At 65.2% G+C, this 40759-nt stretch carries 40 protein-coding genes, 1 tRNA gene, 2 pseudogenes and 1 riboswitch; of the genes and pseudogenes, 20 read left to right on the top strand and 23 right to left on the bottom strand.

The window, feature by feature from the left end; all coding sequences use genetic code 11:
* Positions 1-226: 226 nt before the first annotated feature.
* From AC1DXI_RS18635 to AC1DXI_RS18655, 5 genes are all read right to left on the bottom strand, one after another.
* Positions 227-778 carry a hypothetical protein gene (locus tag AC1DXI_RS18635; RefSeq protein WP_476939850.1) on the bottom strand — a complete coding sequence of 184 codons (552 nt, stop codon included), beginning with the start codon at positions 776-778 and terminating at the stop codon, positions 227-229.
* 137 nt (positions 779-915) lie between these two features.
* A complete protein-coding gene (locus tag AC1DXI_RS18640) occupies positions 916-1443 on the bottom strand; it encodes a SixA phosphatase family protein (protein WP_018774262.1) in 528 nt (175 codons plus the stop codon).
* Between the two features lie 55 nt (positions 1444-1498).
* Positions 1499-1702, bottom strand: a complete 204-nt coding sequence (locus AC1DXI_RS18645) for a dodecin family protein (protein WP_090582524.1) — start codon at positions 1700-1702, stop codon at positions 1499-1501.
* Between the two features lie 448 nt (positions 1703-2150).
* Positions 2151-3014 (bottom strand): winged helix-turn-helix domain-containing protein, encoded by an 864-nt coding sequence (locus tag AC1DXI_RS18650; protein WP_018774264.1) that lies wholly within the window; start codon positions 3012-3014, stop codon positions 2151-2153.
* Positions 3015-3561: 547 nt separating this feature from the next.
* The gene (locus tag AC1DXI_RS18655) at positions 3562-4533 is read right to left on the bottom strand and encodes a hypothetical protein (protein WP_476939851.1); all 972 of its coding nucleotides are present in this window, start codon (positions 4531-4533) and stop codon (positions 3562-3564) included.
* A gap of 240 nt (positions 4534-4773) precedes the next feature.
* On the opposite strand from AC1DXI_RS18655, the gene AC1DXI_RS18660 reads away from it, so the two are divergent.
* From AC1DXI_RS18660 to AC1DXI_RS18685, 6 genes are all read left to right on the top strand, one after another.
* The gene (locus tag AC1DXI_RS18660; protein WP_026539210.1) at positions 4774-5514 is read left to right on the top strand and encodes a response regulator transcription factor; all 741 of its coding nucleotides are present in this window, start codon (positions 4774-4776) and stop codon (positions 5512-5514) included.
* Positions 5515-5535: 21 nt separating this feature from the next.
* Positions 5536-7122 carry a sensor histidine kinase gene (locus tag AC1DXI_RS18665; RefSeq protein WP_476939852.1) on the top strand — a complete coding sequence of 529 codons (1587 nt, stop codon included), beginning with the start codon at positions 5536-5538 and terminating at the stop codon, positions 7120-7122.
* Positions 7123-7303: 181 nt separating this feature from the next.
* A riboswitch (cyclic di-AMP (ydaO/yuaA leader) is annotated at positions 7304-7463 on the top strand.
* On the top strand, positions 7463-8290 hold the full coding sequence (locus AC1DXI_RS18670; protein WP_476939853.1) for an aggregation-promoting factor C-terminal-like domain-containing protein: 828 nt from the start codon (positions 7463-7465) through the stop codon (positions 8288-8290). Its footprint overlaps the riboswitch before it by 1 nt.
* A 156-nt stretch (positions 8291-8446) precedes the next feature.
* On the top strand, positions 8447-9880 hold the full coding sequence (locus tag AC1DXI_RS18675) for a bifunctional glycosyltransferase family 2/GtrA family protein (protein WP_476939854.1): 1434 nt from the start codon (positions 8447-8449) through the stop codon (positions 9878-9880).
* Positions 9881-11920 (top strand): glycosyltransferase family 39 protein, encoded by a 2040-nt coding sequence (locus AC1DXI_RS18680; RefSeq protein ID WP_476939855.1) that lies wholly within the window; start codon positions 9881-9883, stop codon positions 11918-11920. It abuts the gene before it with no gap.
* A gap of 6 nt (positions 11921-11926) precedes the next feature.
* On the top strand, positions 11927-14035 hold the full coding sequence (locus tag AC1DXI_RS18685; RefSeq protein WP_476939856.1) for an ArnT family glycosyltransferase: 2109 nt from the start codon (positions 11927-11929) through the stop codon (positions 14033-14035).
* A 63-nt stretch (positions 14036-14098) separates the two neighbouring features.
* Here AC1DXI_RS18685 and AC1DXI_RS18690 read toward each other — a convergent pair whose 3' ends face one another.
* The 4 genes from AC1DXI_RS18690 to AC1DXI_RS18705 form a co-directional block, all read right to left on the bottom strand.
* Entirely contained in the window at positions 14099-14779 is a 681-nt protein-coding gene (locus AC1DXI_RS18690; RefSeq protein WP_476939857.1) for an HAD-IA family hydrolase, read from the bottom strand.
* Between the two features lie 69 nt (positions 14780-14848).
* Positions 14849-15226 carry a glyoxalase superfamily protein gene (locus AC1DXI_RS18695; protein ID WP_476939858.1) on the bottom strand — a complete coding sequence of 126 codons (378 nt, stop codon included), beginning with the start codon at positions 15224-15226 and terminating at the stop codon, positions 14849-14851.
* 58 nt (positions 15227-15284) lie between these two features.
* Positions 15285-15920 carry a uracil phosphoribosyltransferase gene (upp, locus tag AC1DXI_RS18700; RefSeq protein ID WP_018774274.1) on the bottom strand — a complete coding sequence of 212 codons (636 nt, stop codon included), beginning with the start codon at positions 15918-15920 and terminating at the stop codon, positions 15285-15287.
* Positions 15921-15932: 12 nt separating this feature from the next.
* Positions 15933-16799, bottom strand: coding sequence for a phosphatase PAP2 family protein (locus AC1DXI_RS18705; protein ID WP_476939859.1), 867 nt, complete (start codon positions 16797-16799; stop codon positions 15933-15935).
* An 89-nt stretch (positions 16800-16888) separates the two neighbouring features.
* On the opposite strand from AC1DXI_RS18705, the gene AC1DXI_RS18710 reads away from it, so the two are divergent.
* A complete protein-coding gene (locus tag AC1DXI_RS18710) occupies positions 16889-17389 on the top strand; it encodes a nucleoside deaminase (RefSeq protein ID WP_476939860.1) in 501 nt (166 codons plus the stop codon).
* Between the two features lie 10 nt (positions 17390-17399).
* Here AC1DXI_RS18710 and AC1DXI_RS18715 read toward each other — a convergent pair whose 3' ends face one another.
* Genes AC1DXI_RS18715 through AC1DXI_RS18730 form a run of 4 tightly spaced genes read right to left on the bottom strand, consistent with a single transcriptional unit; the run spans position 17400 to position 21481 of the window.
* A complete protein-coding gene (locus AC1DXI_RS18715) occupies positions 17400-18701 on the bottom strand; it encodes a DNA glycosylase AlkZ-like family protein (RefSeq protein ID WP_476939861.1) in 1302 nt (433 codons plus the stop codon).
* 35 nt (positions 18702-18736) lie between these two features.
* Positions 18737-19996, bottom strand: a complete 1260-nt coding sequence (locus AC1DXI_RS18720; RefSeq protein WP_476939862.1) for a glycosyltransferase — start codon at positions 19994-19996, stop codon at positions 18737-18739.
* A gap of 9 nt (positions 19997-20005) precedes the next feature.
* Complete coding sequence (locus AC1DXI_RS18725) at positions 20006-20404, bottom strand: 6-pyruvoyl trahydropterin synthase family protein (RefSeq protein ID WP_018774279.1); 399 nt, start codon at positions 20402-20404, stop codon at positions 20006-20008.
* Between the two features lie 3 nt (positions 20405-20407).
* Complete coding sequence (locus AC1DXI_RS18730; protein WP_476939863.1) at positions 20408-21481, bottom strand: zinc-dependent alcohol dehydrogenase; 1074 nt, start codon at positions 21479-21481, stop codon at positions 20408-20410.
* A 127-nt stretch (positions 21482-21608) separates the two neighbouring features.
* Here AC1DXI_RS18730 and AC1DXI_RS18735 point away from each other — a divergent pair.
* Positions 21609-21698: transfer RNA gene (locus tag AC1DXI_RS18735), tRNA-Ser, on the top strand.
* A 62-nt stretch (positions 21699-21760) separates the two neighbouring features.
* Here the strand turns inward: AC1DXI_RS18735 and AC1DXI_RS18740 are convergent.
* Positions 21761-22894: a tyrosine-type recombinase/integrase gene (locus tag AC1DXI_RS18740; protein ID WP_230120178.1), complete on the bottom strand. Its 1134-nt coding sequence runs from the start codon at positions 22892-22894 to the stop codon at positions 21761-21763.
* Positions 22881-23417 carry a helix-turn-helix domain-containing protein gene (locus AC1DXI_RS18745; protein ID WP_230120177.1) on the bottom strand — a complete coding sequence of 179 codons (537 nt, stop codon included), beginning with the start codon at positions 23415-23417 and terminating at the stop codon, positions 22881-22883. Before AC1DXI_RS18745 ends, AC1DXI_RS18740 begins: the two co-directional genes overlap by 14 nt.
* Before the next feature lie 96 nt (positions 23418-23513).
* On the opposite strand from AC1DXI_RS18745, the gene AC1DXI_RS18750 reads away from it, so the two are divergent.
* The 5 genes from AC1DXI_RS18750 to AC1DXI_RS18770 all read left to right on the top strand — a co-directional run bounded on the left by AC1DXI_RS18750 (position 23514) and on the right by AC1DXI_RS18770 (position 27281).
* Positions 23514-23717, top strand: a complete 204-nt coding sequence (locus AC1DXI_RS18750; RefSeq protein ID WP_230120176.1) for a helix-turn-helix transcriptional regulator — start codon at positions 23514-23516, stop codon at positions 23715-23717.
* Between the two features lie 318 nt (positions 23718-24035).
* Positions 24036-24596 carry a helix-turn-helix domain-containing protein gene (locus AC1DXI_RS18755; RefSeq protein WP_476939874.1) on the top strand — a complete coding sequence of 187 codons (561 nt, stop codon included), beginning with the start codon at positions 24036-24038 and terminating at the stop codon, positions 24594-24596.
* 362 nt (positions 24597-24958) lie between these two features.
* Positions 24959-25447, top strand: a complete 489-nt coding sequence (locus tag AC1DXI_RS18760) for a recombinase family protein (protein WP_476939864.1) — start codon at positions 24959-24961, stop codon at positions 25445-25447.
* A 544-nt stretch (positions 25448-25991) separates the two neighbouring features.
* On the top strand, positions 25992-26222 hold the full coding sequence (locus AC1DXI_RS18765; protein WP_476939865.1) for a hypothetical protein: 231 nt from the start codon (positions 25992-25994) through the stop codon (positions 26220-26222).
* A 657-nt stretch (positions 26223-26879) separates the two neighbouring features.
* Positions 26880-27281 carry a hypothetical protein gene (locus AC1DXI_RS18770; RefSeq protein WP_230120173.1) on the top strand — a complete coding sequence of 134 codons (402 nt, stop codon included), beginning with the start codon at positions 26880-26882 and terminating at the stop codon, positions 27279-27281.
* A 616-nt stretch (positions 27282-27897) separates the two neighbouring features.
* On the opposite strand, the gene AC1DXI_RS18775 is transcribed toward AC1DXI_RS18770, so the two are convergent.
* The 5 genes from AC1DXI_RS18775 to AC1DXI_RS18795 all read right to left on the bottom strand — a co-directional run bounded on the left by AC1DXI_RS18775 (position 27898) and on the right by AC1DXI_RS18795 (position 32717).
* Entirely contained in the window at positions 27898-28320 is a 423-nt protein-coding gene (locus AC1DXI_RS18775) for a hypothetical protein (protein ID WP_476939866.1), read from the bottom strand.
* A gap of 873 nt (positions 28321-29193) precedes the next feature.
* A complete protein-coding gene (locus tag AC1DXI_RS18780) occupies positions 29194-29430 on the bottom strand; it encodes a hypothetical protein (RefSeq protein ID WP_476939867.1) in 237 nt (78 codons plus the stop codon).
* Between the two features lie 42 nt (positions 29431-29472).
* On the bottom strand, positions 29473-30744 hold the full coding sequence (locus AC1DXI_RS18785) for a hypothetical protein (protein WP_476939868.1): 1272 nt from the start codon (positions 30742-30744) through the stop codon (positions 29473-29475).
* Positions 30745-30750: 6 nt separating this feature from the next.
* Positions 30751-31659, bottom strand: a complete 909-nt coding sequence (locus AC1DXI_RS18790; RefSeq protein WP_476939869.1) for a TIGR02391 family protein — start codon at positions 31657-31659, stop codon at positions 30751-30753.
* Positions 31660-32159: 500 nt separating this feature from the next.
* The gene (locus tag AC1DXI_RS18795) at positions 32160-32717 is read right to left on the bottom strand and encodes a hypothetical protein (RefSeq protein ID WP_230120168.1); all 558 of its coding nucleotides are present in this window, start codon (positions 32715-32717) and stop codon (positions 32160-32162) included.
* Positions 32718-32865: 148 nt separating this feature from the next.
* On the opposite strand from AC1DXI_RS18795, the pseudogene AC1DXI_RS18800 reads away from it, so the two are divergent.
* The 7 genes and pseudogenes from AC1DXI_RS18800 to AC1DXI_RS18830 all read left to right on the top strand — a co-directional run.
* Positions 32866-33507: pseudogene (locus AC1DXI_RS18800) on the top strand (4-carboxy-4-hydroxy-2-oxoadipate aldolase/oxaloacetate decarboxylase); the annotation flags it as partial.
* Complete coding sequence (locus AC1DXI_RS18805) at positions 33504-34616, top strand: 4-oxalomesaconate tautomerase (protein ID WP_476939870.1); 1113 nt, start codon at positions 33504-33506, stop codon at positions 34614-34616. The pseudogene AC1DXI_RS18800 and the gene AC1DXI_RS18805, both read left to right, overlap by 4 nt.
* Positions 34613-35629, top strand: coding sequence for an amidohydrolase family protein (locus AC1DXI_RS18810; protein WP_476939871.1), 1017 nt, complete (start codon positions 34613-34615; stop codon positions 35627-35629). The genes AC1DXI_RS18805 and AC1DXI_RS18810 overlap by 4 nt, the downstream gene beginning before the upstream one ends.
* Positions 35629-36522 carry an amidohydrolase family protein gene (locus AC1DXI_RS18815; protein ID WP_230120164.1) on the top strand — a complete coding sequence of 298 codons (894 nt, stop codon included), beginning with the start codon at positions 35629-35631 and terminating at the stop codon, positions 36520-36522. The genes AC1DXI_RS18810 and AC1DXI_RS18815 overlap by 1 nt, the downstream gene beginning before the upstream one ends.
* Positions 36522-36923, top strand: coding sequence for a protocatechuate 4,5-dioxygenase subunit alpha (gene ligA / locus AC1DXI_RS18820; RefSeq protein WP_230120163.1), 402 nt, complete (start codon positions 36522-36524; stop codon positions 36921-36923). The genes AC1DXI_RS18815 and ligA overlap by 1 nt, the downstream gene beginning before the upstream one ends.
* Positions 36923-37771 carry a class III extradiol dioxygenase subunit beta gene (locus AC1DXI_RS18825; protein WP_230120162.1) on the top strand — a complete coding sequence of 283 codons (849 nt, stop codon included), beginning with the start codon at positions 36923-36925 and terminating at the stop codon, positions 37769-37771. The genes ligA and AC1DXI_RS18825 overlap by 1 nt, the downstream gene beginning before the upstream one ends.
* Positions 37768-38718: a Gfo/Idh/MocA family oxidoreductase gene (locus AC1DXI_RS18830; protein WP_476939872.1), complete on the top strand. Its 951-nt coding sequence runs from the start codon at positions 37768-37770 to the stop codon at positions 38716-38718. Before AC1DXI_RS18825 ends, AC1DXI_RS18830 begins: the two co-directional genes overlap by 4 nt.
* Positions 38719-38727: 9 nt before the next feature.
* Here the strand turns inward: AC1DXI_RS18830 and AC1DXI_RS18835 are convergent, their stop codons facing one another.
* The 3 genes and pseudogenes from AC1DXI_RS18835 to AC1DXI_RS18845 form a co-directional block, all read right to left on the bottom strand.
* Positions 38728-39507 carry a hypothetical protein gene (locus AC1DXI_RS18835; RefSeq protein ID WP_230120160.1) on the bottom strand — a complete coding sequence of 260 codons (780 nt, stop codon included), beginning with the start codon at positions 39505-39507 and terminating at the stop codon, positions 38728-38730.
* Between the two features lie 4 nt (positions 39508-39511).
* Positions 39512-40516: an aldo/keto reductase gene (locus tag AC1DXI_RS18840; protein ID WP_476939873.1), complete on the bottom strand. Its 1005-nt coding sequence runs from the start codon at positions 40514-40516 to the stop codon at positions 39512-39514.
* Between the two features lie 81 nt (positions 40517-40597).
* Positions 40598-40759: pseudogene (locus AC1DXI_RS18845) on the bottom strand (4-hydroxybenzoate 3-monooxygenase); the annotation flags it as partial.

Consider the following 40759-nt stretch of genomic DNA (forward strand, 5'->3'; position numbering starts at 1 on the left):
GCCCGGCGGTTCCGCGGGCGGCTGCTCCGCGGGCCACTGCCCGGCCCGCGGCCAAGTCACCGGCGAAGACACCGATAAAGCCAGCTGCGAAGACACCAGCCAAGTCGCCTGCCCCCAAATCACCAGCCCGGGCCTCCGCCCGCCGCTGAGTCCCGCGCACCGCCACCCTGACCGCAGAGCGGCTCAGCTCAGGAGTTTCCGCCGGAAGACAGCCCAGGAGTTCAGCTCAGAGGTTTCGAGGCCTGTCTTCCCGTGGGGTGGCATCCGGGCCTGGGGCCGTGTCGGTCCGGGTTACGTCCTCGCGGCTGCGCTGGTCGGCCGACACTTGCTCGCCGGACGCTTGCTGGCCGGGGACGGGGGTGCCCGCTGCTGGCTCGGCGGCGGCCCGCTCGGCGCGCAAATCCCCGCGGGTCGGCATCTGCCCGCTTTCGCCGCCGCGTTCAGATGTGACTACGTCAGGGTCCACTTCGTCGGCTTTGCGCAGTTGCTCCTGCGCGCTGGAGCGGACGCTTTCGGCTTCTTCCTGGCGTTTGCGGGCTTCCTGCCGCAGCCGCTCGGCCTCGAGGTCGGCCTCCTGCGCGTCGGCCTCGGCACGGGCCGCCTTGGCGTCGCGTTCCCGCGCAGCGAATTCGTCGGCCTTGGCCTGTTCACGCATCTCGGCCGCACGGTTCCGGTCCGCGGCCACCTTGCGTTTGCGGCTGACCATGACCGCCACCGCTACGATCGCGAGCACCACGACGATGCCGACAATAATTCCTATGAGCTGCCCTGAATCCACGTTGATCACCTTTTCTCCGGGTTGCAACACATGCCCCAAAACCACTGGAAAAAACCACATGACTAAACAGCATCAGTAAACCGCAGATCGGCGCCGGTTGCTATGGATTCCGCAGCCCTCACCGGGCGGACCTGCGGCTACTTGGCGCGGGGGACCTTGAAATGAGTCAGCTTGGCGTCCTGCCCGTCCAGTTCGGCCCAGGACTTTTCCGTTTCCAGGATGGTTAGCCCGCTGGTCGGATAGCGCGTGGCGGCGTCCATGTAGGCATCGTGGTCGGAGTCTCGCGACGCCAGATGCATGGCAAGGTCCTGCACACCGGGCATGTGTGAAATCACCATGAGGGTGGTCACGGTGTCCGGGACGTGGTTGATGACGGCCAGCATGCGCAAGGCGGAGGCGGCGTACAGGCCATCCTCGAGCTTGGGCGTCGGCGCCTTGTCCCCGAGGGCGTGGCACACCCACGTGCAGGTCTGGCGGGTCCGCAAAGCGCTGGAGCAGAGGATGAAATCAGGGACCACGCCGTGCTTGAGCAGCCACTTTCCGGCGACGGGGGCGTCCTTGTGGCCGCGTTCTTCGAGCGGCCTTTCGTGGTCGGCAACCCCGCCGGGCCAATCGGACTTGGCGTGCCGCATGATCACCAGCCGTTTGATGTGATGCGCGCTCATGCCCCAATCCTAGTGCGGTGGCTGGCCCACGGGCGCGCATCCCACCAGCGTTCGCTCAGCCTTCAAGGACAAAGGTCACTTCCAGCACGACGTGCCAGGCAACGACGGCGCCGTCGCTGATTTCGACCTTTTGTTCCTTCACCCATGCCCCCGTGACATTGCGAAGGGTCTTATTGGCCCGGTCGACGCCCTCCTTGATGGCGGCATCAAACGAGGTCTTGGAGTTCGCGCTCAGGGTAGTAATCCGTGCAACTGACATGTCTTCCTCCCAATAGTCGGCTCAACGGTCCGAGACTACGCCGGACCCCCGAAAGGCAACAGAGTCCAACCAAAACCACTCCTAGCGGCGGCTTCGCCGGATTTGGGGCAGTGCCCGTCCCCAGCGGTGCCCGCCACGCCGCGGCCCCAAAATCCGGCCTCGCCGCCTCAGCTTCGGAGGCACGTACAAGACAACCCAGCCGCGGAGGCACATGCCCGTCTGCCAGCACGCGCGAAGCACGTTCCGGGTAGTTGAGGGCGCTGTAGCGCAGCGGCACATCCCGAAAGCGCCGTTGTCGCGTGAGCTCCGCCGTCGGGGTTCCCTGACCGAGCTTGCGAGGTTAGGGCGACGGCGGGAAGAGGCGAGCGCAGGCGCCGAGGGATCGTGCCGCGAAAGCGAAAGCGCCCGTTCCCTATGCAGGGGACGGGCGCTTTGCGTGAAGCTGAGGCTAGATCGAGTATTCCGGAGCGGCCCAGACAACCACTTCGGGGTGCTCGTAGAACCGGTAGCCCTGGCCGCGCACGGTGCGCACGGTGTTGGCGAGGCGGCCGAGCTTGGAACGCAGGCGGCGGATGTGGACGTCGATGGTCCGCTCGTTCGGGACCTCTTCGGCGTTCCGCCAGAGGCCTTCGAGGAGCTCGTCGCGGCCAACGGTGCGGGTGCCGTTCTCCACGAGGTAGTTCAGGAGCTCGAATTCCTTGAACGTGAGGTTCAGGGATTCGCCGTCGAGGTGCACCTCGCGGCGGGCGAGGTCGATCAGCACGCCGGAAGGCCGCGGATCCTGCGGCTGCTGCAGGCGGGCGGTCTCGGTGCGCTGGCGGGCCCCTGCGGTGGGGTCGCCGAAGGTCGAGCGGACGACGTCGAGGGCGGAACCCGGGGCACTGGCCGGCGCGACGGCGACGGCGGCGTAGCTTTCGGCGCCGGCCACGAGCGACTGTGCGTAGGCCCGGATTTCCTGGGCAAGCTTGGCGATGGACGTGCCGGCCGCAGCCGCGGTTTCCTCGTCGATGCCCATGTACAGCACGAAGCCGCGGGCGACGTTGTCACTGGGGGCCGGACGGACCGGGCTGCCGGCACCCGGGGCAATCACGGGGGTGGGCGCCGTGGCGGGGGCGGGCGGAACGGCACGGAGCTGGCCGTAGGAGTCAGGGTTGTAGCCCTGCGCTGCATATCCGGGGGCGGGGAAGCTGCCCGTGGATCCGGCGGGGGCGAACGCGGAGCGGCCGCCAAAGCCCTGGCGGATCCCGGAGGCCTGGCCKGCCTTGCTGGCGTTACGGACTGAGATGTGGACGTATCCGGATGCAACTGACATGGAATGCTTACCTCAATGTGAATGGCCGTCATCGCGGCTCGAATGCTTCTTTCCCCGCAATGAAATTGGGGAGGGGCGCCCGACTCTGGGCTTGGGGGCGAATGCCTAGAAACCTTTAGGGGTGTAAAAGTTAGGCGTGCATTCGACAACAGCGCATCTCGGTACCAGCGGGTGTGCTGATCCAGGAAGCTGCGGCTGCAGGTGCTGTTGAGTTCTTGTTCACAATTGAAGTGTGCAACGTAACAATGTAAACGTGCAAGTAACAATGGACCCCGAATTCCACATAGTGAGACAGATCAAGGATTTGTAGCGCAAGTCACAATTCTGTAGCGGCATTAAAATAACAAGTGTTTTACAGACCGGAAGGTCAGGAAGTGTTATTTGCCGAATATTATTCGGACTCAGGCTGCAAAGCGGCGGAAATCATTCACAGCACGGCAAGTTGGACAAAACCGGGTCTGCCCACCGTTCCCTGCGCGGCGGTCCACGGAGTGGGCAGCAGGCATTGCCGCCGGCCAGGCACGGCGGCACTGCCGGCTGCGGCGGGTCAGTTCGACTGGCCGGTGGCCGTCGCCGCCACCATGACGGAGGCCGCCGTGTAGCCGGAACCTTCCTTGGCCGCCACGATCCGCACCGTCCCGCCCGCGACGATGTCCGCCACGCTCAGCTGGGTGCCCGTGCCGCCGGCCTGCTGGCGCCGCTGTTGCAGATTACTCACCACCACGTCGCTGCCCAGCGCATAGCTGCGCGTGAAACCGTCGCTGCTCTTGACCGTCACGGAGGAAGAGCTGACTTCGCTCACTGTGCCCAGCTGCTCGGCCATCGTCGTGTAGGCGCTTCCTTGCAGCACCACGTATTCGGCATGCACTGCCGCCGAAAGCCCGCTGCCCATCCCGCCGGCAGCGAAGTCGCCGGGACCGCCCTGCCCCGGCATGCCCCCTCCCGCGAAACCGCCTTGCGCGGAGCCGTCTTGCGCGGAGCCTGGCACGCCCGGGGCGAACCCCTGGCCGCCGGTTCCCCCGGCCGCCGCCCCGCCGGCGGCACCAGTGGCTGCCGTTGCACTTGAGGTAAGGGCATAGACGCCCGCCCCGGCGCCGACAGCCAGGACAGCTGCGGCCCCGGCGACGGCGAGCCCCCGCTTGACGGTCCAGGGCTTCGCCGCCGAGGCCGTCTTTGCGGAAGTTCCCGGCGCGCCCCAGCCTGTGGCCGCCGCAGTCGCGGGAGGCTCGTTCCGGGGCATGCCCCAGGCCGGTTCCGACGCCGGAACCGTCCAGACCGGGGGCGCGCCCCAGCCGGCAGCTGGGCCCGTAGCCGGTTGCCCGGCGTCTGTGTGTCCGGCATCGGTGTGTCCGGCGTCGGTGTGTCCGGCGTCGGTGTGTCCGGCGTCGTGCTGCCAGGCAGCGCGGGGCGCGGTCACGGGCGCGGGCGCCGCCGTTGCGCCGTCTGTGGGCGCGGGGGCGGGTACGGCGGCGGGCTCGGGGGCTGGTCCGGAACCGGCTGCGGGATGCTGACCGCTCATGGTGTTTCTCCTTAGGGTGCGGATCGGTGTTCACCCCAGAGTGGTGAGCGATCCTGTGCCTGGGCTGTGCGGGCCGACAGCCCGGCCTGTGACGTTCGGGCCGGACAGGAAGGGCTGATTGAGCGCGGCCGTGGCCGCCCGTACGGCCCGCAACGGCGTCCAGCTCGCTAGGCTGGGATTCACAGGTGCCGCACAGGGTCCCCAAAGCCGCGCCTAACCGGCAGATCGGAGAGTTGTCCCATGGCCACTTCGCACTCCATGACCAACAACCTTCCCCAGCTCACGCATCCGGACGGCTCCCCCATCCGTGCCCTCGTGGTGGATGACGAACCCAGCCTCTCCGAGCTCATGAGCATGGGCCTGCGGATGGCCGGATGGTCCGTGGCTGTGGCCGAGGACGGGCCCGGCGCCGTCCGGCTAGCCAAGGAGTTCCGCCCCGACGTGCTGGTGCTGGACGTGATGCTGCCCGGGTTCGACGGCGTCGAACTGCTGAGCAGGATCCGCGCGTTCGCGCCGGAGGTGCCGGCGCTGTTCCTCACGGCCAAGGATGCCGTCCAGGACCGCATCACCGGACTGGCAGCCGGCGGCGATGACTACGTCACCAAGCCGTTCAGCATGGAAGAGGTGCTGCTGCGCCTGCACCGGCTGGTCCAGCGCTCCGGGGTGGCCGCCATGGACACCGCCGAGCTCGTGGTGGGTGACCTCGTGCTCAATGTCGACACCCGCGAAGTCACCCGGGCCGGTGAGGAACTGCACCTGACCGCCACGCAGTTCGAGCTGCTGCGCTACCTCATGGAAAACCCGAAACGGGTCATCAGCAAGGCCCAGATCCTGGACCGCGTCTGGGATTACGACTTCGGCGGCCAGGCGAACATCGTGGAACTGTACATTTCCTACCTCCGCAAGAAGGTCGACGCCAACCACGCGCCCATGATCCACACGGTGCGCGGAGCCGGGTACGTCCTGAAACCGGCGGACTGATCCGTGCCCTCACTTTCCGGCATGACCCGCGTCCCCGGACGCGACTGGCGCAACCCGTCCACGTGGCATCTGCGCACTAGGCTGGTCCTGGTCGCCATGGCGCTGCTCGTGGCCATCTGCGGCGCTGTGGGCTTGTTCAGCTATGCCTCCATGGACCTCTTCCTCACCCGGCAACTCGACACCCAGCTGGACCAGGCCTCCCACCGTTCGAGCGAGTTCGGCCGGCCCTCCTCGGACGATTCGGGCAGGCGCCCCGACCCCCTCGAAGCCCGGGGACAGGGCGTCGGGACGCTTAACGCCCGGATAGTGGACGACGAAGTCAGTAGGGCCGGCTTCCTGGCCGGGGACGGCGCGGTCAAGAGCCTCTCCCCCGACGACAACGAGGTTCTCCTGACCCTCACCCCAAACGGTATGCCCGTGGACCGGACCCTTTCGGCCGGCGCCTACCGGCTCACGGCCGCGCGTGCGCCGTACGGCGACGTGATTGTGACCGGACTCCCGCTGGCAGAAAAGCAAAACACCCTGACCTCCCTGGTCTGGACCATGGTGGTAGTGTCCGTCGGCGGGCTCGTGCTGATCGGGCTCGCCGGCACGGCCCTGATCCGGCGGACCATGAAGCCGCTGGAACAGCTCTCCGAGGTGGCCACCAAGGTCTCCCGCCTCCCGCTGGACGCCGGCGAGGTGGCGCTCGGGGTGCGCGTCCCGACGTCGGCGGCCCATCCCGGAACGGAAGTGGGCAGCGTGGGCTACGCGCTGAACAAGATGCTGGACAACGTCTCCAACGCCCTCGAAGCGCGGCAGGAGAGCGAGATGAAGGTCCGGCAGTTCGTCGCCGACGCCTCGCACGAACTCCGCACCCCGCTGACGGCCATCCGCGGCTACACGGAGCTGATGCGGATGACCGAGCATTTCACCCCCGACGGCGAGAGGTCCCTCGCCCGTGTGCAAAGCCAGTCCGAGCGGATGACCACGCTCGTGGAGGACCTGCTGCTGCTGGCGCGCCTGGACGAGGGGCAGCCGCTCAAGATCTCCGACGTCGACCTCACCCAACTGGCCATCGAGACCGTCAGCGATGAGAAAGTCATGGCCCCGGACCGCATCTGGCAGCTCGAACTTCCGGACGAGCCCGTGGTGGTGCGCGGTGATGCGACCCAGCTTCACCAGGTCCTCGCCAATCTCCTGTCCAATGCGCGCAAGCACACCGAACCCGGGACCAAGGTGGTCACGGGCGTCATGCGCTCGGCTGACGGCAGTGCCGTGGTCACCGTGACAGACAATGGCAGCGGCATCGCCCCGGAATTTATCGGCCGGATCTTCGCCCGCTTCGCCCGGGCCGACGCCTCACGCACCAATCCGGCGTCCAGTCCCGCAGCCATCCCCGCCAATTCGGCGGTCGCGACGGCTAGGGTCGGGTCCGGCGCCGTTTCCGGCAGCCGCGGAGGCCAGGGCACGGCGACCGCCGCGCCGACTTCCGAGGGCACCAGCGGGTTGGGCCTGTCCATAGTCCAGTCGATCGTGGAGGCCCACGGAGGAACGGTCGAGGTCACGTCCCGGCCGGGACGCACGGAGTTCGCCGTGCGCCTGCCCGCCGCGCCGCCGCCGGCATAGACGGCGCGGCCGGCGCCACAGGGACCCGGGACCGGACGAATGGTGAACCCGGCGCAACCCGCCACCCCGGCCCTGTGATTCCTGTTACCAAAATGTGACTTAAGCGGTTGGGTCCTGTAGCGTCTTTAGAGTGCGCCGCCATCGGTGCCGCATATCCGGACGGACGCCAAACTCTGCCGCTTCCCGGATTCCGCTGGACCAGGCAGAGGCGGGGGACCCAGAGTTCCCGGGCATTCTGCATTCATGCGCCCTCGGGGTGAAGCCGACACGTGATATTCCGTGCGGCCGGATGACCTCATCCGAACCCGACAGCTAACTCCGCCGGCGTTGAGAGGCCACCATGACTGAATTCCAGGTACAAACGCGCCCTGACGGCGATTCGCATTCCCGCTCAGTTGGCGCAGCCAAGTCGCGCCACCGCGCCGAACCGGCCAAACGGGCATCCGCCCTGTCGCGGTTCGCCGCCGGACTCGGTACAACCGGCCGCCGTGCCGCCGTCGTCACCGCCGCGTGCGCGCTGCTGCTGGGTGGCGGCGCCGCCAGCCAGGCGGCAGAGCCGGGCGCCCACACGGCGAACGTTGCGAGCCAAACGGCCACGATCGCGGACCCGCTGGCCAAGCTCAACTTCGAGCGGGTCCAGGTGGCTGGGCCGACCGCTCCGGCGGAAAAGAACGTGGCGCCCCAGATCTCCGAGGTTAAGGCAGCCGAAGCGCTGATCCCCGCCCCCGCTGCTCCCGCCCCGGCACCCGCACCCGCACCCGCACCTGCTCCGGCTCCCGCGGCAGCCCCCGCTCCCGCTCCCGCACCGGCAGCCGCTCCTGCCCCCGCACCGGCACCCGCACCGGCGCCGGTCGCAATCGACGACCCTGCCGGGGCCCAGGCCTACGCCGCGTCCCAGCTGGGCCGCTATGGCTGGGCACCTGGCCAGATGCAGTGCCTGCACAAGCTGTGGACCAAGGAATCTGACTGGAAGACCACCGCGACCAACGCCAGCAGCGGCGCCTACGGCGTGGTCCAGTCCCTGCCCGCCACGAAGATGGCGAGCGCCGGCGCCGACTACATGACCAACTACCGGACCCAGATCAACTGGGGCCTGAACTACGTCAAGTCGCGCTACGGCTCCCCCTGCGGCGCCCTGAACTTCCACTACTCACACAACTGGTACTAAACCGGCACTAACCGGCCCCCCAGGAGGCCCCGGATCCACACGGATCCGGGGCCTCCTTGCGTCTCCACGGCCGGGCCTGCCCGACAGGCCGACTTCCACAGCCCCAGCACAGCTTGACCCTAAAGCCCTCATAAGGGCCGCCGGGAAAGTTGAGCCATGACATTCACAGACCAGGCCACAGGAACCCTGCCCCGCACCGCGGCGACGCCGGCCGGCCCGGCGGCACCCGAGACACCCCCGGGGCTTGCGCTGGCCGACGCGCCAGCTCCGGGCCCGATCGCCGGGGCGCTTACCGGCCCCGGCGCCCGGCGCACAGCCATCGATACGCGCGCCAGCACGCCCCTGCTGGACGTCACCATCCCGGTCTTCAACGAGGAACGCGACCTCGAAGCCTGCCTGCGCCGGCTCCACGCCTACCTGCTCGGCGCCTTCCCGCACTCCTTCCGGATCACCGTGGCGGACAACGCCAGCACCGACGGAACGCTCAAGGCCGCGGAACGCGTAGCCCGCGAGCTGCGCGAAGTGAAAGTGGTCCATATGGCCGAAAAGGGCCGCGGATACGCACTTCGCAAGGTGTGGCTGGCCTCGCCGTCGCCGGTCCTGGCGTACATGGATGTGGATCTTTCCACTGATCTGGCGGCCCTCGGCCCGCTCCTTGCCCCGCTCATTTCGGGGCACTCCGACCTGGCGATCGGGACGCGGCTGACCCGCAACTCCCGCGTGGTCCGCGGTCCCAAGCGGGAATTCATCTCGCGCAGCTACAACTTCCTGCTCCAGGCCCTCATGGGCGCCCACTTCAGCGATGCACAGTGCGGCTTCAAGGCGATCCGGTCGGACGTGGCCCGGCAACTGCTCCCCCACACGCTGGATAACGCCTGGTTCTTCGACACCGAGCTGCTGGTCCTGGCAGAAAAGTGCGGCCTGCGCGTCCACGAAGTCCCGGTGGACTGGACCGACGACCCGGATTCCAGCGTGGACATCGTCCAGACTKCCCTCGCGGACTTGCGCGGCATGGCACGGTTGAGCCGGGACCTGGTCTCGGGCCGGATCCCGGTTCCCGACCTGCGCGCCGCCCTGGCCCGCGGACCGCTGCCGGCCGCCTCCCGGGCCCAGGAGCAAAGCCCCGGCGGAAGCCTCTTCGGACAACTCGTCCGCTTCGGCAGCATCGGGGTGGCCTCCACCCTGGCCTACCTGGCGATTTTCCTGCTCTGCCGCGGGGTCATGGACCCGCAACTGGCAAATTTCCTCGCGTTGCTCACCACCGCCGTGGCCAACACCGCGGCCAACCGGCGCTTCACGTTCGGCATCCAGGGCAGCAGCCAGGCCGCACGCCACCACTTCGAGGGACTGCTGGTCTTCGGCATCGGGCTGGCCCTGACCTCCGGGGCCCTCGCCCTCGTTCACGCCGCGTCGGGAGCAGCACCGGACCGCTGGCTGGAACTGCTCACGGTCACCGCCGCCAACCTGGCCGCCACAGCCGTGAAGTTCCTGCTGTTCCGGCTGGTGGTTTTCCGCCACCGGCCCACCAACGCCGTTCCTGCGCCCGGCGCCCCAGCTCCTTCCCTCCCCCGCACAGAAAAGGCCAAGTAAATGACGGCAACCATCAGCCCCACCGCCGGAGCCGAGAGCGGCTCCCAGGCCGGCAGCCCCCCAGCCGCCCAGGAAAGGCCCCGCCCGGTACCCGGAGACGGCGGGCCGGCGCCCCAGCTGCCCGCGTCCCAGGCCCCGGCAGCCCAGGGCCGCCGGGACCGGCTGCTGTTCGGACGGCAGCCCCGCTGGGTGCGGCCCTCGGCAGCGCTGCTCCTGGTGGTCACCGCGGCGTTGTACCTGTGGAATCTGGAGGCCACCGGCTACGCCAACTCCTTCTATGCCGCGGCGATCCAGGCCGGGACCAAGGACTGGACCGCGCTGCTGTTCGGCTCCCTCGATGCCGGCAACGCCATCACGGTGGACAAACCGCCGGCCGCCCTCTGGATCCCCGCCCTCGCGGGACGGATCTTTGGTTTCTCGGCCCTGAGCATGCTCATTCCGCAGGCGCTCATGGGAGTGGCGGCCGTCGGGCTTCTGTACCTGACCGTCAAGCGGGTGTCCGGGCCGGCCGCTGGCCTGCTCGCCGGCGGTGCCCTGGCGCTGACCCCGGTGGCCGCCCTCATGTTCCGGTTCAACAACCCGGACGCGATGCTCACCCTGTGCCTGGTGCTGGCGGCCTACCTCACCACCCGCGCCATCGAGAAGGCCGGCTGGAAGTGGCTCGCCGCGGCCGGCGCGGTGATCGGCCTGGCGTTCCTGAGCAAGATGCTGCAGGGCTTCCTGATCGTTCCCGGGCTGGCCCTGGCCTACCTGTGGGCGGCGCCCACCACCCTCGGCCGCCGGCTCCTGCACCTGCTGGCCGCCGCCGCCGGGATCGCCGTCGTGGCAGGAAGCTACATTGTGCTGTTCCAGCTGACCCCGGCCTCGGTCCGGCCGTACATGGCGGGGTCGGAGACCAACAGCTTCCTGGAACTGACGTTCGGCTACAACGGCCTGGGCCGGATCACCGGCTCCGGCGGCGGGATGCCGGGCGGCAACGCGGGCGGCCCGGGCGGCACCGGCAACGTCGGCTTCGGCGGCGCCGCCGGGATCACCCGGATGTTCGGCACCAGCTTCGGCAGCGAGGTGTCCTGGCTGCTGCCGGCGGCCCTGATCCTGCTGTTGGCCGGGCTGTGGTTCACCCGGCGCGAGGCCCGGACCTCAAAAACCCGTGCGGCGCTCCTGCTGTGGGGCGGCTGGCTGGTCATCACGGCCGGAATCTTCAGCTTCATGAGCGGCACCGTGCACCCGTACTATGCCGTGGCGCTGGCCCCCGCCATCGCGGCGCTGGCCGGCATCGGTTCCCTGGAACTGTGGCGGGGCCGGGCCTACTGGCCGGCCCGGATTATCCTGGCCGTGACGGTGTTGGCCACCCCGGTCTGGTCCGCCGTGCTCCTGGGCCGCGATCCGGCCTGGCTTCCGGGGCTCCGGGTGATCATCGTGGTCCTGGGCGTCCTCGCCGCCGCGGCCCTGCTCCTGCGGGCGGACGGCATGGCGGCTCTCCCGGCACGGTTCCGCAAGGCCGCCACGGCCGGCGCCGTGATCCTGTGCCTGCTCGCCGGCGGGCTGGGAAGCACCGCGTGGACGCTGGCGACCGTCGCCCAGCCGCATTCCGGTTCGATCCCGACCTCCGGCCCCACCGCGTCCGCGATGGGCGGCGGCTTCGGGGCAGGCCGGGCCGGCAGTGACGGCGCAGGCAGTGACGGCATGGGCGGCGGCCCCGGCGGGGAAACGTCCTCGGCGGAGCTGACCGCGCTGCTGCAGTCCTCCGGCGCCAAGTGGTCCGCGATTGTCTCCGGCGCCACCCAGGCCGCGAGCCTGGAACTCGCCACCGGCACCAGCGTAATCGCGCTCGGCGGCTGGAACGGCGGCGACCCCTACCCGACGCTCGCACAGTTCCAGGCGATCGTGGACCGCGGCGAGATCGGTTACTTCATTTCCGGCGGCATGGGCGGCATGGGCGGGGGCCGCGGAGGCAACTCCGAGGTCGCCACCTGGGTCGCGGCCAACTACCAGGCCCAGACCGTGGGCAACGCCACCGTCTACAACCTGGGAGCGTAGGCCGCCATGACTGACACCCTGAGCCCCCGCCCCGGCACGGCGCCGGCCCGCACGCCGGGGCCGGCGCAGCCGCAAGTCCCGGAACGCCGTCGGCGACCGGAGCGCCCGGCTGCCGGCGGCACGCGCGCCGTCCCTGGCGCCCGGGCGCTGCGGCAGCGGCTGGAACTGGCGGCGCTGCTGCTGGCCACGGCCGTGCTGTACCTGTGGAACCTCGGCGCCTCCGGCTGGGCGAACGCGTTCTACTCCGCGGCGGCCCAGGCCGGGTCACAGGATTGGACGGCCTGGTTCTTTGGCTCGTCCGACGCCGCCAACGCCATCACCGTGGACAAGCCGCCGGCGTCGCTGTGGGTGATGGGGCTGTCGGTGCGGATCTTCGGGCTGAGCTCCTGGAGCGTCCTGGTGCCGCAGGCGCTCATGGGGATCGGCACGGTCTGGCTCCTCTATCTGGCCGTCCGCCGGGCCGCTGCCCCCGCCACGGCCGACGCCGGCCTGGCCCACCGCGCGGGGCTACTCGCCGGTGCGGTCATGGCGCTGACACCGGTAGCCGTGCTGATGTTCCGGTTCAACAACCCCGACGCCCTGCTGGTGCTTTTGATGACCGCGGCCGCCTACGCCGTGTTGCGGTCCATCCAGGACGCGCGCGTGCGCTGGCTGCTGTTCGCCGGGGTGCTGCTGGGCTTCGGGTTCCTCACCAAGCAGTTGCAGGTCCTGCTGGTTGTGCCCGGCTTTGCCGTGGCCTACCTGCTCGCGGCGCCGGCAGCGGCGGGCAGGCGCGTTCTTCACCTGCTCGGCGCGGGCGCGGCGATGGCCGTTGCCGCCGGGTGGTGGCTGGCCGCCGTCGAACTCATTCCGGCGGCGGACCGCCCGTACATCGGCGGCTCGCAGAACAACTCCATCCTGGAGCTGACTCTGGGCTACAACGGCCTGGGCCGGCTGAACGGGGATGAAACCGGGAGTGTGGGCGGCAGCAACGGCTGGGGCACGCCCGGGCTGTTCCGGCTCTTCAACAGCGAGTTCGGCGGCCAGATCGCATGGCTGCTGCCCTCGGTGCTGCTGCTCGGAGCGGGCCTGCTCTGGCTGGGCCGCCGCGCGCCGCGCACCGACCCGGTACGGGCTTCAGTGATCATCTGGGGCTCCTGGGTTGCCGTCACCGGGCTGACGTTCAGTTTCATGGCCGGGATCATCCACCCGTACTACATGGTGGCGCTGGCGCCCGGGATGGCCGGGATCGCCGGGCTCGGCGGCGTCCTGCTCTGGCAGCGGCGGAACCAGCCCGTGGCGGCCGCCGTCCTCGCGGTGGCGATCGTGGCGGCCGGGGCCATGGCCGCCGAACTCCTGGTCCGCACCGCGGCGTACATGCCGTGGCTGCGCTGGGTGGCGCTCCTGGGCGCGCTCACCGCCGCCGGCCTGGTGCTGGCCGCCGCGGCGCTGGGATTCAAGGGGTCGGAGCCCAAGGGGGTCGCGGGGGTGAAGGGCAGGGGCATGATGGCATCCAGGACGGTGGCGCGTACGACGGCGGCGCTCGCCGTCGCCGCCGCCCTCGCCGGGCCGCTGGCCTACTCGCTGTCCACCGCGTCCACGGCCCACAGCGGCTCGATTGTCAGCGCCGGACCGGCCGTGACCGGACGGGGCGGGGCCGGGATGCCGCCGTCCCTCGGCGGTGCGGCGGGAGGCGGCTTTGGCGGTGCCACGGCGGCAAACGGCACCGGGACTGGCACCGGCACGGGCATCGGCCGCGGCCAAGGGGCGGGCGGAATGGGCGGCCTGCTCGGGGCCAGCACGCCGACGGCGGCGCTCGTGAGCGCGCTGCAGACAGACGCCGGGGCTTATACGTGGGCCGCCGCCGTCGTCGGGTCCAACAACGCCGCCGGCTACCAGCTGGCGACGCAGCTCCCGGTGATGGCCGTGGGCGGGTTCAACGGCACGGACCCCGCGCCGACCCTGGCGCAGTTCCAGCAGTATGTGGCCGACGGCAAGATCCACTACTTCATCGCCGGGCGCATGATGCAGGGCGAAAGCGGATCCGACGATGCCGCGCAGATTGCCGCGTGGGTGCAGGACAATTTCACGGCCCAGACCGTGGGTGGGACCAGCGTGTACCTGCTGGCCGGTTAGGCGGGCGCCGCCGTCGTCGGGCCGGACGGCGTCGTCGTTGTCGCTAGAACGGCGTCGCCGTCGCTAGAAGGTGAAGGACAGGGTGCGCAGGCCGGCGCCGGTGACGCGCGTGGTCACGGTAACCCCGGAGTAGTCGGGAATGTGGAGCACACCGTCCGGCAATTCGCCGGCGTTGGGCCCCACCGCCACAGTCCGGACGCCGGCGGCGACGCCCGCGGCGATGCCGGCCGGGGCGTCTTCGAACACCACCGCCTCGGCCGGGGAGACACCCAGCAAGGAGGCCGCCCGGAGGTATCCCTCGGGGTGGGGTTTGCCCCGCATGACATCCTCCGATGTGACCGAGACGGCCGGGACGCCGATCCCCGCTGCTGCCATCCGGATCTCGGCCAGGTCCCGTGACGCGCTCGTCACCAGCGCCACGGCATCCGGCGGCAGGCTCGCCAGCAGCTCCGGGGCGCCCGGCACCGGAACAATGCCCCGGGTCTCGGCCAGCTCCATCCGGCCGAGCTCGGCCGCGAGGGCCTGGATGTCGGAACCGGCCGGGGCAAACCTGCGGACCGTGTCCATGGCCTGGACCCCATGGGAGGAGCGCAGGATCTCGCCGATGTCCAGGCTGTAGCGGGCCGCGAACGTGGTCCAAACCTGCTCCACGATGCTGGTGGAATCCACCAGCGTTCCGTCCATGTCGAACAGGACGGCGCGCGCGGTCAGGGTGGTGGTGCTGGAACGGGATGGAAAGCTCATGCCTCCATCCTGCCGCATGGCCCCGCCCAACCCGTTGGCCGGCGGCCTGCCGCGCGCAGCCTGCCGGGATCAGCCGTTGGGCCGGTGGGGGATGTACTGCACCGCCCATTTGTTGCCGTCGGGGTCGGCGAAGTGGACAAAGTGTCCCCAGTCCTGGATGTCGACGTCGCTGACGTCCACGCCGTTGTCCTTGAGCTGCTTGTGCGCGGCCTGGATGTCGCTGACCACAAGCTGCAGGCTGGGGGCGGTCCCGGGCGGGGCGTCGTTGAGGCCCTCGCCGATCGCAATCGAGCAGCCGGAGCCCGGCGGGGTCAGCTGGACGAACCGGAGGCCCTCCATGGGCCGTTCGTCGTAGTCGGCGTTGAAGCCCACCTTGTTGACGTAGAAATCCTTGGCCCGGTCCACATCGGACACCGGCACAAACACGAGTTCAAGTTTCCAATCCATGGCGCACAGGCTAGCGCGGTCCGCGGCGACGCGGAAGGGATCCCGGGCGGAGCGTGCGCTAGCCGGCGATGCCGTACAGGCGGTCTCCGGCGTCGCCCAGGCCGGGCACGATGTAGGACTTCTCGTTAAGCTTCTCGTCGATCGAGGCCAGGACGATCGTCACGTTGGCTTCTGACAGTTCTTCCTCCAGCTTGGCCAGGCCCTCCGGGGCGGCGAGGAGGCAGATGCAGGTGACGTCGGAGGCGCCGCGCTTGAAGAGGAACTTGATGGCCTCGCGCAGGGTTCCGCCGGTGGCCAGCATGGGATCGAGGACGAAGATCTGCCGGTCCGTGAGGTCCTCCGGGAGGCGCTCGGCGTAGGTGATGATGTCCAGGGTCTCTTCGTCGCGGGCCATGCCCAGGAAGCCGACCTCGGCGGTGGGGACCAGCTTGGTCATGCCCTCGAGCATGCCGAGCCCGGCCCGGAGAATCGGAACCACCAGCGGGGTCGGCTTGGTGAAGGCGGTGCCGACGGTGGTGCTGACGGGCGTCTCGATGGTCACCGGTTCGGTGCGGACGTCACGCGTGGCTTCGTAGGCCAGGAGCGTGACGAGCTCCTCGGTGAGCTGGCGGAAGACCGGGGACGGGGTGTTCTTGTCCCGCAGAACGGTGAGCTTATGGGCGACCAGCGGGTGGTCCACAACGAGAGTGCGCATGGGTCAAAACTATCACCCGGATGCTGAGGACCGTCCCGCTGGGCCGGGGGTATCGGCGTCGTTCGCGTCGGCCTGTGCAGGGCCGCCGGCAGTGCCACCAGCAGTGGCGCCGGCGGCACCGTTATGGAGGTGGGCGGGATGCTCGAAGGTCGGCGCGTCGCCGGCGTGTTCCCGGCGCCGCAGCGCATGGAAGAACCGGTGCGCCATGATCACAATCCCCACCCAGGCCAGCCCGATGACCCAGCCGACAATCACGTCGGTCAGCCAGTGATGGCCCAGATAGACCCGGCTGAGGCCCATCGCGACGATGAAGATCACACCCGCGGCGATCAGGCCGATCCGGGCGCTGGTCCGTTTGATCTGCAGGCAGGCCAGGTACACCACGAGGGCGATTACCACTGTGGTGTTGAGCGTGTGACCGCTCGGGAACGACGGCGAGGTCTCGTAGGGCGGCACGGCGTCGGCATGGTCCGGGCGGACGCGGCCGATCATTTTCTTGCCCAGGGTTGTGGCAGTCACCGACGCGGCGGCCGCGCCGCCGATCAGGATCAGCGGCCGCCAGCTCCGGGAGGTGAAGATCAGCAGCGCCGTCAGGATGCTGCCCAGAATGGGCATCCCGATGCCGCCGCCGATGTTGGTGAACCCGGTGATAAAGGCGTCCAGGCCGGGGCTGCGCAACTGTTCCATGAACGCCAGGGCCGGCTTGTCCAGGTTCGCGAGGCCGGCGTCGTCCACCACGTTGTCGTAGACCTCGGCACTCACCAGCGCCAGGATCACCACCACCACGCCGCCCACCAGCATGGTGATCCAGAGGGCCGCGTAGGGCACCACCCATTTGCCCCAGCGCCGCGCCAACCAGGTCTCTGTTCCGGTGGTCACGGCCGTCTCCCGACTACTTGTCTACATTAACTACTTGGCCGCACAGCCGAGCTGCACAGCATGCTTAGGGTCGAAACTATCATTGACCCATGACTGCCCCTGAGCCGCGCCATGCCGAATGGATGATCCTTGCCCTGGCGGAGGCCCGGAAGGCCCTGGCCACCGCGGACGTGCCGATCGGCGCCGTCGTGATCGGACCGGACGGTTCCGTGTTGGGCGCCGGGCGAAACGAACGCGAGGCCCTGGGGGACCCGACGGCGCACGCCGAGATGGTCGCCATCCGGGAGGCCGCCGCGCGGTTGCGGGCGCACCGGGCGTTGGAAGGCAAGGGCGACGACGGCTGGCGGCTGGAGGACTGCACCCTGGTGGTGACGCTGGAACCCTGCGCGATGTGCGCGGGAGCGGTCGTCCTCGCCAGGATTCCGCGGGTGGTGTTCGGTGCCTGGGATGAGAAGGCAGGCGCCGCCGGTTCCGTGTTCGACATCCTCCGCGAGCGCCGGCTCAACCACTGGGTGGAAGTCATTGCGGGCGTCCGGGAGCAGGAGTGTGCCGCGCTGCTGCGGGACTTCTTCGCCGGGCACCGCGCCTGATCCGTTCCTGCTAGCTAGCCGTACCGGCGGCCGGGGATCCTGCCGCGGCGGCTTCTGCAGCTGCCGCGAGTCCATCGATCCGCTTCTGCCGGGAGGCCGGCGAGTCCAGGCTGAAGGCCCGGAAATCACCGAGGTCCTCGCGGATCCAGGCTTCCAGCTCGGCGATCCGCTGCGTCACGGCGGGCGTCGGGCCGTGGAACAGCCAGGGCATGATCCTCTCCTTGGCGGGATCGTACTGCCAGAGTCCGATGATCCGGCCGCGGTCCAGGATCGGGTGGTCCGGGAGATCGGCCTGCAGCGCGAGCGACCCCAGCGCCGGCTTGTGCAGGTCCTCTTCGGCCAGCAGGTCCGCCGCGTTGCGGCGCAGCAGGAATAGGGAGTCCGTTCCGGCCAGCAGCTGGATCTGTTCCCCCGCCGGCTCCTCGAAGGCGGCGAGGCTGCCGAGGTCCTCCGGCAGCATCCACAGCGGGTCGCCGCCGGCGGTGGCCAGTTCGGTGGGCACCTCGACGGCGCCGACGGCGGCCAGTGCCGCCTTGCTTTGCGCCACGGTGAATCCCGTGAACCACTGCGACTGTTTGAAGGTGGCTCCGCCGGTCCAGCCCAGGTAGCGGCGGATCAGCTCGGTGCGCGCGTCGTCGTCGTCAAGATCGCTGGGCGGCAGGCCCCAGGGCTGGTAGGCGTAACGCTGCTGGTCCAGGCGCCCGTTCGCCGGGACCCGGCGGATCCGACCGTCCGACTGCAGGATCCCCAGGGCGGTAGGCAGCGTGGTGGTGGCGCCCTTCTTCTTGCCTTCCTCTCCCAGGTTGCGCACTGAATCGCCGAGCTCGTCCTTGAGTTGCCGCGGATCCATGGGACCGTCCGCTTCGGCGAGGGTGTGCAGTACCTGCTCTTCCAAAAGCGTGATCTCACCGCGGTCCACGCCGAGCCGGCCGACCACCTTGAATGCCGACTCGGCCGCATCCCGGCCCAGCTGAAGCGCCCAGGCAAAGTCTTCGCGGCCCAGGACGTACGTGCAGCCGCGGGCGACGGGAAGTTCAAGGATCCGGTGGGCGAGGACGTCGGCGTCCACCTGTTCGCGGCGGATGCCGGCGCGGGCGAAGAGCGTGAGGTAGGGGTTGGCGCCGCCCACGGACCGTGCCCAGCCTGCCCGGGCGAGGACCTGCTCGGCCGTGCAGCCGGCCAGCGAGCCGTCCAGGCCCTGCCGGTGCCAGGACCATGCCCGGAGCCGCTCCGGGGTCAGGCTCTGCGGCTCCGGCAGATTGGCGGGCTCTTCTACCGACGGCGATTGCGTGGCGACAGGGTGGGTGCTCATGGGCTCATTCTCCAACAGCTTCTCTGTCAGCGGTATCAAGAAGCCCTATCAACCCGCGCCGTCTGCTTTCCCGGTGGCCCCGTTTCATCGGTTGCTGTGGTTTCCGTGGTTTCCGTGGGTTCTGCGGTTTTCGTGGCTTCCGTCGACAGGTAGCCCAGAACGGTCCGGGCGGTGGCATCCCAGCCGGGCAGCCGGCCCCGGGCGGCCGCTGCCGCCTCCCGCCAGCGGCCCCTGAGACCGGGATCGTCCAGCCAGCGGCGGAGCAGGTCCGCCAGCGGGGCGGGGTCCGTTCCGAGCCCGACGGCGGCGCCCGGCAACCCGGGCCCCGGGAAGTCTGGCGCCGGGAAGTCTTGAGCCGGCGAGTCCGGCGCGGCAGTGCCGGGCACGGTGCCGGCGGCGAGAGCCTCGACGGCGCCGGTGCCCTCGCGCACCACCACGGGGATGCCGCGGGCCAGCGATTCGGTGACCACCAGGCCGAAAGTTTCGGCCCGGGAAATCAGCAGGCTGAGATCGGCCGCATCCCATTCAGCATCCAGTGCCGGGCCCCGGAGCTCGCCCGGGATGCGGACCCTCCCGGCCAGGCCGAGTCGTTCCACGGAGTTCCGGAGCTGCGCGGCGTAGGCAGAATCGGCGGTGTCCGAGCCGATGAGGGATGCCGTCCAGGGCACATCCGTGAGCCGGCCGAGCGCGTCCAGTAGGAGCGACTGGTCCTTGTTCGGCAGCAGCGCCGCCACGGCGATGAGGTGCGGGGCGCCGGGGCCGGCGGACAGGCTGCCGGCTGCGAGCGGGGCGGGCGCGGTCCCGGGCAGGGCGACCCGTATGCCGTCGAGCCGGTGGCGGGCGCGGATGTCCGCCGCGGCTGAACCGCTCGTGCAGATGACGCCGGCGGCGGCCCGCAGGGCCCTGCGTTCGCGCTCCGGGTGGTCCGGCAGGGGCATGTGCAGCAGGATCCAGACCCTGTCCCCGGCCGCAGCGGCCGCTTCCAGTTCGTCGGGCGCGCCGCAGGCCAGGAGGCTGTCGACCACCGTCACTGTGCCCAAGGTTGCAGACCCGGCAGTTGCGGGGCCGACGGTCCTGGCCGGGCCGCCGTCGGGCTCCGCGTGCAGCAGCCCGGCCAGGCGCCGCCGGTCCACCGCGTTGCCTCCCGGCCAGTCGCCGTCGAGCGGACAGGTTTCCACCGCGGCACCGAGGGCCGCCAATTCGGCGGCGAGCGACGCGTTGTAGACGTTGCCGCCGGAGTTGTGCCGGACGTTGCCGGGCACCACCAGACGGATGCGAAGGCTGGCCGGCGGCATCTGCGGTGCCTAGCGGGCGTCGAAGTCCAGCGAGTAGCTGGCCCAGGCATCGGGGGTCTCGCGCAGGGTGACGTCCAGCCCGGCGAGGTCGCGCCCGTCCGTGCCGACGCGGATCTGGGCGGCGACGGCGTCGGCGATGTACCGGGCGAGGGCTTCGGTGGTGCTCAGCTTGCCGGAGAAGTCCGGGTGCTCGTCGAGGTTCTTGTAGTTCAGCTCGTCCAGGACCTCGTCCACCGCGTCCCCCGCCGCGCCGATATCCAGCACGATCGCGTCGTCATTGAGCTCACGACGGCGGAACGTCACCTCCGTGACGAACGTGGCCCCGTGCAGGCCCTGGGCCGGGCCGAAGACTTCGCGCGGAAGGCTGTGGGCAATCATGAAGTTGCGGCGGACGGTCAGACTAAACACGGGCTACCTCGTGGCTTCGGTGGGCTGGTCAGTGGATTCGAATTCGGCGGGCTGGGTTTCGACGGATTGCGCGACGCTGGATTGGGTGGACGGGTACTCAATGACGTGGCAGAGGGCATCCAGGGTCCCGTCGGCGAGCCGCTGGACGACGCCGGGGAGCTGCGTGAACGGCGAGGATCCGGTCAGGAAGACGTCAAAGACCGGGTCCTGGAGCAGGGACACGGCGAGCGCGAGGCGCTCGGCGTTGGTGCGGCGGTGCCTGCGGGCGCGGGCCACCATCCCCACCTGGCTGGCCCGGATGGACAGGCGGCGGGCATGGAAGTCCTCCCCCAGCGGGAGGGTGACCAGCCGGTCGGCGTACCAGGACATTTCGATGATGTCGCCTTCGTCGCCCACCAGCTGCAGGCTCCGTTGCAGGCCTTCCTGGGACGCGGAGCAGTGGATCACGATGTCGCAGTCCGGGAGGGCGTCATCGGGGTGGCTGAAGTCGACGCCGAGGGCGGCGGCGAACGCGCGCTTGGCCGGGTCGACGTCGATCAGCTGCAGCCGTGCGAGCGGAAAGCCGGCCAGGAGCCTGGCCACCATGCCGCCGACGAGTCCTGCCCCGATCACGGCGACGCGGTCGCCCAGGCGGGGCCCGGCCTCCCAAAGGCCGTTGATCGCGGTTTCCACGGTGCCGGTGAGCACCGCGCGGCGGGCCGGGACGCCGTCGGGGATCACCGTCAGGGATTCGACCGGGACGATGAAGCGGTCCTGGTGCGGGTAGAGGCAGAAGACAGTCTTCCCGGCCCAGCCCTCCGGTCCGTCCTCGACCACCCCCACAGTGAGGTAGCCGAACTTCACCGGGTAGGGGAACTCCCCCGCCTGGTTGGGGGCGGCCATGGCGCCGGCGACGCACTCCGGGACACTCGCGTGGTGGACCACCAGCTCGGTGCCCTTGCTGATCCCCGAATACAGGGTCCGGACCAGCGCCTCGCCGGGGCCGGGGGCGGGCAGGTCCTCGCCCCGGAGCTCGCCCTGTTCCGGGCCGACGGTCCAATAGGCGGTGGCGGTGGTGTGCCGTTCAGAAGTAGTCATTGTGCTTACGAATCTAGTGCCCGCACTGTTCGCCGGGAAGGGTGCGGGGTTCCGGCGAGTCGGCGTGCGGCTGCCGTTGGGGCTCGTTTTGTGGATGGGCGCCTTGCTCCGGTACCCTAGTCAGGTTGGTGACGTGTCCGAGCGGCCGAAGGTGCAACACTCGAAATGTTGTTTGGTGTAAAAGCCAACGTGGGTTCAAATCCCACCGTCACCGCCAATAAGAAAGGCCCTGCTTCCCTTTGTTTACAAGGGAAGCAGGGCCTTTTGCTTTGCCCGGAATTAGGCGGGTGGGCACATTTTGGGCACATTCGCCAGAGAGACGGCGTGATCTAGAGCGTCCGAAACTGAGTCCAGATCCCCGTCAAACAGATCCGCGTACGTGTCCAGCGTCATGGCTGCCGAGCTGTGGCCGAGCATTTTTTGGACCACTTTCACGTTCGCGCCGGCCGACACGGCGAAGCTCGCGGCCGAGTGCCGGAGGTCGTGAGGTGTGATTCGGGGAATACCTGTCCGCTTTACTGCGCTGCCAAACCAGCTCATGTTGTCCTCATGCACTCTGGCCAGCCGTAAGTGGTGCCCGTTCTCGCCGGGGAACACCAGATCGTCGCGCGCCTTGCCTTCACATTGCCGTGCCAGGTGCTCCCCCAGGAATCGCGGGAAGGGCACAGTACGCTTCTTGTGGTTTTTCGGGGTGCCCAATTCGATCACGGAGCCAACCTGAACGGCGTTTTCCTCGATCATCAGCCGGCGGCGCAGCATATCCAGGTGCTTGACCCTCAGAGCCGTTGCCTCACCCCACCGGATGCCGCAGTACGCGAGCACGAGGACCAAACCCGGATACTTGCTCGCAGCAGCCAGTGCATGCACCTGCTCATGGGTGAGGTAGACGTGAGGCTTTTTCACCTTGCGGGGTAGGGACACGCCCCGGGCGGGGTTGCTGAGAGTCCGTCGATCGCTCACGGCATCATCCAGGATAGATGCCAGCACGCCGTAGGCCCGGATTACCAGAGTGGCCCCTTTGGGCTTCCGCGCCGGCGTCGCGCCCGGATCCCCGAGCGTCATTTCGGACACCCACTGCTGAACAGCGGTCTTCCGGACATCGGCCACGGCGACACTCCCCCATGCGGGCAGGACGTGGATTCTCCAAGCGGATTCTAGCGGCCGGTACGCGGATGGCTTCAGATGGGTCTGACGGGCCAGCCACGCGGCTCCCAGCGGCCCAATGAGTGCCTTGGCTGCCATAGCATCGATGAACTCCCCGCGGGCCTTGGAGACCTCCACGCTCGCCAGGAACAACTCCGCGTCTCGCTTGGTACGGAATCCCCGCTTCTTCGTCTGGGTCCGGTCCGGCTTGCGATACCGGACCTGATAGCGCCGGCCCGCCGTGGTGTGATAGGGCTCAATCGTTGCCATCGGCGGAGCGTCCTTCAATACCTACCTGCTCCATAAGGGCCTTTATGTCTTCCCCGATCGCAGCCAAACGCAAGTTGAATTCGTCGCTGATTGGTGCGTCGCTCGAGGGCACCCGCGACCCAACACCCGCGGGGCGGATTTTGCGGTCGTAGTTCGGGTCGAGGCCTTGACGGTTGCCCTCGATCGGGGATTCGCCTTCGGCCCAGTCCCACATCAAAACCAGGTCTCCGACCTTGGCGCCGGTTACTTCGAGTGGTTCATCCGAAGACCAAGGCAATAGGACCGCGTTTGGATTGACACCTAAGGCAATTGCCAGAGCCATTAGGTCGTCTACATCGACGCGCCTCGCACCAGCTTCGATTTTTTGAAGGCCGCTCGCGGAGATTTCATGCCCAACATCTCTGAGCTTCCGCTGAAGTTCCCGAAGCGTCAGACTGCCGCGTAAACGCTTGAGATTCCGAGCTACGGCTTCACCGGTTGGGCCCATGTCGTGCCCTCGAACACGCTGTTTATATTCCGCCATATAAGAAACGATACACGCCATTTTGACAACACGCGCGATAAGAAACTATCGTCCCTAATACGACGTGAAAACCGCTGAATAAGAGAAAGTCGGGCCATGGAATCAGAACTGCTTACCGCAGCAGAGCTCGGAACAAAACTTCACAAGACTGCACCCGCCCTAGCGCAGTGGCGCTACAAGGGCATCGGCCCCAAGTTCGTGAAGATTGGCGGCGGAGTTCGGTACCGAGCCAGCGACGTGGAAGCCTGGCTCGACGAACAGACTCGCTCGCAGACCGGCCAAGCTCTCCCAAGTGCCTAGCCGCCAGCCCAGTCCTGCAGCCTGCAGCCTGCAGGCAAAGAAAGGGCGCCCCCGGAGTCGTCGCCAAACAATCCGCCGGAAGCGCCCAATAGCCGATCAAGATCCAAGGGACCTCATGCCTGAGCCTAGCATTGCCGTTCTCGAGTCGAGTAAGAAATCGTTGTCAATCGCGTTCGATCCGAAGGCGAACAGTCACCAAACATTGCCTGCCGTGCACGGCAATTTCTTCCTCGGGATGGCCCAGAAATGAGCTGGGAGGCCCAAGCCTGGGCCCGGGACATGGGAAAGCGTTTTGAGCTAGACCCCAGCCATCGCTGGATGCTCACAGCCTTGGCTAACTACGCCGACAAGGACGGCAACAACATCTACCCGAGCATTGCAACTCTGGTGATGGACACGGGCTTCGGGGAAACTTCGGTGCGACGCCATATCAAGCACCTCGCCGCTATCGGCCTCATGGAGTACGGAAACCAGGAAGCTGCGCTCAAATTCCGTGCTGGAAATCGACCAAAGGTATACCGGCTAACCATGAGTCAAAAAACCTCGCCTCCCCACGCTGAGGAGTCCCGATCTGAGGCCCCCCAGCTTGAGGGGTCCCCAATTGAGAGGTCTCAAATTGGGGGGTCCCAAACTGGCGGGTCCCAAAAGTCGCCTTTGGGGGGTCCCAAAAGGGGTGCCACAGTGGGAGTTAAAACTAGAAACCCAAAAGAAAACCTCTGCGCCGTTTGCGAGCGATCCCGCCCAGCCTCCGTCATCGACCCATCCGGCACTTGCGCTGATTGTCTCGGCTTCGGCCCCGACGCTGCCGTTGCTGGCGCATCGTTTCTTGCGCAGCGTCAACTCGCGAGACAAGCGCGCAGGTTTGGAGCACTCCCCTAGCCCGTTATAAACGATGCCATTCGCCCACTTATGGATGACGCACTCTTTCATCCGAGCATGGGGGAGACCGCGACGGAGCAACGACTACGTACGAGAGCTGGGCTCCCCGGACATGTACTAAAGGGGCTCTTCGGCATATGTAAATTCGACCTATCGCACCGTTTTCGCGTTACCGACGATAATCTCTCTTATCGTCGGTAACTGCCCAAATATCCCGTGTTTTCGCGGATTTTCTTGATCCGATACGCCCACGACAGAGAGAACCAAAGTTGCCAAATGCAAACCCTCCGGAGCGACGCTCCCGAACTAGCGGCCACGGCCAACGGCGTGAGAAGGACCCTATCTCCATATTGAGGACCCTTTTGTCAGACGTTGAATCAGGCATGGTCACGTTGCCACAGGATGTTCGTTCCAAACTCGAGATGTCCGTTGGCCAGCTGAAATTTGCGGTTGAGCACCACGACCTTCTCACACAGGTACTGGCGGCCGGACATTCCCAAGGACTGCTTCAATCGGACGTCACAGCTAAGGCTGAAAAGCCCAGCGAGACCAGCCAAAGGATGAGAAAAGTGCTTGACGAAGTAGCAAAAACGAAACATGTTGGTCGCCCGCGCGCGCTGGATGTCCAGATAATCCAGCGCATCGTGAAAATGCGCCAAGACGGCATGACCATTGCCGCCATCGCCGGCCAATTGACCCAGGACGGCATCCCGACGTCGCGAGGCGGCAAGGCTTGGAGTACGGGAACGATTCAGACAGATATGGGATCAAGGACAGCCCGCTGTATGTACATCGAACCCAAACCTGCCCGTCCGGCCTTTGAACCGGCGGCGGCAAGTTCAGAGCGGTGAGTCCTTGCTGATTTCGCACCCCCACCGCCGCGACTTTCTGCCCGGGCAGTTGATGCCAACCTCAACGCGGCGGCGAATTCGATAGTTGTGGGAAGGGCCGAGAAAGGCCGCCGCTGGATTGGAACCACTGCGTTGCTTATCTCGGCCCTGACGCCCTTAGTGCTCGCTGCTGTTGAGCGCTACTGGCGTTGACGACGCTGCCACATCCGAGGGGTCGATTGGTTAGCGCCGGTCGGCCCCTCTGCAACACATACTAGGCGTCGCCGGCCTTCTCCGCCATGCCGATCGGAGTCCGGCGCCGACACCACAACGGGTTTGTCATGGCAGCTTTCTGCAGGAGGGGTGGCGAAACGCGCGACGGGCGGCCGAATCCGCAGCAGTGGTATCACCGCCGATTTCTCGGTTCCCCTTCGTTGGAGGACCCTCCGCTTCTCCGGACATTCACGAAGTCGGAGAACGCCAAGAGACGTGGGCAAGGACCTGGCGTAAGTCACCCTGGCAGAGCCACTTATTGAAGCGGCAATCACGGTCTAGGCTGGCCGCTATGACCGCCATGGAAGAAGTCAAAGTCATCGTCAAGACGGCCCTCGGCCGCGATGACCGGCCGCTGGTGAACCGTATGCTCAGCCAGATGACTCCGGAGGCTGCACTACTTTGGCTTCAGCGGTCCGAGCCATTCCTTGGAGGGGCACGGCCCGTTGACGTTCTCGCCCTCGATGGCGCCGGCCCCCTCCTGGACACCTTGGGCGCGCTCGAACAAGGCGGATTCGCCTAAAGCGGGGAAGGCGCAATGGAGAAAAAGCCATTCCTGACCAGGGACGACGTCCTTCGCATCCGGGCCACCGTCGACGCAGATTATGAACGCTACGTGAACAACCTCGCCGGCGGTACGACAGATGACCTGGGGCCTATCCACGCACAACCTCCGACATCGGGAACCGAGACCACAAACACTCAACCGCCATAAGGACGCCGATGGGCTGCACCAAAACGCCCAATTGATACGCAACCCGCAAAGCCAACCTTCGCCGACGCCCTAATGCGCCGCACCTGTGGCCGATGCGGTTGAACACCCGACAGGCACCCTGGCAGCCGTATTTCTCCGACTGCCGCAATCCGCATCTCCGGGGCCAGCGGATTTCCCACCGTCATCGCCGGTGAACGCTCAGCTCCAGTCGCTAACTGCTGGCGGCCCCGACACTCCCGCACGGGTCCCCCTGGCGGCACCCTCGTGTCTGATTCGCCGCATACTGAACTCCAGAGCGGTTCGTGACTCTGAACACTCCTTAAAAGGTTAAGATCGGCCGTTCCAAGCTTCGGCGCCTCAGGATGCTGACGCAAAGTCGGCACCTAACCCGGCAGCCCGCGGCGGTAACCGCTGCAACCGCAAATGCGGAGTCCGGTCTGCCTTGGCTATCGTGTGCTCACGGCTATGAAGGACGAACACCGTCTGAGCTCGAGAAGAGCCACCGCGATCATCCGGTGTGAGTTGGAGCGCGGAGACCTTGATTTCGCCTTCCGGGTCCTGGTCACCGCCATCACTGACTTCCGTCAGACATCACCGTCGAATCATGCGGATTTCCTGATACCTCCGGGCTCCACCGGATCCCTACGGTGGGACACGCTGCTGGCCGCGGTCATCGGCCGCGAATGCGAACGGCTCGGAATCCCCAAACCTCCCTGGACACAACCGAATCCCCTGGCGGAAGAGTGGGCTGTCACGACCCTGCCGAACGCCACAGAGCGGTGGCTGGCCAGAATTAAGTCCGGCACCCCAGTTGAGTTCTCCCGCCTAGGCATCTGGATCCGTGCCCGGGATCTGGAGACCATGTAACGGCGACCCGTTTGCGTCAGCTCCTTCCTGAAGGCCCTCGGCACCCATCCGGCGGTAACGATCGAGTGAGCGAGGTACGGTGCTGTTCAGGTTCGGGAATGCCTGCCTTCTGTGTGACATAGGAGGCGGCATGGATGAGCTCTCCGAGCAGATGCAGGTCGTCCAATTGCGGGTTCGCGCTTGTTACTGTCGTGTACCAGCCGCTCCAGGCGAGCTCGCTCACTGGGTACTCCACGTCCCCGGACCGGGAACGGAAATAAAGTTGCTCCCCTGCCGGCTCGTTCCCCGGGTCGGGTCCGGGTGCCGGCTGGCGGTTCGGAGCTGCCCAGCCGGCGGTGATGACCGCCTGGGCGATGTAGTTCTCTCTTTCGTACCAGGGCATGTCGTACGAGGGGTCGTCCGGGCACTGGGTCTCCATATGAAGCCTCCTTGAGCAGGGTAGCCAGCAGGTCCTCGCGTTCCAGATGCGGGGAGGCGGCCGACAAAGCCGCGTACCACTCGGACCAGTCGAGCCGGAAGACCGGAAAATTCATGTCGAGGGATTCGGAGTAGAAGTGCAGGTGCATATCCGCCTTCGGGTTGCAGTTCCCGGGTGTTTCCGGCCTGTGCGCTGCGTTCACCACTGGGCTCCGGCTTCGTCTTCGAAGGCCGCAAGGACACGGGCTGGTTGGTCAAGATGGTCGACGGGGCGGCCCCCGTCCGCGAACCATGTCGTCGGAGATGTCATCCACAGGACAACGTCAGCACCGTCCCAGCTGTACTCGTCCGCGATCGTCTTCAAATCCTGCATGAGCGGGCGAACCCTCATCGACCCGGCACCGCCGGATGACGGCTCAACAACGAATCCGGGGTACAACTCCTGGCCTCGGTACCGCAACGAGAAATCAAGCGCGTCCGCCTCATTCCCGGGGCCGAGGACGTCCCGGACTTCACTCGCCGTCAGAAACCCGAACTCACGTCCGACACGCTTGACCGCGTTGATCGTCGCCTGCACCGACCGGACAAGCTGGGGTGAAACGTCCGCCTCGACGCTCTCCAAGGCGCGGAACAGGGCGGCGATGGTCTCCGCCTAATAATCAGGCACAAGTTGCCCGTCGTCTTTCTCGTCAGAGGGTCCTGCAGGTGGAGCCATTGCCATTTCCTCCTCGTCCACGAAGGGTGCCTCGATACGCGACCCTAACCCAAACCTAAAGGGGTGAAAAGCGCCGATCCTCCGACCTCGTCAGCCCCCTGAAGGGTGGCTTTGGCGAGGTTCACATGCGCCTGCTACACCTTCTCTGCTCAGCGTTTCTCGGGCTGGGGGCCTGGTGTGCGGCTACTTCGTACAGCGAGGAAAAATTGTGCTCGCTGCCGCTCGGGTCGAATCGATTAGGGTGATGAGCATGAACTTAGCGGAGTGGGGCGAGGAGCTCACTGAGTCTCTAGCCGATGGCCCGGGGGCGCCCGCGCTGCTAACTCTGGCACAGTGCGGGAACGCGACTGCCAGCGACGAGGTCATGGAGATGGCTCGTCAGGCCGTTGATGCCGCCGGCTGGCCCTTGTACGAACTCACCGCAGATCAGGTCGGCGGCACACCCCTCACGCTACAGGAAACCGGTTTCCTCATCCTCCGTGGCGTCGCCGCGCCGCTTCCCGGAGGAGTACCAGTGCTGGTGGCCGCCTTTCAGCACCTCGTGCGCCGAGGTCAGCCCGTAGGACTACTAGTGGTGGGCTCCGCGGATGGCATCGACGCACTATGCAGGCACCAGGCGATGGGGTTTCTGAGCCGCGCGGAGTGCGTCGTTCACGGCGGGGAACTCTCCTCCTTGACCCGATGGATTACCAGCGGGCCGCGGATCAGATGCCGAGGTAGGTTCTTTGGACTTACTTCCGCGCGATTGCTTCTTGGCTGCCACCGCGCCTCCGACGAGGCTCAAAATGGACGTTTTGTAAAGTAGAAGTGATCCAATTGCAGAATTTGCGGATCAGGAACCTGGGATAAGCCTTCCCTGTTTTCGGATGCCTGGGTGCTACAGCCCGCGCGGATCCGGGCCTGTTCGACGACGTGCGGGCACCAGTTCGGTGTGGAACGATCGACGGGTTTGAGATGCCGCACAGAACGATAAATTCTTAGCGGACGCACCAGATGGTTTACTAAGTCGTCGATCATGTCTTCGACTCCCAGAGCGGCTAGAGTGCACGCGGCTCTTGTTCAGAGCGGATAGTCCTTGGCGTCGGGCCATGGCTCTTCCCAACCTCGGTTCTGCGGGTGGCTCGATAGCCACTGGCGAATGTTGATCAGGACTTCATCGACGTCGTGGAGCAGGTCCCGTTGTTTGCGGATGAAGGTGCGGTCCGTCAAGTTGGTGCGCAGGGCGTGGGCGGGCTTCTGCCGCGCCGCGCGGACTTGGCGCAAGGGTTTCAACGCCCACTTAGCACGATCTGCCTTCACATGGTTCATCGTCATGAAAAGCTCAAGCCGGCCAAGGGTGCCTAGACGGTCGTTTCGCTCGTTTATCCGTGGAACCGTGGCCTTGTCGAGTGCAGCGCCGTCGATGTTGTCCGACAGGAGCTTGTCGAACGAGTGAATGAAGTGGTCCCATTCCCGCTGGTCCGCCCGGAGGATCCACCCAAAGTCGTCGGGCAGTTCGTGCGACCGGAAGAGTCGCGCACCCCATATGTTCTCGAACAGGTCGCTGATGGCTTTGAGCTCCTGCGCGAGCCGGGTGAAGGGTCCCATGCCATCCGGCCAGCGGCCCATTTGCGAGGCGTACCAGACGGGGTGAGGGACGATCCCTTCCGCGTCAACCTGAAAACTCGCCCAACGCTGCTGGTGCTCAGGGGTCAGGTCGTCCAAATCACCGTAAAAGGCCGCGACGCGTCGGACGATCGGCGATTCCGGGAGCTCCGGGTCGTAATGGCGCATGTCGTAGGCGAAGCCGAGGTGCATAAGCCCGACTCTGTCCTTCTTTGGCTGGTCTTTGTCGTCGTACGCCTCGTCGGACAGCCCGAAGTTGATGCCGAAGTCGCTCATTCCGAACCTGTAGCGGGCGTCGTTGCGGTAGCCCTCGAGAACGTCCGAGCTGAAGAACGCGAGTTCCAGCGTGGACCGGCCGCGCGCCATTGCCCTGGCAAAGGGGGCGTCGTCGAACTTCTCGGGCAACTTCATCCTCCTCAGTGCCTTCGCCTTTGGGTAGAGGCAGACACCGTAATCGTCATCGGAGAGTGCTCGAAGTTCTTCGATCTGCTCGGCGACGGTCCTGCGCGAAGGCCAAGGGCGGATGTGAATGTTCATGTAGTCACTCGGGCCAACTACTTCGATCAGGTCGGCGTTTGCCAGCTCGACCGCTGCCTCGATCTCGTCGCGTGAATTCCGGGTGGTGCTGATATGCAGCCCGTTGAAGTCCCGTGACTCCATGTAGCGCCGTTTCGTCTTCTTCAGCATCAATCGCGCGGAGACAGACAGGCCTTCTTTTGCAACCATACCGATCTAGCCGTTTTCCCTGGTCAAAACCTGGCTGGGTTCGCCTGCAGGCTCTGGCCACACCGGCTCGGCCTCAGGTGTGGTCACGCCTTCGACGGACACAACGACACACCGGTCCACGAACTTGGCAAGAACGCTCAGCGTCGCTAGCTGTTCGAGGCCGTCTTGTTCGGTAAAGTCCTCTGCGACGTGCGTCGCTGGGTTCCGGATCACCATGTTGACTCCGGGGGCGAAGCTCAGAAGGCCGGACTGCATCGTTTTGACGTCCTGGTCGTCCGAGTCGCCTGGCCAGCGCAGCCTGGGCTTACCCTCCTGAGGGTCAGAGGTAGCGAACGCCTGCTGCCACAGAGAAGTGTCGCTCGCGTTGTTCCGGCTGGTGAGCTGCTTCATTTGGCCGCTGACGGCTTCCGCGGAGGCCGCAACTGCTTGACGGAGATGGCCATCGTTCCAGAGACGCTGGGCCGCGGCCCACACCAGAGGATGCAGGAGCGAGGGTTCTATCGTCGGCGACGTTAGCGCCTTGGCCTTCGCCTTGAGACCCTCCAGTCGGCCTGCCGCCTGGAGACAGCAGCCTCGGACGACAGGGGCGTCGAGCAGCGGCTTCGGCTCAAGCATCCGCTGCCAGTTCACGAAGGGGTCCAGCGCCCCGAATCCCTGGACTGCGAGTCGGACGTCCGTGACGCCGCTGAGATCCATGAGCGCTCCGGCGAGGCGGTTCAGCTCATCAGTGAGAACTCGGACACGCGCCTTGTCAGCGCCATCCTTCCGCAGGACAGCAGGAGCCACCCCCAAGGCCATAGCCCCGAACCCGGAGTTCTCGACATGGTGCGTCATGAATTCTTCGAACGCCCTCGAAAACTCCTCGAGGCGCTCCGCCAGGAAGTCTAAGTACTCGCTATTCGTCCGGACGTCCATGTCTCCCCTGACCTACTCGTGGCGTTCGCATCCGACGGCGTCAATCGCCGTGGGTCGGCCACTTTGCGACAAGTCTGCCGGATCTGCGCCAATTCGTACGAACTGGAGGCCCCTGAACGCGATACTCGAGCAACGTTGGTTGTGGAGGTCTGCAACAGCGATGCATTTCACAGCGGAAGTTGCACTAGTCGTTTTGATGTTCTCCCTGTTGAAAAGGGGCTGAAGGACGGCGGCTCATCAAGCTGGGATGTGATTCCTGCGGTGTCCGTAAGTCCGTCCATGCAGCCGGCAACGGACGTCATTTCGTGTTGAATGATGATTACTGCATCTCGTGCTCTATCACCAGCCCCGGCACCTCGCTCCAGAGATCAGGGTTTCCACGTGGCGAGGTGGTCTGCGAATCGTTCCATGACGTTTGAGACATCCTCGTCGAACCGCTCCCAGGTGTTGCCGGGGTAGACGGCTTCAACTACGCCACTCATGGGAAGGCTAGGATCAAGTTAAATGGCGGGGTCGTTCATCTCGTAGTGGACGCACCTGTTTCGCACCAACCCCGCTTCCCGGCACATCAGCCGCATGGTCGGCGGATCAGACAGTAGAGTCCTTAGTCCACGCATCCCAGCCGTATCTAGCACGGGGAAAGGCTGCTCCACCTGCCGCAGGGCCGAGAGTGAGTGGTACACCGTCACGGTTCGCGCTCGGAATGTGGCCTGTTCATGCCCGGTGGCCGTGAGCGGCAGGAACTCGCGGAGGGTGTTCAAATCGCCTTCAACCATGAGCAGGAGCGTCTTGAGCTCGTTCGGGAAATCTCGTTCGTATCTGGCTGCCAGGTATGTTGCGACGACACGATTGCTGTGTCTGATCCTGCATTTCGATAGGTCAAGGCTCCCCGTCAGGTCGGGCTCGCGAAGGTCAGCAGCGCTCAGTGCCACCATCGTTGCGCCCCACTCTTCGCTGACAGCCCGAATCGGGCCGCCGGACGTGCTGCGCGGGTCCGCAGGATCAAGATCCAGCCTGTACGCCATTGGGATGCTCGCCCCCATGAGGGATCCGTTCATGAAATTCGCGTTAGCGATTGCTTCCGTTCAGCGGAATGTTTATTGGAAGGGCCTGTGACATGACGTTCTCTGTACCAAAAGGCATTGCACGGTATTCAAAGGAGAATCATGGCACGAGTAGTTCGAGGTACCCCCCCGCACCGCCCTTGACGTCGTTGATGGGCTTGCTGAGCTGGGTGTCGCCACAGTTCATGAATCCCAAGGCCGGACTGGCCTGCTCGATATCCGCCTTCGGCCCATCTTCCCGGCAAGGATCGCAGGGAACGCGCTCACCTGTGAGGTGGCTCCCGGGGACAACTGGTCCATCCATGTTGCTGTTGAGCAGGCCCAGGCGGGAGACATTCTAGTCGTGACGCCCACCAGCCCATGTGACGATGGATATTTGGGCGACCTGCTCGCCGAAAGCCTCTTGGCGCACGATGTGCGTGGCCTTGTCATTGATGCCGGTGTTCGCGATGTGGACACGCTGACGGAAATGAGCTTCCCGGTGTGGTCCAAGGCGATCGGTGCTCAGGGAACGGTGAAAGAGACCGTCGGCAATGTACAGGTTCCCATCGTGATCGCCAACCAGCTTATTCGCCCCGGTGACGTAATCGTGGCCGACATCGATGGTGTCTGCGTTGTTCGACGCGAGGAGGCGGCAACCGTCCTGGCTAAGGGCCGTGAGCGTGAAGCGAACGAGGCCGCCAAGCGTGCACGTCTTCGATCAGGTGAGCTGGGCCTGGACATTTACAACATGCGCGACAAGCTCGCCACCAAGGGTCTGGTCTACGAGGACTACGCGAAATGACCAATACGCAGGTGGCTGTGCCCTGCGCGGTGATGCGTGGTGGAACCTCAAAAGGGCTCTATTTCCTGGCCGAGGATCTGCCTGATGACCGCGGTACACGTGACGCTTTCCTGCTGGCAGCAATGGGCTCGCCGGATAAACGCGAAATCGACGGTATGGGCGGCGGTCACCCGCTCACCTCCAAAGTGGCCGTCATAAGCCGGTCAAACCGCCCGGGAATCGACGTGGACTATCTGTTTTTGCAGGTCTGGCCGGAGCGCGCCGAGGTCAGCGACCAACAGAACTGCGGCAACATCCTGGCCGGCGTCGGTCCGTTCGCCCTTGAAAAGGGTCTTCTTCCTGCCGCTGATGGCATCACGGCGGTCTCCATCTACATGGTGAACACCGATTCGAAAGCCGCCGCCTTCGTGGAGACCCCGGACGGAGTGGTGAACTACGCTGGTTCCGCCCGCATTGACGGCGTTCCCGGAACGCATGCACCGATCACCATCAACTTTGAAGATGTCGCCGGCTCAAGCTGTGGGTCGCTTCTGCCCACCGGCAACGTGGTGGACGTGGTCAAAGGCGTAGAGGTGACCTGCATCGACAACGGCATGCCGGTGGTTTGCCTCAAGGCCTCCGATTTTGGCATCACGGGCTATGAAACACCGGCCGAACTCGAAGCGAATCCGGTGCTTAGGGCCCGGCTGGAGGAGATTCGGCTGGACGTGGGGCGCTTGATGAATCTAGGCGATGTCACCAGCAAGACCGTTCCCAAGATGAGCCTGCTGGCTCCCGCCAAGAGAGGCGGTTTCGTCAGCACCCGCACGTTCATCCCCCACCGGGTGCATGAATCCATTGGTGTGCTGGGTGCCGTTTCGGTCGCCACCGCCTGCATGCTCGAAGGCAGCGTCGCCGCCCGGACCGGTGACCCGGTTGCACACGACAGCAACTCCGGTTCTGGCGTCGAGGTTGAAGTCGAGCATCCCTCCGGCTTTTTCACAGTCCAAATGGACGTTGACACGTCATCGGGCGAGCCCGTCGTGACCAAGTCCGCCTTGCTTCGCACCGCTCGAATGCTGATGTCGGGCTCAATTTTCGTCCCTCAATCATCTTGGGAGAACTCATGATCCTCGATTGCCATGGCCACTACACAACCGCTCCCGAGCTCCACAATCAGTGGCGGATTGACCAGCTGGCGGCATTTAGGGTCGGTCAGCCCAGCCCCGCCTACCCCAAGATCTCCAACGAAATCATTCGTCGGTCCATTGAATCGAACCAGCTGCGCCTCATCAAGGATCGCGGTATCGACCTCACGATCTTTTCTCCACGGGCATCCGCCATGGGTCACCATGAAGGTGACCAACGCATCAGCCTGGAATGGACCATCGCGTGCAACAACCTGATCAGACGCGTCGTAGATCTCTTTCCTGGAACGTTCGTGGGGGTCGGCCAGCTCCCGCAGTCCCCCGKGGCTGACCTGACAGAATCGATCAAGGAACTCGAACGATGCGTCACTGAACTTGGCTTCATCGGCTGCAACCTTAATCCCGACCCCAGCGGCGGGCAGTGGGACTCGCTGCCCCTGACCGACAAGTACTGGTACCCCCTTTACGAGAAAATGGTGGAGCTCGACGTTCCCGCTATGATTCACGTCTCGGCGTCGTGCAACCCCAACTTCCATGCGACTGGCGCGCACTACATGAACGCGGACACCACCGCATTTATGCAGCTTCTGCAGGGAAACCTGTTCGCTGACTTCCCGACCTTGCGGTTCATCATCCCCCACGGCGGTGGCGCTGTTCCCTACCACTGGGGTCGGTATCGCGGCCTCGCGGACATGCTCAAGCAACCCGACCTGGGTACGCATCTGATGAACAACGTCTTCTTTGATACCTGCGTTTACCACCAGCCGGGAATCGACCTGCTCCTTGACGTCATTGACAACAAAAACATCCTGTTTGGTTCTGAAATGATCGGCGCCGTCCGCGGCATCGATCCTCAGACCGGCGAGTACTTTGACGACACGAGGCGCTACATCGACGCCGCTGACATCTCCGACCAGGAGCGCGAACGAATCTTCGCTACCAACGCCCAGGCGGTCTTTCCCCGGCTCAAACAAAAACTGGAGGCCTTGGTCTGATGAACATCCTCACCTTTGCGAAAGACGCAGACTGGCTCGACTGGCACCCCAACCCGAGTAAGCCCACGTTCCGGGTTCCAGCCGGGGCCGTCGACGCGCACTGCCATGTTTTTGGCCCCGGCAGCCTCTTCCCTTTTGCCCCCGAACGCAAGTACACGCCTTGTGATGCCAGCAGGAATCAGCTGTTCGCGCTGCGGGACTTTCTCGGCTTTGAAAAGAACGTGGTTGTTCAGGCCACCTGCCACGGTTCGGACAACTCGGCTCTCCTGGACGTCCTGGAGCACTCGAACGACAAAGCCCGCGGCGTGGTCACCGTCAAGCCCCATGTAACGCCCACGGAGCTGGCCCGGATGCATGAACTCGGCGTGCGGGGGGTCCGGTTCAATTACGTCAAGCGTCTGGTTGATCCGAAACCGGACGAGTACTACCGCGAAATCATCGAGAAAATCCGTCCCCTGGGATGGCATGTTGTTCTCTACTTCGAACCCGCCGATCTGCGGGAGAAGTGGGACTTCTTCACGTCCCTGAACATTCCTATTGTCATTGACCACATGGGCCGGCCCGACGTCACCAAACCTGTGGACGGACCGGAGTTTGCGGAGTTCCTGCGCTTCATGCAGGAGAACCCCAACGTGTACTCGAAAGTCAGCTGCCCGGACCGCATCACGGTCAGCGGCGCCCCGGCCTACGCCGATGTGGTGCCCTTTGCCAGGGCCGTGGTGGAGGAGTTCCCCGACCGGGTTCTGTGGGGGACCGACTGGCCGCATCCGAACATGAAACAAGAGATGCCCGACGACGGAATCCTCGTGGACTATGTCCCGTCGATAGCAATGAGCCCGGCCTTGCAGGAGAAATTGCTCGTAGCCAACCCCAACAACATGTATTGGAGCTGATGATGAAGCCCGATTTTGAGCAGTTCAAGGACCTTCCCGGCACGACCATCTTCACCATTGAAAAAGCCCGTGAAGGTTTCCACTTCAACGAATTTTGCATGAGCCTTCGTCAGGAGGAGAACCGCAAGAGGTTCCTCGCCGATGAGCGCTCCTATCTGGATGAGTGGGAGATGACGGAGGAGCAAAAAGAGGCTGTCCTCACCCGTGACTTCCAGAAGATGCTCGACAACGGCGGCAACGTCTACTTCCTGTCCAAAATCTTCGCGGCAGAAGGACTGTCGTACGTCCAGGCGGTGAGCACCATGACCGACATGAATGTCGAGCAGTACCAGGCGATGATGAAAAGCGGTGGCCGGCACATTGATGGCTGGCGCTCCAAGAAAGAAAGAGGCGAAGCGTAATGGCAAAAATCACCGCCGGAATCGCGACCAGCCACGTGCCCGCAGTAGGGGCAGCTATCGATATGGGCCGCACCGAAGAGGACTACTGGAGGCCCATGTTCGAGGGCTATGAGTTCTCAAAGAACTGGATCAAAACCAACAATCCGGACGTGGCGATCATCGTCTACAACGACCACGCCTCCTACTTCGGTATGGAAATCATGCCCACGTTCGCCGTGGGAGTGGCCGAGTCCTTCGAGATCTGCGATGAAGGATACGGGCCGCGGCCGGTCCCCCCGGTAGAAGGCGCCCCGGAGCTGGCAACCCACTTGGCTGCTTCCCTCATCCTTGATGACTTCGACCTGACTGTGTTGAACGTCCTCGAGGTGGACCACGGGTTGACGGTGCCCATGTCGCTCATGTTCGGCACCCCGGACAAATGGCCGGCCAAAGTTATTCCTCTGGCCGTAAATGTCGTGATGTACCCCCAGCCCTCCGGCGAACGTTGCCTTTCGATCGGCAAGGCCATCAGAAGGGCGGTGGCGGAGTTCGACGAAGACCTCAATGTTCAGATCTGGGGAACCGGAGGCATGAGCCACCAGATCCAGGGTGCTCGCGCAGGTCTTATCAATTTGCCCTGGGACCAGAAGTTTATGGACGACCTCATCAACGAGCCCGAAGTACTTCAATACAAGCCCCACCTCGAATACATGAGGGAGGCCGGCTCTGAAGGCGTTGAGCTCATCATGTGGCTCATCATGCGCGGAGCCCTCGGCGACAAAGTCGACGAGGTCTACCGGTTCAACCACGTACCTGCTTCCAACACCTCTGTTGGACACCTGATCCTCACTCCGAAGGAAGAAGCATGACCGTAAATATCGCTGTCGTAGGCTTGGGCGCCTTCGGCCACAAGCACCTCGACGCCATCAGCCATATCTCTGACGCCAAAATTCAGTACGTTGCCCACAGCAAGATGGACATCGCGAAGGAGGTCGCCGTCAAGTACGGAGCGAAAGCCGCCTTCACCAGCTACTCCGAACTACTGGAGCAGGATGACCTTGACGGGGTCATCCTCGCTACCCCAACCCAGATGCATCGCGCCCAGACCCTGGAAGCCCTGCGCGCCGGCAAAAATGTCATGGTGGAAATCCCCATGGCAGACTCACTGGCGAGCGTACGGGAGATCGTGGACGCCCAGAAGGAAACGGGCCTCATTGCGATGGCCGGCCACACCCGGCGTTTCAACCCGTCGCACCAGTACGTGCACAACAGGATCAGCGCGGGTGAGTTCTCCATCCAGCAGATGGATGTGCAGACCTACTTTTTCCGCCGGACTAACACCAACGCCCTCGGCCAGCCCCGCTCCTGGACCGATCACCTGCTGTGGCACCATGCCGCCCACACGGTCGACCTGTTCCAGTACCAGACCGGCGAAAAGATTGTGAAGGCCAACGCCGTCCAGGGACCCAAGCACCCCGAACTTGGCATAGCCATGGACATGTCCATCCAGCTTCAGAGCGAGAACGGCAAGATTTGCACGCTCTCACTCTCCTTCAACAACGACGGCCCCATCGGGACCTTCTTCCGCTACATCGGCGACACCGACACGTACATCGCCCGGTACGACGACCTCGTCGACGGCAAGGAAAACCCCATCGACGTCTCCAAGGTGGCGGCATCGATGAACGGCATCGAACTGCAGGATCGCGAGTTCGTTGACGCCATCAAGGAAAAGCGTGAGCCCAACTCCAGCGTGGCCCAGGTTCTTCCCTGCTATGTGGTGCTCGACGCCCTGCAACAGCAACTCGAGTACTAGAAGGCCGGACTACGGGCGCTTACTGTACGGAATCTTCTTTCCGTGCAGGATGCGCCCGTAGTTGAACTCGATCCCGGGAAGCATGGTGCTCTCATACCCGGTCTCGTTGAGCATCGCCACCACATCCATGATTTCAATTTGCCGACGCTTGATGTGCTGAGCAGTACCAGACATGTACTGCTGGGCCGTTTCCGCTGAGCTGGCTTCGAACTTCTCCAGAATTTCCTGGTAGGCCCAACTCTGCATGCCTATGCTTTCGGCCGCCCAAAGACAGTCGATGACAGCCCCGGCAATCCCCTTGGTCAGCAGACTGCGGATGAGATGGCGCGCCGTTGCTTCGCCCGGAACTTCTGAAACATACCGGAGGGTCAGCCCGCAGGGTTTGAGCAGCTCTATCAGCCGTCGGGCTCCGGTACCGGCGACCTCCATAACCAGCCCCTCGACCGGGACGGGGTCCTGCTGGACGATGGTCACATCCACGAAGGAACCATCCGGGAAGAGTGCCGCGAGCTGCCTTTTCGTTGCCGGTGTGCCCGTCTTCAAATCTGCATAAAGCACATCCTCCCCGAGCAGGGGAACAACACGTTCCGCGATTCTTGGCTGCCCCGAGGAAGAACCCACGGCGAGGACCACGTCAGCACCAACCACAGCGTCCTCAAGGCTTCCCGCAGGAGACTTCGAAGCGGGATCAAACCTGATGACACTGGCACCGGCCCTCGTGAGCACATCGGCAACCTTGGACCCAGTCTCATTTTGACCGATGATAGTGATCTTGGGATTCGCGGTCATGAGCCTAATCCCCGCGTTGGTCTTTGATCGTATTCTCCCGGTCAAAAAGTTTCATCTGGGCGGCAGTATGGTGCTCACCCACGGGCTGCGTAACGTTATCGAGGGCCGCGATGTGTTCTGGGGTGAGTTTCACGTCCACAGCGAGCAGATCCTCTTCGAGGTGGGAGATGCGGATGGTGCCAGGAATCGGCGACCAGTCATCACCTTTACTAAGCAGCCAAGCCAACGCGACCTGCGAAAGAGTGGCTCCTGCTTCTTTAGCAACAGCTTCCACCTCTTCCAGCACAAGGAGGTTCTTCTCCAGTGCACCGTCCATGAAACGGGGGTTGCCCAGGCGCCAGTCATCCTTATCCAGCTGGTCAAGGGACCTGATTTTTCCGGTGAGGAGGCCACGGCCAAGCGGTGAGTACGGCACAAAACCGATGCCGAGCTCTTTCAGCAGGTCCAGGGTTCCGTCGTCACCGTCACGGGTCCATAGTGAGTATTCAGACTGAAGAGCAGTGATCGGGTGAACCGCGTTCGCCCGGCGGATAGTGTCCGGGCCCGCTTCAGAGAGGCCAATATGACGGATCTTGCCCTCGGTAACGAGTTCTTTCAGCGTACCGATGACGTCTTCGATAGGCACGGACTTGTCGACCCGGTGCTGGTAATAGAGGTCAATGTAGTCGGTATCAAGGCGGGTGAGGGAGCCCTCCACCGCCGCCCGGATGTTTGCTGCCGAACTATCCAAAGGCCCGGCATTCCCCACATGCGAGACCAGACCGAACTTCGAAGTAACAACGACCTGGTCACGACGGCCCTTCAAAGCCGTCCCCAGAAGTACTTCATTCTTGAAAGGCCCGTAGAGCTCAGCACTGTCAAAGTGGGTCACACCCAGTTCCAGGGCACGATGAATAGTACGGATAGACTCTTTGTCAGCCTGCTTATGGCCCGTATAGATATGGGACATACCCATGCAGCCGAGCCCTAGCGCGGAGACGGTGAGGTCACGAAGCCTGATGTATTGCACAGGAACACACTTCCGTTTGAGGTCGAATCAGGTGGAAAGCCCTGCATAGACGAGGACAGGGCATCGATTTTGTTTCCCCGCCTACCGGCCGCCGGGCCAGCCGGTGTAGGCCTCGGCGAGGTAGGCCATGCCGTGGGTGGAGGAGACCACAGAGTTGAGCTCGCCGAGCTGGCGGGCGCGGGAGAAGTCGTCCGCGCCGGCGGGGGTGTGGAGCATGGTGGTCATCCAGTAGGAGAACTGCTG

The organism is Arthrobacter sp. P1_H7, from assembly GCF_056405215.1.

What these genes read in the sequence shown, in the direction of transcription:
- ligA (WP_230120163.1), top strand. Translation starts at nt 36,522, where the DNA reads ATGATGAAGCCCGATTTTGAGCAGTTCAAGGACCTTCCCGGCACGACC.
- AC1DXI_RS18805 (WP_476939870.1), top strand. Translation starts at nt 33,504, where the DNA reads ATGACCAATACGCAGGTGGCTGTGCCCTGCGCGGTGATGCGTGGTGGA.
- AC1DXI_RS18745 (WP_230120177.1), bottom strand. Translation starts at nt 23,417, where the DNA reads ATGGCGGAATATAAACAGCGTGTTCGAGGGCACGACATGGGCCCAACC.
- AC1DXI_RS18715 (WP_476939861.1), bottom strand. Translation starts at nt 18,701, where the DNA reads ATGAGCACCCACCCTGTCGCCACGCAATCGCCGTCGGTAGAAGAGCCC.
- AC1DXI_RS18790 (WP_476939869.1), bottom strand. Translation starts at nt 31,659, where the DNA reads ATGGACGTCCGGACGAATAGCGAGTACTTAGACTTCCTGGCGGAGCGC.
- AC1DXI_RS18680 (WP_476939855.1), top strand. Translation starts at nt 9,881, where the DNA reads ATGACGGCAACCATCAGCCCCACCGCCGGAGCCGAGAGCGGCTCCCAG.
- AC1DXI_RS18825 (WP_230120162.1), top strand. Translation starts at nt 36,923, where the DNA reads ATGGCAAAAATCACCGCCGGAATCGCGACCAGCCACGTGCCCGCAGTA.
- AC1DXI_RS18645 (WP_090582524.1), bottom strand. Translation starts at nt 1,702, where the DNA reads ATGTCAGTTGCACGGATTACTACCCTGAGCGCGAACTCCAAGACCTCG.
- AC1DXI_RS18660 (WP_026539210.1), top strand. Translation starts at nt 4,774, where the DNA reads ATGGCCACTTCGCACTCCATGACCAACAACCTTCCCCAGCTCACGCAT.
- AC1DXI_RS18780 (WP_476939867.1), bottom strand. Translation starts at nt 29,430, where the DNA reads ATGATCGACGACTTAGTAAACCATCTGGTGCGTCCGCTAAGAATTTAT.
- AC1DXI_RS18815 (WP_230120164.1), top strand. Translation starts at nt 35,629, where the DNA reads ATGAACATCCTCACCTTTGCGAAAGACGCAGACTGGCTCGACTGGCAC.
- AC1DXI_RS18755 (WP_476939874.1), top strand. Translation starts at nt 24,036, where the DNA reads ATGCTCACAGCCTTGGCTAACTACGCCGACAAGGACGGCAACAACATC.
- AC1DXI_RS18640 (WP_018774262.1), bottom strand. Translation starts at nt 1,443, where the DNA reads ATGAGCGCGCATCACATCAAACGGCTGGTGATCATGCGGCACGCCAAG.
- AC1DXI_RS18720 (WP_476939862.1), bottom strand. Translation starts at nt 19,996, where the DNA reads ATGCCGCCGGCCAGCCTTCGCATCCGTCTGGTGGTGCCCGGCAACGTC.
- AC1DXI_RS18765 (WP_476939865.1), top strand. Translation starts at nt 25,992, where the DNA reads ATGACCGCCATGGAAGAAGTCAAAGTCATCGTCAAGACGGCCCTCGGC.
- AC1DXI_RS18730 (WP_476939863.1), bottom strand. Translation starts at nt 21,481, where the DNA reads ATGACTACTTCTGAACGGCACACCACCGCCACCGCCTATTGGACCGTC.
- AC1DXI_RS18670 (WP_476939853.1), top strand. Translation starts at nt 7,463, where the DNA reads ATGACTGAATTCCAGGTACAAACGCGCCCTGACGGCGATTCGCATTCC.
- AC1DXI_RS18690 (WP_476939857.1), bottom strand. Translation starts at nt 14,779, where the DNA reads ATGAGCTTTCCATCCCGTTCCAGCACCACCACCCTGACCGCGCGCGCC.
- upp (WP_018774274.1), bottom strand. Translation starts at nt 15,920, where the DNA reads ATGCGCACTCTCGTTGTGGACCACCCGCTGGTCGCCCATAAGCTCACC.
- AC1DXI_RS18785 (WP_476939868.1), bottom strand. Translation starts at nt 30,744, where the DNA reads ATGGTTGCAAAAGAAGGCCTGTCTGTCTCCGCGCGATTGATGCTGAAG.
- AC1DXI_RS18740 (WP_230120178.1), bottom strand. Translation starts at nt 22,894, where the DNA reads ATGGCAACGATTGAGCCCTATCACACCACGGCGGGCCGGCGCTATCAG.
- AC1DXI_RS18830 (WP_476939872.1), top strand. Translation starts at nt 37,768, where the DNA reads ATGACCGTAAATATCGCTGTCGTAGGCTTGGGCGCCTTCGGCCACAAG.
- AC1DXI_RS18695 (WP_476939858.1), bottom strand. Translation starts at nt 15,226, where the DNA reads ATGGATTGGAAACTTGAACTCGTGTTTGTGCCGGTGTCCGATGTGGAC.
- AC1DXI_RS18665 (WP_476939852.1), top strand. Translation starts at nt 5,536, where the DNA reads ATGACCCGCGTCCCCGGACGCGACTGGCGCAACCCGTCCACGTGGCAT.
- AC1DXI_RS18770 (WP_230120173.1), top strand. Translation starts at nt 26,880, where the DNA reads ATGAAGGACGAACACCGTCTGAGCTCGAGAAGAGCCACCGCGATCATC.
- AC1DXI_RS18655 (WP_476939851.1), bottom strand. Translation starts at nt 4,533, where the DNA reads ATGAGCGGTCAGCATCCCGCAGCCGGTTCCGGACCAGCCCCCGAGCCC.
- AC1DXI_RS18750 (WP_230120176.1), top strand. Translation starts at nt 23,514, where the DNA reads ATGGAATCAGAACTGCTTACCGCAGCAGAGCTCGGAACAAAACTTCAC.
- AC1DXI_RS18835 (WP_230120160.1), bottom strand. Translation starts at nt 39,507, where the DNA reads ATGACCGCGAATCCCAAGATCACTATCATCGGTCAAAATGAGACTGGG.
- AC1DXI_RS18795 (WP_230120168.1), bottom strand. Translation starts at nt 32,717, where the DNA reads ATGAACGGATCCCTCATGGGGGCGAGCATCCCAATGGCGTACAGGCTG.
- AC1DXI_RS18710 (WP_476939860.1), top strand. Translation starts at nt 16,889, where the DNA reads ATGACTGCCCCTGAGCCGCGCCATGCCGAATGGATGATCCTTGCCCTG.
- AC1DXI_RS18685 (WP_476939856.1), top strand. Translation starts at nt 11,927, where the DNA reads ATGACTGACACCCTGAGCCCCCGCCCCGGCACGGCGCCGGCCCGCACG.